The organism is Kitasatospora sp. NPDC096128 (genome assembly GCF_040303105.1).
GTDB lineage: Bacteria > Actinomycetota > Actinomycetes > Streptomycetales > Streptomycetaceae > Kitasatospora.
In genome coordinates this window covers 1-56190 of sequence record NZ_JBEOSP010000020.1, presented here as the reverse complement: position 1 = coordinate 56190, position 56190 = coordinate 1, and the positions used below count along the sequence as shown (strand labels likewise).

The window sequence follows — 56190 nt, the reverse complement described above, 5'->3', positions numbered from 1 at the left end:
CGACCTCGCCGCTGGGCAGGGCGTTGTGCAGCAGCGCCTTGCAGGCGACCTCGATGGCGCCGCGCAGGGGCTCGCCGTTGCGCTCCTGGCGGATCAGGGCGAGGACGTGCTCCGTCGTATTGCTGTTGCCGGCGTCCGGTCCGGTGGCGGTCATTGCGGCCACGTGGGGGACGGCTCGACGCTGGCGAGGGAGGACTGCTGTATCGACGAGCCGAGCTTGGAGGACGGCCGCCTGCGAGGGAGTGAGAGTGGGCACGAGCCGGAGCGTAGCGAGTTCGTATGCCGGTGGTACCGCGACTGTGGACCGGAGTGCCTCATGTACCTACAAGGCGGTCATGGGGCTGATCTGCGAAACCACCATCCTCACCCCAGATAACGGCGTCGCCCCCACGCCCGCGCACGGCCACGCCCCCTTGCCCGCCCCCGCATCGGCGGGCAAGGGGGCAGCCCCGGCCCGGTCGCCCCGCACACCCCCGGCGGCCCCCCCGGGAGTGTGCGGGGCGGCCCACCCACCCAGGTCCCCGGCCATCCTCCGGCCGGTGATCCCTTTCCCGGCCCGAGCCCCGCCGTTGTCCGCGAGTGTCCGCCCGCGGACCCGACACGGCCCCGCCCGTCACCAACCACCTGCAACCCGTCCAAGGGAGTTCCCATGTCGCGCCACGTCATGCCACTGTCTGCGGCCGCCCACCTGGAATGGGGCTACAACCGGCCCCTGCACAACGTGTTCGCCCACCTGGTCGTCGACGGGGAGTTCGTCGACAACCGCGGCCTGGACCGGTTCATCCCGACCGTCAGGGAACTGATACCCGCGATCGACGCCATGATCGCCGAGCACCACGCCCCCGCCCTGACCGAGGTGGACCGCGCGATCATCACCCACCAGCTCGTCCACGACGGTGCCGACATCGGCACCCCCGCCTGACAATCCCCCCGGCCGTCACGCCGGTTGACCGACCCCTGTGGGCCCGCCCTCCACCAACGAGGGACGGGCCCACAGTCCGTCCGGGCCGATGATGACCGGGCCCGCGCTACCCCGGCTGCCGGCTGTGTCCCGGCCTGCCGCGACTGGCCATCCCTGTCGCCTCCCGCCACCGGGCTCCGGACGGGACCCACACACGGCCACGGGCCGCGTCCCAGGCCGTGCCCGGCAACGCACCTGACCACGCCATCGGGCTGACTGCTTCCGCCCCGGCACCAGACCCTGGGCCCCGCGCCCCGGACCGTGCTCGCAGCCGCGGCCCCAGGGCCGACGGCCGCGAGGGCCCACACACAGGGCCCGGCCGCAGTCGCCACCGCCCACCCGGCCGCCCGACCCCGCCCCGGGCTCAGCGTCCAATGCCCTGGCTGTTCTGGTCCGGGGTTGACTGGCCGTGTCACGCCGTTATGGTCCGGCTCGTTCCTCCCGGTACCGCCCGCAACGGTCGTTGAGCAACCGGCCGTTGCGGGCTTCCCCGGGAGGGGGCGTGTCCTCCCCGTGTCCCGCGCTGCGGGTCGAGGATCCCTCCTCCCCGGGCCGCCCCGCACCCCACCCCCCCCGGGTGCGGGGCGGCCCCCGTCCAACCCACCAATGCCACCTGGCAGCCCCACAGCCCCCGGCTGCCTGCCCGGGGCCCCGGCCGCCGCGACCGGTCACCCCCGCTGCCACGCTGTGTCCGTTCACAGGACCGCCGCCGCCCGCCGCCCGGGTCCCGGGTGGCCCAACACGGCCACGAACCCGCTCTGCCGTCTCGGTTGCCGTCTCGGTGGCTGCGCCCGCCGCCCGCTTCCCGGGCTGCTGTTGACCGGCGTGCGCATGTCGTTACCGTCGCTCCGGCCACCCCGGGTCCTGCCCGCCCCGGCCAGATCCTCCGCTCCCTCAACCCGCTCGGCGGCCCCACCATCCGAATCGTCGCAGAGCCGATCAGCACCTCGGGGCTGTACGGCTTCGGCAAAGTCGACGTGGAGACTGTCCGCCGCGACGGCACCGGCTACCGGCGTCGCGCGCTGGAAGCCACCCAGCTCCACGACAGCTCGACCACCAACACCGGCCAACCCCGCCGCACCGGCTACGTGCTCGTCCGAGACAACGCGTGACGGTCATCCCCTGGCTGGTCCTGGCCGGCGCCCTCCTCGGCGCCGGTCTCACAGCCACCCTCCTCGCACCCCACCCCACCCGCCGCTGACTAATCGAGGAGAGAGCCGTGGCCACCACCGCCCCCAAGCCATCGCCCTCACCCTCCGCCCTGGCAGCTTTCCCGTCGTCGTTGCCGCCGTTGCTGTCGGCACTGGCCGCTATCTCGGTGCTGGGGGGTATCGCCGCCACTGTCCCCGGTTGTCCACCGGGGTCGGGCAGATTCCGCTTCCGGGGTGCCGGGGTGACCGTTAGCCTGCCCATCACCGGACCTGCCCGCACCCGCCCAGCCCGGCCGCTTCGGCCATACCCGTCGCCCCCCGGGGGCGCCTGACACCACGCCGGAGACCTGGGCATGAGTGAGCCCACCGCCCGCGAGAGCCTCGAAGAGCTCCTCCACGGCTACCGGCCCGAGACCGTCAAGAAGCATCTCGACGGGATGAACGCCGACGCCTACCGCCTGGCCGCCGACGCCCTGGAAGCCGGCTGCGCCCCGGACCGCGGCCCCGAGTACCGCGAAGGCGTCGACTGGGCCGTCGCCACGCTGCGCTCGGCCGCCGACAAGATCGCCGCCGGTGCCCGCCGGTGACCGCCACCCCGACGCCCGCCGACGACACCGGCCTCGACCACCGCGAGGCCAGCCTGCGCACCGCCCTGGAGGAGGCCCGCGACACCGTCCTGCGCGCCGAACGCCGGGCAGAGCGGGCTCGCCGCCTGGGTAACGACCCCGAACCCGCCCGCGCCGACGCATACGCCGCCCAACTCCTCATCCAGCGCCACCGCGCCGAACTGGAGGCCATCCGCTTCGAGCGCGAGGACCGGGCCGCCGCCCGCGGCCCCGCCCCGTCACACGCCCCCGGCACGACCGGCACGACCGGCACGACCGGCCCGACCCGACCCCACACCACCACCGAAGGCAGTGCCCAGTGACCCACAGTCAGACCTCCCCGCCCCAGGACACCCCCGCACCGGGCACGACGACCCCGCCCCGCGACCCCGACTGCACCTGCGGCTGGTCCCCGACCGTCGGCCGGATCTGGTGCGAGCACTGCCGCACCGACGGCCCCCAGCCCGGCACCCTCGCCGACCCCAGCACCGCGGCCGAACCGGCCCGCTGACCCCCAGCACCGGCCAAGCCCCCGGCGCCGTCACCCGGCACCCGTCATCTGGCGACGCGGGGCCGCCCGCCACCGCCGACACGGCAAGAGAGCAGCATGGACCTGGTCCTGTACCACCGCACCGACAGCGAAGCCGCCGCCGCCATCCTCGCGTCCCGACGCATGGTCTCCCATCACGCATCGGGACTGATCTGGTTCTCCAACCGGCCTGACGACCCCAACGGCACGGACTACGGCGACACCCTCGTCACCGTCCGCCTACCCGCCGCAATCTGCCGCCTCGACCAGACGCTTCCCCACGGCGAGAAGCACTACACCGTCCACGCCCGCGACCTGAGGCCACACCACTTCGACTAGCGCCCCGAGCCAGCCACCCATCGGCGGCCCTGCAACGCCGCCGACCCCAGGACACGAACCCCGTCCCTGCCATCCACACCGGTCCCGCCCGGACCGCCTGCAACCCTCAGGACACCGATGCCCGACACCCCCGCACCCGACTGGTACGAACGCCTCAGGGCCGAACTAGACGCCCCTGGCCCCCGCCACTTCGCCAGCGCCGACGTCACCGCTGCCCTGGACGCCTTCGACCGCACCCGCCACATCCCCACCCCCGCCGCAGACCTCGACGACGGCGAGAACACGTCCCCACCGAGACCGCCGACGTGAAGACCGGCGGCAGCTGTTCGACCTGGTCGACCCGGCCACCGCCGGACGGCTCTCGGCCAGCCCCGGCCCTCCTCACCCCTGCCCCCCTCGACGCCAATCGGCCGGCACCCCCGGCCGCCCGGCCACATCCACTCCACCTGCGGCCCCGCCAGCATCCCCACACCCACAGCGCCACCCGCGGCCGCACCCACCCCCAGCCCCATCCCGGCAGGCCCGGCCGCCCCTGCCGCGCCCCGATGCGGCGCCCGCGCCAGGCCGCGCCGGCAAGCCCCCCGACCCCCCCGGCCCGCACCACCACCACACATGCCAAGGGCCCGCCCCCGGAACACCCCGGGGGCGGGCCCACACGCACTTCCCACCACCACCCCCGCACCCGGGGAGCCAGCACCGTCACCGCGGCGAAGCCACCGCCCCCTCGGGCAGACCGGCACGAAGAACGACCTCGTTCACACCCCCGAACAGATTCCGCGGATCCGACACGAACACCGCGTCCGTTCCCCGCAGCCGCTGCTGCTCCCGACGGAAAGCGCCGTTCAGGGGCACACCGAGATACCCCTGCACCATGCCGTCGGGCAACGCCGGGTCAACAGCACGACCATCACCACCGACACACCACGCGTGCTCGAACACGACGAACGGGACAGCCGAACGCGCCAGAGCGTACCCCTCGGCATACACCAGAGCACTGCGCTCCGCGTGAGCACTGGCCGCTTTGAAACACCGCCCCGGCTCCTGCCGCACCTCCCCGGTCCAAGGCGCGGGGGAGTAGAAGACGCCATGCTCGGCCACCAGGTCCGCGAAACCCGGATACGCCCACGACGAATCGCCCAGGGCGAGCTGCCGGTACCTCTCCAACCAGGACAACAACTCCCGGCGCACCGCCGGGCCAAGCTCAGCAGACGGGGACACACGCACGAAGGACACTCCCTGACAACTCTCGATCCGGGCGAGGCCAGCCAGCACCGTACTCACGGGACCAGACCACCGCCTCCAGCGGTGCGACCGTACCGAAGCCCCCCGAACAGGCAACCCGTCGTCCCGGCCCCGGGCCAACCCGCCCCCGACAAGCCGCCGGCCCCGCCCGCTGCGCCCCGGCCCCGGACCGGGAAGGACCCGCACACCGCCGCCCCACACGCTCCCGCCACCCGCCCCTCGACAGGCCACCGGCCCCGCCCCGCCGCAACGGCCACCCCCCCACAGCCACGCTGCGCCCGACCACAAGGCCGCCGCCCGACACCCGGCACCGGGCGGGCCCCCACACAGCCACGGGCCCGCACCCCCACACGGGGTACGGGCCCGTCGCCATCGGCGGCCGGGACCGCCTCACGGCCCCGGCCGCGGCCGCATCCACGGCACCGCCGGCGCGCCGGGAACACCCGGAGGCACCACCGGGGCAACCGGCACGACCGCCGCCTCCTGACCCCCCGCCACCGGCCACCCACCCGGCCCCGCAGCCGCCGCGTACCCGCCCCCCACAGCCGGCCCGCCCGACCACCCCCCACCCTCCGCCACCGCACCCGTGAACCGCCCCGGCACCGCGGCCTCCACGAAGAACACCAACACCACCCCCGACCCCACCACCACACTGGTGTTCTCACCCACCAGCACCACCACATCCCGGCCCGTCACCCGCCGGTACGACACCAGCCGCATCCCGTGCACCAGCGGCCCGTCCGGCCCCTCCTCCGTCACCTCCAAGACCCGGCCAAGCCACGTCGGATCCAGCTCACCCGCCATCACCTCAGCCACCTGCGCCACCACACCCCCCACCCCGCACCGACCCGCACCCGCCCCGCACCCGAGCGGCCGCCCTCATCACGCCCCCGCCCCGTCCGCACCAGGCCGCGCCCCCGCCCAGGCCCCGCCCGCCCCCGCGCCGGGCACGCCCGCGGCAGCGACCGAAGTGACCGAAGCCGGCACAACCCCCCGCGCCCCGCCCCCCGGCCCCGCCTCCCCACCCGGCACCGCGCCAGGCACCCGCTTCGCCCCCTGCCCCTTCACCCACGCCACCATCCGCCGCACCTCACCCAACTCCACACCCAACCGCTCGGCCACCTCCCCTTCCTTCACCCCGAGCCCCCGCATCCGCGCCGCCACCCGAGCCCCCCGCTCCCACCCCTCCCGCTCCTCCCGCACCCGCTCACCCTCCAACCCCTCGATCTGACGCGCCCGCTCCTCCCGCACCCGCACCAGCTGACGCTCCCACTCCACCTCCACCCTGACGATCTGACGCCCGATCCCCTCCACCGCCTTACCGGTGCTCTCCCGACCGGCCAGGAACTCCTCCGCCGCTTCCAGCAGCTTCTGCTCCCGCTCCAGGAACCTCACCCGCAGATCCCGGGCACGCTGGCGCGCCGCCACCGACGCCGCCGACTTCCGCGTCGCCACCGCCACCACCCCGCTCCCTCACCCCGGCCCCACCGGCCCCTCACGGACCGACAGCCACCACGCGACACCCACCCGGGGCACCGCCGACCCCACGCAACCCCCACACCCGCCCCACCCCCAACCCGCCCCGCCCCCGGATCCCGCAGGACGGAATCCGCCGCACCGCCCCAACGAGAACTTCCCACCCGACGACACACCCCCTCACCCCCCTCAGCTCTCCACCACCACCGCCCCCCACAGCGGGCCCACCACCCGCGGCCAGCGCGAACACCGACGGCGGCCGTCACCGGCCAGGGGTGCGGGCCCCTCGCGCCACCGTGCGCACCGGCGTTGGCGAGGGGGTCAAGTTCCTGACAGCTCTTGCATCTTCGGCGGGCCGCTTCGACGGTGGGGCGGTGACCGTGGACACGGGCAGGCTCACCGCCGGGGACGGCTGGCGCTATTTCGCGCGCCAGATCGCCACCGGGGACGAGCTGCGTGTGGGCGGCCGGGACCTGGCCGAGCACCAGAGGACCGCCGGGATTCCGCCCGGCCGGTGGGTGGGCCGGGCGGCCACCGTGCTGGGCGTTGCGGGAACGGTGACCGAGCCTCAGATGCGGGCCCTGTACGGGGAGGGCCTGCACCCCCGGGCCGAGGAGATCACCGCCGAGCGGCTGCGCGCCGGCGACAGTGCGCGCAAGGCCGTGCGCGCTGCCCGGCTGGGCGCCGCGTACTACCAGTTCGGCAGCACACCGACCGAACTCGCCACGGCGATCCAGGGGAAGATCGCCGCCCTGGAAGCCAGGACCGGCCGGGCGGCCACCGCGAAGGAGCAGCAGCAGGCGCGCTGGAGCGAAGGCGCCCGCGCCTTTCGCGCCGAGTACCGCAGGGACCCCAAGAACGGTGCCGAACTGGGCCGCTACATCGCCCGCCAACTGCGCCCGGCGCGCCAACCGGTGGCCGCCTGGCACCCCGTCTTCCGGCCGCCCTCCAGCGTGGACCAGCTGTGGGCACTGGGCGACGAGAGCGTGCGCGCGGCGGTCGAGCAGGCCCACGACGAGGCCATCGCCATCACGCTGGCGTGGATCGAGGACCACGCGCTGGCCACCCGCTCGGGCAAGGGAGGCATCGCCCAGCAGGATGTGCCCGGCGGTCTGGTCGCCGCCCAGTTCCGGCACTTCGACAACCGCTGCGGCCAGGCGCTTCTCCACGACCACGTGCTGATCGCCAACCGGGTCCAGGCCGCCGACGGGCGCTGGCGCACCATCGACGGACGCCTGCTGCTGGCCCAGATGGTCGCCGCCTCCGAGCTGTACAACGAGGAGGTCCTGCGCCGGATCTGCACCAGGCTGGACCTGGCCGTCGAGGAACGGATCCCGGCGCCCGGGCGCAGGCCCGTGATGGAGATCGCCGGCGTCGACCCCGCCCTGTACGGCGCCGACGGCGTGCGCGCCCGCGCGATCCGCGAACGCCTCGAGCAGCTGGCGGACGACTACCGGCAGCGCCACGGCCGCCAGCCGGACGCCAAGACGCGCATCGCGCTGATGGACCAGGCCGCCCGCCAGACCCGCCCCGCCAAGAAGCAGGCCAGGCCGCTGCACACACTCCTGCGGATCTGGCGCCACCAGGCCGTCGAAGCCGCCGGCGAACAACGCGTCGACGACCTGCTCACCACCGCCCGCACCGCAGCCCGCAACCTCCACGGCGACCAGTCCCCGCCCGAACTCGACCTCTACCTCGCCGCCCGCGACGTCGTCGGCGCGGTCTCCCGGCACCGGGCCGTCTTCTCACGGCGCCACATCCTCGCCGAGGCCCGCCGCTACACCACCCGCACCACCCGCGGGCGCGGCGGCCAGGGATGGGCCGAACGCATCACCGACCACGCCCTGGCCCGTGTGTGCGTCGACCTCACCCCACCCGACATCAACCCGCCCTTCGCGCCCCTGGCGCGCCCGGACGGCACCAGCATCTACCGGCACCGCCAAGGCGAGCTCTACACCACCCGCGCCCTGCTGGCCGCCGAGGACCGCATCGTCGCCGCCGCCCGCGCCCGCATCCCCGCGGCCTGCGACCACGCCACTTTCACCCGCGTCCTCGAGCGCCATCAAGGGCCCCTGGACGCCGGGCAGAGGGCCATGGCCGAGGCCTTCGCCACCGCGGACCGGCGCCTGGTCGCAGCGATCGGCCCCGCCGGCGCCGGCAAGACCACCGCCATGCGCCTGGCCACGGCCGCGATCACCGCCGCCGGACGGCGCGTCATCGCCCTGGCCCCCTCCGCCCGCGCCGCCCACGTCCTGGGCACCGAGATCGGACACGACGCGCACACCCTGCACCTGTGGCTGCGCCGCCAAAAGCTCGCCGACCACGGCCGCCTGGTCCTGCCCCACGGCGAGCGCCTGCGCCCGGGCGACGTCGTCCTGGTGGACGAGGCCGGCATGGCCGCCACCCTCGACCTCGCCCAGATCACCGCCCGCGCTAAGGACGCCGGCGCCCACGTGCGCCTGATCGGCGACCCCTCCCAGCTCGCCGCCGTCGAATCCGGTGGCGCCCTGCGCCTGCTGCAGACCGAGGTCGGCGCTCTGCACCTCACCGCCGTCCACCGCTTCCGCACCCGCGGGGAAGCCGACGCCTCCCTCGCCCTGCGCGACGGCACCCCCCACACCGCCTTCACCTGGTACCGCGAGCACGGCCGCGTCGCCGGCGGCACCACCACCGACATGCTCGACGCCGTCTTCACCGCCTGGCGCACCGACCTCGACGCCGGCCACCACACCCTGATGATGGCCCCCGACCGCGACCTGGTCGCCCGCCTCAACACCCGCGCCCAGGCCCACCGGCTGGCCCGCGGCGACATCCGCCCCGCCCGCCTCAAGCCCGCCGCCCGCCTGCGCGACGGCCACCTCGCCCACCCCGGCGACCTCATCGTCACCCGCCGCAACCAGCGCACGCTCGTATGCCGGGGCGGCAAGGACTTCGTCAAGAACGGCGACGTGTGGTGCCTCGCGGGCTACACCCGGCGCGGCGACGCCATCGTGCGCCACACCGGCCACCACGGCCGCCTCACCCTGCCCGCCGACTACCTCACCGAGCACTGCGAACTCGGCTACGCCTCCACCATCCACCGCGCCCAGGGCATGACCGTCGAGCGCTCCCACGCCCTGCTGACCGCCCGCACCACCCGCGAGGCCGCCTACGTCGCGGCCACCCGCGGCCGGGCCGGCAACCGCCTCTACATCGCCCTCGAGGACGACCAGGACCTCGGACGCGTCCTGGAGCGGATCGCCGCCCACAGCGCCTACTCCAAGAGCGCCCGCCAGAGCCTGCGCGAGGAACAGCAACGCGCCTGGGGCATCGTCCAGTTGGCCGCCGAGTACCAGGACGCGGCCCAGCGCGCAGACGAGCTGCGCTACCGCGCCGCCGCCCACCAGACGCTGGGGCCCGCCGCCGCCCGCCTCGACTACGACGGCGCCTTCACCGCCGTCGCAGGCGCCCTCGCCCGCGCCGAACAAGCCGGCTTCACCCCGGCACGGATCCTCGCCGCCGCCCACGCCGAAGGCACCCTCACGGGCGCCGACGTGCCCGGCGCCGCCCTGGCCTGGCGCATCGACCGCCGCGTCAAGGCCGCCCGCGCCGCCGAAGCCCAGGCCGACGCCGACCCCCACCCCAACCGGCGCCTGCTGCGCGCCCTCGACGACGCCCAGCTCGAACGCCTGGCCGCCCTCGCAGCCGACCACCGCGCCCGGGCCCTGACCGAACTGCACGCCGCCGACGCTCAACTCGCCTCCCAGCCCAAGCCCGTCACCGCCCATGGGCGCCGCCACGCCCCCTGGCCCGAACGCCCCCACGGCCCGCTCACCGCACCCGACCTCGCCCACCGCCTCGCCGCCACCCGCCGCACCGCGCGCCGCGCCGCCGACGAAGGCGACCACCGCACCGAACTCACCGCCGCGCACACCCTCGCCGGCCTGCGCGACGAACACCGCCTACGCCGGGCCATGCCCTGGCGCGACCGGGCACGGGAGGACTACCAACGCCGCCAAGGCCACTCCCCGGCCCACAGCGCCGACCCGCCGGCCGCCGCCCGCGAGCACCTCCACCGCGCCCGCCGGCGCACCGAGGCGGCCCACCACGCCTGGCAGCGCGCGGATGCCGTCACCGCCCGCATCCACGCCGAACGCCGCCTGCGCCACCGCCTGCCCGACCACCGGGCCCACACCAAACCCGGCGGCGACCTGCCCCACTGGCTCACCCCCACCGCAGCCCTGGCCGACCACCTCACCCCGGCCCGCTGGCGCCACCACCTCACCGAGCGCCGCGACATCATCGACCGCCACCTGGCCGCCCGCGGCGCCCAGCTCGCCGCCGACACCCCGCCCTGGGCCCGCCCGCTCGGCCCCCTCCCGCCGGCCCAGGCCGGGGCCGCGCTGCGCGCCGACTGGGAACGCACCGCCGCCCTCCTGGACGCCTGGCGCGCCGTCAACTCCGTCCCCGACACCACCCCCGGCCTCGGCCCCCGCCCCGAGGACCCCCTCCAAGGCGCCGCCTACGACAGCCTCGAACAGCGCATCCACACCCTGCGCCACCGCATCCGCACCGCCCACCAGCACCGCCACTTCGGGCCCGGCGACCTGGCCCGCCAAGCCCTGGCCCACTTGGCCCGCCTGCACCTGCTGCGCGCCGCCGCCGCACCCCACCCCGACGCACCACCGCGCCCGGCCGACCGGCAGCCCGCACCCGCCGCCGGCCCCGCCCGCCTGCCCGCCGTCCAGCCCCTGCTGCCCCAGGCCGAACGCCTCGCCCTCGCCGCCCTCGCCGCCGCCCTCACCGACACCGCGGCCCCCGAGGAATGGGTCGAGCAGATCCCCGCCCCCGACGAGGACGACACCGCCCAGCAGCACCTCTACCAGCGCCTGGTCGCCGCCATCGCCGACTACCGCATACGCCTGGGCATCACCGACCCGCACCCCCTCGGCCCTGCCCGCGAGGACCACACCGCCGACGAACGCCAGCACCTGGCCCGCGCCCTCGACCTCTACCAGCGCGCCCGCATCGACGACCGCCTCCATCTGCTGCGCCTGCGCCGCGAGGCCGACCGCCAACGCCTGCAAGCCGCCGCCCAGCAGGCCGCCACCGCCTGCCCGGCACCCGCCCGGCCTGCACGCCCCGGCTCCCCGGGGCGCCCGCGCCGCCCCGGGCCGCGGCGCCGCCGCTGACCTGCCCCGGCCCGCCCGGCGCGCTGGCATCCCGCCCCGGGGGAGGGGCCGCGCGCCGCTCCCGCGCACCGGGAGCGCGCCCCCGCCCAGATGGCCCACCCCGGCCCGCCCCCCGCAACCTCGGGGGTGACCGCGGCCCCCGGCAGCAGAGGGAAACCCCACCATGGCGGCGCCAGCACAACCCCAGCCCGCGCACTACGCGCTCACCAGCGTCTACACCGACTACCGCCTCGCCGGTGCCGAAGGCCCCACGCTGCTCACCGGCGACCCGTTCCTCGCCGCCGAGTTCTTCCTGCGCCACGACCGCGCCGGCCACCTCGAGGTGCTCACCGACAGCGCCTTCGACGACGGCCGGCTGACACCGTGCCAGCCCGCCGAGATCCTCGACCGGGCCCTGCGCGAGCTCGCGCACGACGACCCGCGCCGCAGCCTGCTCGACCACGCCCAGGCCCAGTGGCTCGAACACCGCCTCTACCCGCCCGGCGACCCGGCGGAGTGGGAGGACGACGAGCCCTCCTGGGAACGGGCCGGGACCGCGTGGGGCGCCGCCTTCGGCCCGCGCCTGCCGCTTCCCGAGGCCCAGGTCCTGGACCGCCTCGCCGAGGCGGCCACGCCCGGTGGCGAGGGACGGCACAGCTTCAGCTGGTCGGCATTCGCCGTCACCCGCGCGATCCGCCAGGCCGGCACCCCGGCGCCGCAGGCCGACCCGGCCCTGCTGCGCGCCAACGCCCAACTCCTGGACCGTGCGCCGCACCGCGAGCCCGCCGTACGGGCCGCCGCCCAGTGGTACCTGGAGCAGCTGGCCGCCACCGGCCCGCTCAGCGCCCGTCCGCCCGCGCCCGCACCCGCACCCGCGCGCGGCACCGCGCCCGGCCGCGACACAGGCCCGGACCCGGACGCCGCCGCTGCCGCCGACGACCCGGTGGACGCCCGGGCGCTGCTGGAGGACGCCGCCCGCGAGGCGCTGGACCGTTGGGGATTCGACGAGACGACCCGCACCCGGCTGGAGAACACCGTCGCCCGCACCCGCGGCAGCGTCGAGGTGCAGCTGCCCGCCCAGCCCGCGAGCGACGTCCAGGCCGCGCTCCTGTGGCGCCGCATGGTGCCCTCCGCAGCCCGGGACGGCCGCGACTGCGACGAGTTCCTCAACAGCGCATTCGACTACGCCGCCCATGCCCGCCGGGAAGCGGAGGCCGGAACGAGGTCCGCCGGCGACACCGGGAGCGTGCGGGCCGCCGAGGAACTGGCCTACGAAGTGCAGGGCCGCCACGCCATCCTGGGCCGCCTGTACGCCCTGGCCCGCGCCGAGAACGCCGCCGACGCACTGGAGATCCCCATCCACGACGCGGCCCAGCGCTCCGCCGAAGCGGCGGGCCGCTCCGAGCAGGAACACGGCGCACAGGGCTGGGAGGCCCACGCCGCCGGGCAGGCCGCGCTCCTGAACACCTACGACAGCGCCAGACGCGTCGTGGACCAGACCCTCGAGCAGCAGCGCCGTACCGTGCGCGCCACCGTGGCCGCTCACATCCCCCGCCCGACCCACCACCTGTACGAAGACCTGTTCCGCGGCGTCGACGCCCGCACCCTGACACAGGCACGCACCGCCTACGCCGCGGCCAGCAACCAGCTCGACCACCTCACCGCCCGCGCCGCCGACCCCTCCGAGATGCACCGACCCAGCAATGAGGACCTCGCCGCCGCCCGCGAACTGGCGGCCAAAGCCCAGCAGCGGTGGGAGGACCTGCAAGGCCGCGAATGGCCCGCCGCCCAGGCGGCCATGCGCGTACTGCGGGCCGTGATGGACCTGCCCGCCCCCCGGCAGCCGGCCGACGACGGACTCGAGCGCCTGGCCGCACACCGCCGCACCCTCACCGAACGCCTCACCGAGAACCTCAACCCCGCACCGCCCGCACCAGCGCCCGTGGCGCCGGCACGTGCGTCCGCCCACCCGCAGGCCCGCCAGCAGACGGCACGCCCGGCCCCTTCGGCACCCCAGCGAGGTGTGCGGTGACCGGCCCCCACCAGGGCGTGCGCGCCGCAGACTGGCGCCGCCGGGCCCAGTGCCGGGAGGAGGACCCCGAGCTCTTCTTCCCCTTCGGCCCCTCCGGCACGGTCACCAACCAGACCAGCCAGGCCAAAGCCGTCTGCAAGCGCTGCCCGGTACGCGCCGAGTGCCTGACCTGGGCTCTGGAGACCGGCCAAAACTGCGGCGTATGGGGAGGTCTGGACGAAGACGAACTGTGTGCCAGCCGCCGGCGCGCCGCCCGCCGCAGGAAGCGCGAGAGCACGGACAAGTCCACTCCCGGCAGGACCACCGCCCCCCGTCCGCAGAGCCCCCAGCCCACGGCACCCGCCGTCGGCACGCCCGGCTGACCCCGCCGCCGCACCGCGCCACCCCGGGTGCACCGCGCTGCCGTCCACTCGAGCCCCGCCCGCCCTACGGAGCCCGCCCGCCGCGCGATACGGTGTGCATCCGACACCACCCCAACCACCCCAGCTGCCACAAGCGTTGGCCCGCCACCGGGCCAAGGGGAAAGCCGCGGAGCAAAGAGTGCGACCATGACTGCCCAGCACTACCGGCGCCTGTACGGGCACGCCGAGCTCCACGCCGTGCACCTCATACGCTGCGCCAGCGCGGGCCGCCCCCTCCTGCCCGCAGCCGACGAAGCCATGGCGCTCCTGGCCGCGCAGCATCCTGCGCTCACCGCCCACGACGCGGCCCTGGCCACCGTCGGAGCCCTCGCCCGCCTCTCCTACGCGGCACTGAGGGCAGCAGCCCCCGACCCCCGGGAGTCGGCTGCCGACCGCTGGCCGCCCGTCGCGCCCTGCGCCCCGGTGCCGGAGCAGGCACGCGCGATCACCGCGGCCCTCGACCGCCACGACTGGGATCTGCTCGCCGTCGGCGCCCATCCCCACTGCCACACCAGCGTAGAACTGGCCCGCCTGGCCATGGCTGAACAGCTGCCCACGGGCAGGCCCCTGCACGAAAGCGCCCTGGGCCCGCTCGTGCGCGCGCTCGCCCACGGCCCCACCCCTCACGCCGCGCTGATGTCGGTGCTGTCGGCCGCCGTCGAACTGGCGCTGTCATGCCTGTGCGAACTCGTCGTGCGCGGCGCCCCGCGCCAGGGCGACGAAGCCACGCTCGCCCGGCTCCTCGACGACTTCGAGCTCCACAAGGTGACCCACACCGCCGGCACCGCACCCGCCTGACACCCCCGCCAGCCGTATCCGCGCCCGAGCCGCAGGGCCCGCCCTGCGACAACACCCGCCGGACGGGGCAAGGACCGCGCCGCCGCCACCAACCTGCCTTTCACCAATAGGACATGACGGCCCGGATCACACGCACGGCAGCGGCCCGCCGCGCATACCGGCCGGTACGAATGCGCTCTTGTGCCCCCCGATAGCGTGAATCAGACCAGCATCCATGCCACTGGGGGACGAGGATGTCGCGCAGCCATGCCGCCCTGGCCACACGGACCACGCGCGCCCACCACCCGGCGCCGCGGCGACCCCGTGCGGCCGACCGGAACCCTGCCCCGGCGCTGTGTCCGCGCCCACCCGGCGCCGGCACGTCGGCCCCGCGTCCCCCCGGGGCCTTCCGACGGCTGCCCGAACCGGCCGAACGCACCAGCCCTCGGCCAGGCCGCGCCCCAGCGGCGCCTAGGCGCCGCTTCTCCCGCTAAGCCCCCTGCACCACCCGTGCCTGCGGTCCCGACCGGAAACAGCAGGCACGTTCTTCCACGCGCCCCCTTCCTGCCCCGCCGCAGGAAGCGGGCCCCGCCAGCCAGGTGCGCGGCCCCGCCGCGTATCGCCGGCCATCCCCCGAAGGACACACACCCCCGTGACCGCCCCAGCCGCCTACATCACACGCCCCGCCCTCGTGCGCGGCCCTCACGTCGTGCCGGCCTCCCAGATACGCGACGACATCCTCGCTCAGGACCCCGACAACCCCGACGCGGACAAGATCAGGAGGGCGACGGCCAACCTGCCCGGTACCCGCCGCTACTTCCACGACTACACCTCCGTCACCGCCGAGCGCACCGCAGCCGAACGCAAACGCCACGTCCTGGACACGCTTCTGCCCGCAGCCGAGGAAGCCGTCCGCCAGGCCGTCGAAGCCGCCGGCCTGCGACCGGAGCAGGTCGACTGCCTCATCGTCACCAGCGCCACCGGCGACATGCTGCCCGGCCTGCACCAGCACCTGCTGAACACCCTCGGCCTGCGCCCCGACACACGGCTGCGGGCCACGGCCCAAGCCGCCTGCATGGGCGGCGCCCTGGTGCTGATCACCGCGGAGGAGTACCTGGCCCGCCACCCCGACCACAACGTCGTCGTGGTGGCCGCCGAGCACCTGTCCTCCATCCACCAGCGCAGCAGGACGTCCCTGGACGACCAGATCTTCAAAGCGCTGTGGGGTGACGCCGTGGCCGCGGCCGTCGTCGCCACCCGCCCGCTGGGCCGCGAGGCGTGTCTGCGCATCGACCACAGCAAGGAGATCACGCTGCCCGGCACCCTGCACCGCTACCAGAAGGAGACCGACTACTTGGGCGACCACTTCGCGAGCACCCGCGACTCCCTGCGCTCCGTCAGTGACCTGACCCCTGCGCTGCGCACGTGGCTCGACGACGTCGCCGCCGGGGGACTGGACTTCGGGGTCCTGCATCCCGGCGGGCCGCAGATCCTCGCCAAGCTCGGCCGGGCCCTGGGCGTCGACGAGGCGTTCACCGCCCACTCCGCCGACGTCCTGGCCCAAGAGGGCAACCTCGGCGGCGCAACGATCTTCTCCGTCCTCGACCGCACCTACGCCACCGCGCCCGCCGACGGCGCCCGCGGACTGGTTTTCGGCCTGGGCCCCGGCGTCACCCTCGCAGCGCTCCTGGTGACCTGGACCCAGCCGGACACGGCGCCAGCGCAGGCATGACGAGCGGCGCGGCAGCCCGCCCCACCGGGCACCGCGCCCCTTCGGGCCCCGCCATCCTGTGCTGCGGCTCCCGCACCAGCACCGCCGCCCCGGGAAACGCCGGTCGAAAGCCCGCCCGCCCGTACGAGCGGGCCAGCTGCGGCGTGGCGGGCACTGCCGCCAGCCCTACCCGCTGTTCATCGGCCCAAGCCAGCACCGCGAACACCAGCTCCCGGGTGGCCTGCCCGTCTCGCCCGCCCGCCAGGCACGCCACCTCCGCCCATGCCCCGTCCCGCCGAAGGCGGCGCAGCACACGGCGCAACTGCGCGCCCGCGGGCGCCGCCCGCGCCAGGAAGGCCAGCTGCCACACCAGCAGGCCCGCGCCCGCGTCCAGGCCCGCCAGCGCGCCCGCCGGCGCCGAGCCGCCGCCCGCGCCGGCGGCACCGGCCAGCGCCCCCGCCCCCACGAGCGGCAGCAGCGCAACCCACAGTCCCAGCACGGCCGCCGGCAGCGCCACCGCGCCCCGCAGCACGCGGCGCCCCCACGCCCCGTTCTGACGCACAGTCACCGTGGCCGGACCCACGGCCAGGACCATTCCCGAGACCTGCTGCAGGACGGCCTGCACCAGCCAGAAGGGGACGAACAGGCGCCACAGCCGGCACAGGCGCGCCCCGGGAGGGGCGAAGGCGTTCGCGAGGACGGCGGCGAGCACGGGAAGGTCGCGCCAGCGGGCCCGCAGCCGAGCGGGGACCGCGGCCGCCGTGTGCCCGGCGGGTCGGCGTGTCACCGGGCCCACACCACCGGGCCTGTGCTCTGCTGCGCGAGCGCGAGGCGGGCGGCCTGGGCACTGGCGTGCTGCAGGTGCCCGCGGGCGGTGCCGATGACCATCCCGGGCGCGGCGGTGGGGTCGCTGGCGGCCTGGGAGATCGCGCCGGTGGCCGAGCGCACGTGGTGGCGGATGCTGGCCACCATCAGCTCCTTGGCGCCTGATCGGGCCAGGCCGGGCCGGCCGCGCTGGCTGATGGACCACACCGTGTCGGCGTCCATCGCCCGCGGGTCGGCGCAGCGCCGGTGGGCGTCCCAGACCACCAGGACAGGGTCGATCGTGCCGCCGGCGTCGACGGCCTGCACGATCGCCGTGTACAGCTCGGCGCGGCCCGGCTGGGTGAAGTCCTGGGCCTGCAGCCAGCGCATGCTCTCCAGCTGGCCCGGGTCGCGCAGCAGCGAGCCCAGGACCGCGTCCTCGGTGGAGGCCAGCTCGGTGCTTCGGGGCCTGGCGGCGGGCGGCAGGCTGGCCCCGGCTCCTTCGGGGCGGCCCATCGCCTGCTCCCACCGGTCCTCCAGCCGCTGCAGCAGGGCGAGGGTCTCGTTGATCTGGGTGGAGGCGGCCAGCGCGCCGGGATGGTCGAGCGTGCGCTCGACCATTTCGCCGCTGGCGGCGACCAGGCGCTGGATGCTGGACTGCAGGACCCGCTGGCCGAGCTGCAGAGCCTGTTCGGGGTGCGGGACCCGGTGAGCTCCGGTCAGGTCGCGGATCTGGTGGGCCACCACCGGCCACCACTGCTGCGGCGTCCCCCATTTCTCCACCGCGGCCTTGTGCTGCAGCTGCTGGTACAGAAGCTGCGCCAGGACCTGCGGCCGGTCCTCGGGACGGCGGATCGTCACGGCCGGGTGCGAGGCCAGGCCATCCTCCACCAGCAGCCGGTACATCTGCCCGTAGGCGGGGTCGGCGAAGTCGGTGGCCTTGATCCGATCCTTGAGGCGCGCGGCCTCCTGGGGGCGGGCCAGCACCGCCGCCAGCACCGCCCGCTCCGCCAGCTCCCCGCCCGGGCCGAGCGTGCGCTCCAGGCTGGCCTGGGCGACCACCCTGCCGTAGGCGGCGGCGTTCGCGGCGTCGGGCACGTTGTGGGGCAGCGGCAGCGAGGCGACGTACGCGGCGACCTCCTGCCAGGTCTGGGCCGACATCGGCCAGCCGTGCACGGCGGCGGTGCGGTAGAGCTGTCCCAGGACCGCGTGCTGCAGCGCCGCGCCGCGCAGGTGGGCGGGCTGGGCCAGGACGTCGGCGCGGGCGTAGAGGCCGTGGTCGGTCAGCGCCCGGTAGATCTCCCGGTCCCAGAAGCCCTCGAAGTCCTCCGCCCGGATCCAGTCGCGTACCTGCAGGGCCCGGCGCGGGTCCTGCAGGATCGCCCCCAGCAGCGCTGCCTCCGCGTACGCCGACGCCGGGGTGCTCATGCCGGGTCCGCCGTGTCCAGGGCCTGTGTGGCGAGGGCCCAGCGGCGGGCGTCCTCGTCCAGGACGGCGCACGCCGCCTCCTCCAGCGGCTCCCAGCAGTCCTCGCCCGCGCGCCACCACCGGTCGAGGTAGCGCACCGGGGCGCCGGTGAACTCGCCCAGCACGGTGGCCTGGCCCTCGTCGAGAAGGCCGCGCATCTCCTCCAGCCCCACCGGCTGGGAGCGCAGCCGGTCGGTGCGGGCGGCGGCGAAGTCCGCCAGCGAGGAGAGCTGATGGTCGGTCAGTGCCATGTGCGGGGCCTCCCGGGTCGGCGGCACGGGATCGACAGCGCCGCCCGGCCCCTCCGGGCGGAGGCCGTCGAAGTACCTGGGCCTATCAAAGGCACCGGGGCGGCCGGAGCCCGGGGCTGCGGAGGGCGGTGATCCCGCCTGCCGGGATCCGGTGCCGTCGTCTCCCGTGGGCCGGGAGGCACGGGGCGCGGCGCGGCGCGGTGCCGGGGTGCCGGGGTGCAGTGTTGGACGCGATCCGGCCCGCCCTGGACCGGTCCCCCTCCCGGGGCGGCGGCCCCCCAGTGCCGGCCGCCCCGGGATCCAGACACAGTGCGGCAGGAGACGGGCGTGAACCGGGACGACGTCGGTGACGAGGAGTGGGACGCGGTGCTGGGACGGCAGACGCAGGAGGGCGGGGCCGACGACGAGGACGGCTACGAGCACCGGCAGGCGCGGGGCTGAACCCGCACCGGGGCCGGGACGGTGGGGGCGCAGGAGCGGGGGAGGAGCGCGGGTGAGGCATCCGGTGGAGCGGGGCCGCCCCGCGCGGCGGCGCCACCCCGCCCGTGCCGGCGGGGTGCGGTGCTGATGCCCGCGCCCGGCCGCCCGGTCCCGGCGCCGGAGCCTCGCGCCAGTTACGGCCCCGGCCGGGCAGCCTGGCTGCTCGTGCCCGAGAGCGAGCGCCAGCTCGGCCCCGACCAGCTCGGCGCACCCCTGCGGGAAGCCGAACAGGGCGGCGCCGACGTCACGGCCTCCTGGCAGTGCGGCAGCACCCTCTACACCCTCATCCGCCACCGTGAGAGCGCCCATCTGTACGCCGTGCGCTCCTCGGGCAGCCTCACCGCCCTCGCGTTGGACGCCCCCACCGACCGGGCCGAGGCGGCCTGGCGGATGCTCACCTGCGCCCAGGCCCCGCAGGAACCCCTGGCCCAGCTCGCCCTGGAGGACCTGGTGGCCGCCGCTTTGGCCCAGCGCGGCGCGCTGGACGAGCTCGACGCGATGGAACGCGCCCGCTACCGGGACGGCCGGGCGTTCGTGGACTTCGCACGTGCCAGCGGCGTCCTGCCCGAGGCCGAGGCCGAGCGCCTGGCACGGGACGCGGAGCCCGACCCGGTGCTCCTGGACGCCGTGGAACGGGAGATGGCCGGCCACGCGGACGACCTGCTCGCCCGCTGGGCCCACGGCCCCTGGTTCGGCCTCCTGTCCGCCCGCATGACGCGCCTGGCCCAGCCCCGCCCGGACCGTGGGGGGCTGGAGCAGTGGTGGGACCCGCCGCCGGAACCCTCTGGCGGACGGGACGGCGGCGCCCACGCGTGCTCAGCGCGGTGCGAGGACCTCGACTGGCGTGGTGAGCGCCCGCACGCCCACCGCGGTACCGCTGAGCTGCACGCCCAGCTGGCCGCGGCCGAGCGCAGCGCGGTGCGGGCCGCCGGGCGGCTTGCCGCGGTCCGGGTCCTCGAGGCCCGGGCGCTGCGGCACGAAGCGCTCCACGAGGACGGGCCGGCCTCGGCGCGGCTGCGCGCACGCGCAGCGCACTTGGCCCAGGCGGCTGCCGCGATGGCCGCCGCGGTGCGGGTACAGCGTGGCCGCAACCGGGACCTCGGGCGTCGGCGGGAGCATCTGGCGTACGCGCGGGAGCTGGCCCGCCGCACGGGCCGTCCCGCCTGGTGGTGGTGGCCGCGGCTGAGTTCGGCGCGGGCGGGCCGGGCCGCCTGCCGGGCCAGGCGGCGCGTCCGCCCGGGAGAGGCCGGGACGGCGTGCGAACGCAGCGAGTGCGCCGCGGGCCGGGTGCGCGCCCTCATGGCCGGCGCCCGGGCCCGGGCGCCGTGGTCGGCGGACCCGCTGGGCGACTGGGAGCGGCTCCTGAAGGACCTGCCGCGCCTGCGGGAGGAGGCGGTGGCCGCCGACCTGCTGGCCGTGGCCGGGCGCGTGAGGCGCCTGGAGCGGGAGGCGCGGGCGTGGCAGAGCCTGACCGCCTGGTCCTGGTGGTGGTGGCACGGCGTGGACCACGAGCTGGCGATCCGCCACCACAGCGGCACCGGGCCCGCGGTGGCGCCGCCGCCGGTGGACCTGCCCCTGCAGGACGCGGTCCTGGACCTCTACCGGCGCATCGAGTTCCGGCCGGGGGCGGGGGCCTAGCGTGCGGCGGTGCCACCGCCCCGCAGCCGCTGTGGTGCGGGGGCGCTCAGGCGGCGGGCAGGGCTTCGAGCAGGTCGCGCATGCGGTCCTGCTCGTCCTGGCTCATCCGCAGCACCTCGGCCACCCGGGTCAGCAGGACGGGGTTGGGCTTGCGCACCCGTCCGCGTTCGAGCGCGCCGTAGTGGCGGCCCGAAACCCCCACCGTGACCGCCACCTGCTCCTGGGAGGCACCGATGCGGTCACGGCACGCCACCATGAAGTCGCGGAGCGTATCGGGTGCCGGCGGCGCGGTGATGACGGACATGGCGGGGCCTCCTTCGTGAGCTGCGGGACCGCCCGGGCCGCGGCCGGGACGTCGCCGCCCGGCCACCGGCCCCGCGTCCTACGCGCCGGGCGGTGCACTCTGAACGAAATCAGAGATCGCCGGATGGCGGTATTGCACGAGAGCACCACGGACACCGCGCAAAGCTCACCCGGCGCACACCGGCGCACAGCGCACCCGTCGGCGCGCACCGGGCGCGCGGCCCGCGGGAGAAGGCCGCAGCGGCCCGGTACAGCCCTCCGCCCCCTGGGACGGGGCCCGGCCCGGACCGGGCGGGGTCGCCAGCCGGACCGCGGCCCGCCGGGACGAGTACCGCAACCCCGCCTACGAAACCTCGAGGAACCGTTCGAGCGCCGCGACCCTGTCGGGCGGCATGTCGGCCAGCCGCAGTGCGATCCGGCGCACGTCCGGGCGGTCCAGCGCAGTCTTGATCTCCCGGTACTGCGCCGGGTCGTCCCCCGCGCAGTCGGGGAAGAAGAAGTCCGGGGTGACCCCGCCCCAGCGGGCCAGGAGGCTGAGCGTCTCCATGGTCGGGTTGACGGTCAGCCCGGTGCGCAGCCGGTACAGGGTGTTCTCGTTCATCCTGCCGCCGGTACTGGCGATGGCGGTGGCCACCTCGGCGTCGGAGGCCGGCCGGCCCCCGGCGGGAGAGTTGGCCCGGCGCAGGCTCTCGATCCGCTGGGCCAGGGTTGTCCCAGGGGTGTCCTCACTGTTCACGGCTGCGCCCCCTTCGACGATCGCCTGCCATCCGGTGGAGCTTTGGTGGAAGTCGCAGCAGCCGGCGCTGCCTGTGTGCGGGGCCGTCTACCGTATGGCCAACGTTCAACCGTATGGTCAGCGTTCAACCAGTTTTCTATGATCACAGCCCGCAGTTCTCTGAATCCGCTCAGACTGGCCGGGGGGCCAGCAGTCCGACCGGTAGGGGCGCTGCGCAGGCAGTGCCCCGGCCACGGGGCATCCGTACCCCGGGGGAGGTCAGGTTGCCCACGCTGCGATTCGCGACCAGTCTGCCTTACGTCAGGCTGGCTTTTGTAGAGGAAGCCGCCGCCACAGACGCTGATCAGCCACTCGAAGGCGTCCACGCCCTGGCCCTGGGCGACGAGGTGGACGACTCCGGCACCCGCCACCGGTTGGTGGTGGTCCAGGACCAAGATCCCCGGCTGGGGGAGCGCGCGCAGCTGAACCGGCTAATGACGGCCCTCAGGCGCTCAGGCGCCGCGGGCGCGGCCGTCGCCCTGCCGCCGGGCGCCCTGCCGCCGCCCGCCGTGCGCGCCGCGGCGCGACAGCACGGGGTGCCGCTGCTGTCCATCAGCGACGACCCCGCCCACTGGCTGACGCTCCACAACACGCTCACCGCACAGCACCACGATCGCGCGATGCGCACCGCCGAACTCCACCAGCGGCTCCTCGAACAGGCCCACCACCTCGGCCGACCAGACGGAACCCAGCGCATGGTCGCCTGGCTCGCCTCCTTCACCGATGCGTACGTCGCCGTCCTCGGAGCAGCCGGCCCGGCCACGGCCTGCGCCCCGGCGCCGGCCCCGGACGTGCTGGCGCCCGCCCGGGAGACGATCGAGGACCTCGCCCGCACCGGCCGTGGAGCCGCCGCCGTGGACGCCGACGGTCTCCAGATCCGCCTCTTCGCGATCGGCCCCCGCACCGCTGGCGATCCCGGCCCCGCCCACGTGCTGGCCGTCGCCGCCCCCGCCCACGCCTTCACGCCCGAGACCAGCACCGCCACCGCGCGCATCCTCGACCTGCTGGCCCTGCAGGCCAGTATCGAAGCCGCCGCCAGCGAACGGCGCCGCCTCAGGCGCGGGGAGGCAGGCGTACGCCAGGCCGTCCTGCAATTGCTGATGACGGGCCATGTGACCGATGCTCAGCGCACCGTCGAAGGTCTGTCCCCAGGAGTCCTCGACACCGACGAGTGCCGCGTCTTCATCCTCAGGACCCGGCACGCCGACCGCACCGCCGTCATCCAGGACTGCCAGGACGCCGTCGCCGGAAGCGCACTCGTCAGCGCCTGCCCCGCCTTCCCCGACCAGGTGATCATCGTCGTCCCGCACGGCGGCACCGAACAACAGGTCGTCGACGGCCTCACCGCCGTCACCAGAAAGGCCCCCAACCGCTACCTCGGCGGCAGCGGCACTCGCCAGCTGGCCGAGACCGACGAGGCCTACATCGACGCCAGCCGAGCCCTGATCGTCGCCGAGCGCGTCGCCGAGCGCGTCCACCTCTACGCGGCCGAGGCCCAGCTCTCCCACATCCTCGACACCCGCGCCGACGCGTGGGCCCGCGCCTACCTCGCACCCCTGCTGAACCTGCCGGGCAAGCGCCGCGAACCCCTCCTGGCGACCCTGCCCGTCGGTCTCCACTTCACCCCCGCCGCAGCCGCCAGGATCCTGGGAAACACCCACCGCAACACCACCCACCGCAACACGGTCGCCCGCCGGCTCAAGGAAGCGGGGAAGATCCTCGGCATCGACCTGCAGGACATCCGCCAGCGCTCCGCGCTCGCTCTGGCCCTCGAACTGCGGGCCCGCGCCGAGCGCCTGCCCGAGGAACCCGCCGAGCCCGCAGGACTCGAGGAGATCCTGCGCGCCGACGAAGTGCGCCAGTGGGCCGAGCGGCTACTCCACCCGCTGCGCACCGACCGCCGGCCGCTGACCGCCACGCTGACGGCCTGGGTCAGGGCCAACACTGCGATCGAGGCCACCGCCGAGGCCCTGGGTGTCAACCCGGCCACGGTCCGCTCACACCTGCGGGCCGCCGAGCGCCTGCTGCAGCGCCGCCTGGTCACGGGTACCTCATTCGACCTGGACGCCGGGCCCGACACGGACGCGGAGGCCGTGTCCGGGGTGGTCGGCGCGCACGACGTCGTCCTGGCACTGTCGATCACCAGCGGAGCGGATGGCCGGATCTGATCGGCCCATGCCAGCACGGGGGCGGGGTCCAGCCGTTCCGGCACGCACGGCTGCCGCACGGACGCCCACCGTAGCGCCGTGGTGCGCTCATGCATGCCACCGCGGCCGTGATGGTGCGCTCGTTCAGTTCCCGTGGTGCTCATGACCGGCTTACGGTCTCTAAACCGCACGTCACAGGGCACGTGCGGAACCGGGGGGACACCATGAGACCTGATTGCGTCACCGTCATAGGCACCGGATCCGTGGCACGAAGCGTCGCCGACCGTCTGGCCGACGCCGGCTTCACGACCAGCGCACCGCCCACCGGCGCTCAGCCGCCGGCCACGGGCACCCACGTGCTCGTGACCGCGTTCGCCGCCGCGGAACCGAGCCCGGCCATCCACGACGAGACCCGCCGCGTCATCGCCGCGATGGCACCGGGAAGCTGGTGGCTCGACATGACCCACTACCCGCTCACCGGCGACGACCTGTGGGTGCTGCCGCAGGACCTCGCCCGCGTGAGACGCATCCGGGTCCCCGTCACCGACGTGCGCGGAGTCCTCGTCGCCAGCCCCCCCACCGTCCTGGACCTGCGCAGCCGGGAGGTGTGCGACGCCATCCTGGCCATCGCCGACCTCGTCCTGCCCACGCAGCGCCCCGAGGTCCCCATCGCCTCTCTCGAGCTCGGCCTGGCCGAGCCGCCGCCGCGCCCCCATCACCTGCAGCCGCTCCCCGCCCGCCGCACCGCCCGCCCGCCGGCACCGGTCGGCCAGGCCTGCAGCCAGAGACGGCCGGGCCTGCGCCTGGCATGAGCGGCGGCGGTCCGTTGCGCAGGAGGGGAGCGCAGCCGGACCGCCCCACCGCCATCCCAAGTCCGCCGTACCACCCGCGCGGGCACCGGCCACGGCCGCGCCCCGGCCCGGCCCGGGGCGCGGCCGAGGACGGCCCCGGCCGCCCAAGGCCCGCCGAACCGAAGGAACACGCCCCGAGTGAGCTTCATCCGGTTCCAGGACGCATCCGGCTGCGCGACCCTGCCCGGCCATCCGCGCCCCCACCTTCTCGGCCTGGTCCACGAATCGGTCGCCGACACCCTCGCCCGCGGCAGGGTCCCCGGCCACATCGGCACCCGCCTGTACGGGCTGCTGCCCGCCACGAACCGCCTTCGGCAACGGCCCGCCCCCGACCCGTCCGGGCGGGGCATCGGCGGCTGGCTCACGGACTACACTCGCGAGCTGCACAACGGCTCCGGCCGGCCGGTGGTCGAGTACCGAGGGCGGCTGCTGTCCACCTGGTCTCTGCTGCTGAACAGCGCGATCGCACGCGGCGGCGACCCGGTGCGCCTGGCCGCCCGCCTCCACGGTCAGTGCGAGCTCCACTGCTGGGTGGGCGGTGCCCACCGCTCGTGGCTGGCCGGCATCGTGGAGGTGGGACTGCTCACCGAGGCCTACCCGCCGGCGGTCGGCTGGGAGGACGTCGCCGCCTTCCTGCGTCGGCGAGACGACGCCCCCGTCGTCGTCTCCTACAACCGCGCGTTCCCCCACCTCTGGGACTGCGGCTACGCCGGAGCCCCGGACCCGGACCGCGCGGTGCAGCAATGGCGGGCGCTGCCGCCTCAGCAGCGCTGGGAAGCCGGGACACGCGCACTGGGCACGCGGGTAGCGGAGGGCCTGGAGATCAGCCCCGCCCGTTGGACTTCCTACCGGTTCGGGCACGGGCTGTGCGTCGGCGACCTCCTCGCCACCGACTGGGAGCAGCGCCTGGACCGCGCGCTCGGCCTCCAGCCCGCAAACTGACCGCCCGGCCGCCGGCCACCGCCGACCCGGTCCCCGCACACCGGAGTGCCGTGACCCGTCCGGACCCGCCTCGTCAACGGCCGTCCACAAGCGCTGAACCGCGGCACCGACGTAGTGCCGTATCAGAGAACCTTCGCCCCGTTTCTCGGTGAGAGGATCATGGGCAAGCTCCGGGGCTGACCCCTCGGATCAAACAGGGCGGGAAGGAATCGATAGTGGCCGCTGGTGTGCCCTGGACGGGTGACGATCAAGATCACAACGACCGGTGCCATGCGCGCTGGCTCGTGTCGTTGAACCGCTCGACAGCCCAGGCCGACTACCGGGACGAGTGGTATGACGCCCAGTGCGGAGGATGCTGCTTCTGGATCGCGTTGAGCGGGCAACTCGGCCAGGACCACGGGGCGTGCACCAACCCCGGCTCGTCATTCGACGGGCGGGTGCGGTTCGAGCACGACGGCTGCGAGAGCTTCGTCGACCGCGCCGACGGCTCGTTCGGGTAGCGGCCGGTCAGGCGACATTGGCTCTGGCCACGACCCTGCGGAGGCGTTCGTCGGCTGCGTTCTTGTTCCGCACCCGCACCGGCTCGACGGCGCGGTCCCGGTCGCGGACGCGGTCGGCGTGGACGGCGGTCGTCCGCGAGCGGGCCGCGGGCCGCGGGCGGCGGTGCGGGAGTCGGGCCGCATTGCGTCGCTCGCTCTCGTCATGCCCTGCGGCCGCCCGATGCGGCCCCTGACGCCCCGACCGGTCCCGCCGCCCGTGTCACAGGTCGCGCCACAGGCCGACCAGGGCGCCGAGCCCGGGCAGCGGCGGGTGCGCGAACTGCCCGTACAGCACGGGGTCGAACCGGTCCGACCCGTCCCGCACCGCCAGAGCCTGCTCCAGGCATCGCCGGGCCTGCTCGCTCTCACCCAGCGCGGCCAGGGCCAGCGCCCGTGTCTCGCCCGTCCCGAACGGGTGGGAGTAGACGTCCGGCGACCCGGCGCGCCCGCTCATCGCGACGGCGGCCGCGAAGCGCCGCCTCGCCAGCGCCGGGTCGTGGACCCGCTCCAGGGCGCCGAGCAGGAGCAGCGCGCGTGCGGCACTTCGCGTCCTTCCCAGCAGGCGCACCGCCAGGCTCAGCTCCTCGTGGGCCTGGCCCCGGCGTCCCGACACCAGGTGGATCCAGCCCCACAGCCCGTGCGCCTGACCGTCCAAGGGATCCCTGCGCAGCAGGCACGCGAGATGGGCCTCGGCCTCCCGCAGCCGGCCGACCCGCACCAGCAGCCAGGCCAGGTTCCACCGGCACACACGCACCCCGGGGCCCAGGGCCACAGCCCGGCGCAGCGCCTGCTCGGCGCCGTACAGGCGCCCGCGCCCGATCAGAGCCCAGCCCAGCGCGTTGAGCGTCCACGGCGTCGCGTTCTCCCCGACGGCCCGCTCGGCGGTCCGCACCGCCTCCCGCCACTCCTGCGCCTCGCCGAGCGCGTGGCACAGCACCTCGGCACACCGCTCCCAGCCGGGGGCCAGCCCGTACGCACGCCCGGCCGCCCGCCGCGCCCCGGCGTAGTCCCCCGTGTCCAGCAGCACCTCGGCCAGGACCGCCTGCCCCCAGGCCGAGTCCGGCCACACCGCCACCGCGGCCCGGGCGTGCACCACGGCCGCCGCCGTCCCCCGGCGCCGCGCCTGCAGCGCCTCGGCCAGGACAAGCCGGCCGAGCGCACTGCCGGTGTCACGCGCCACGGCCGCCCGGCCTGCGGCACCGGCCTCCTCCATCCGTCCCTGCCACAGCAGCACATAGCCCAGCTCGGCCCGCGTGGGTGCGCACCACGGGCGCAGCTCGACCGCCCGGACCAGCTGCTCGTGCGCCTGTGCCCAACAGGACAGGGACACGAGCGCACGGCCCAGGTCCAGGCGGATGTCCCCGTCGTCGGGCGCGAGCTCGCACGCCTCGGCCAGGACACCGGCCGCCTCCTGCCAGCACTGCGCCCCCATCAGCTCACAGCCCAGCTCCCACCGGACCCCGGCGTCGTACGGCCAGGCGTGAGCCAGACCCTGCAAGTTGGCGATCCGCAGCTCGCGATCGTCCTGCGTATCCGAATCGGGCCACTGCTCATCCGCATCGGAACTCATGTTCGCCAAGGCCGCCTCACCCGGGTCGCGGCAACCGCTGAACCGGGTGCCCGGTAGTCAGTTCCCATGGCGAGGCTGTCCTGTTGCAAGACGCCTGCCCGGTGGTTCCCGCTGGGCGGGAACGGAAGCCGCGATGGCGGTGCGGCCGTCCGCGGGACGGATTCGCCCTGACAGTCCGCGCGGACGGCTTCCGTGTGGGGTGGGTGAGGCGACCTCGGCCGGCCGGGGTCGGCCGCGCCCGAAGGCAGCAGCGCCCGCTTCCCCCTTTCACTGGCTCGCTGCGCCCGCGGGAGTCAGGGCGGCCCGCCGATAGGACGGTGAGCTCATCCGCTTTCGGGACGTAGTCTCCTCGGCCTGGTCCGCGCCTCGTTTCGCACGTCCTCACCCAGCCTGTAGCCGGGTGAGGGCATGCGAAACGAGGCGCGCCCCTTTGCCCGCGTGCGGGACGTGCGAGGGGCAACCCCCGTGCTGGTCACGTGACAGGGCCTGCGCCGCGGTGTGGCCTGGTCCGGGGGTGCTGGCTCTGGGCCTGCGGACGGGTGCCCGGTACGGGGCGTGCGGGACGCTGTGCGGCACTGGGAGGCGGCGGGGTGATGCGGGCGATCGCTCCCGCCAGGGAGGTGGTCCAGTTCCCGGCGCTCCCGGCCGCGAGTTCGTCGATTGCGTGCTGGACGGTCAGGGTGAGATGCCGTACGGCGGCAGCGTCGGCGCCGGGGAACGGCGCGGGCGGGTGGGCGAGGACGGCGGCGACCGGTGCGGTGGCGGGGCGGTCGTCGATGTGCGGTGCGGCCTGCAGGACGGCGTGGGCCAATCCGTAGAGCAGCACCGGCTCAAGAGGGTGTTCGCGGTCGTGGGCGAGCTCGGCCGCGATGCCGGTGAACTGCCCGCTCTCCTCCGTGTTCCAGGGCCGGGTGGCTTCGCGCTGGTAGGCCTGCACCGCCCCGCTCGGCTGCTGCCAGGTCCGTGTGATCCGGCCGTTCTCCTCACCGGTCCGGGTAGCGGTGTTGTGGTGGAGCAGGTGACCGCTGCGGTCCGCGATGAACGCGGCCTCGCTGCGGTAGACGCCGCTCACCTGGGCACAACCCGCCCAACCACCGCAGTGAGGAAGCCGCAAACCACAGACCCGGGGGCACACCGAGTAGAGGGACCGGGCGTCGGACCGCAGATCCCGTCGGCCACGAGCGTTAGCACACCGAGCTGGCGCCTGTCCTACTTCGGATGCTTTCGGGCGTGCCGGCGCCGCGTTCTGGCATAGCTGGACATCCCAGCCCCCGGGCGCCCTCGCGCCAGAAGGAAGGACCACCGGTGCCGAAGCCCACGCCCATGACCGAACGCCACTGTGCCGCGTCCAGCCACAGGACGGCACAGCACACCGAACACCCGCAAGCGGTCAGGCAGATGCTCACCCTGGCACACTGGGTCGGCGAGGGGCGGCAGCTGACTCCCACCGGCCGGCTTCGCCGCGCCGATGCACGGGACCTGCTCGAGCTGCTGGCCACCGACGGCACACAGACCAGTGCCCAACCCGCCGCACACCCGCGAGAACCGCAGCACCTGCTCGCCTGGGCACACCGCATCGACCTCCTCCACACCGCCAGCCCCAGACTGCGCCGCGGCCCCGCCGCGGCCCGCCTGGTCGAGAATCCCGACGCCCTGCGCAAGGCGCTGTTCGCCACCGTGCCCCGCCTCCAGGACATCCGCCAGGGGTGGCACCTCGCGCGCTCCAACTTCGAGGGAGCGCCCGACCTCAGCGCCGGCCTGGTCGCTCTGTGGCGCCGCCTGCGCACCGGCCCCCTCACCGAGGCACAAGCCGCCCAGACGGTCTGGGACGAACTCACAGGCCCCTACCAACTGGAACAACGCCCAACCCCGCTCCCGGCCTCCTGGAAGCCACACCTGGCCTCCTGGAAGTCGATGGTGGCCAACGACGTGGCCGCCGCGCTGCGCCTCTACGCGGCCGTGGGCGCCGTCCGGATCGAGGGCGGCCGCGTCGAGCTGACCTCCTACGGACGCGAGCGCGAGCTGTCCGTCGTACGCGACAACGACTTCGACCCGCGCAAGCTGGGCGAGGCCTTCATCCACGAGAACGTGGCCTCCCAGACCTTCCACCCCAGCGGAGAAACCACCACCGAGCTCGCGGCCGCCGTGTGGACACTGGCCCACCGCGGCTACAGCGGCTCGGGCCGACTGGACATCTGGACCTACCCCAGCCGCAAGCACGCCCTGAAGGCCGGAGCGGACCTGGCCATGGCCTGCGGAATGGACGAACACGAGCAAGCTCGGTCGCTGTACCAAGCAGGCCGCTACGACGAACTGCTGGCCCTGTACGAGAGCCACCACCCCCAGACGCACCTCCTGCGAGTCCAGTCCAGCCTCCTGCAGACCGAGTCGTAGCGGCGCGGGCCCTCGGCTCAGCTCGAGCGGGACCCGCCCCGCTACTGCCGAGCCGCCGCCCGGCCCGCCGCCGCGTCGGCGTTGTGCAGGTGCCCGTCCAGGTCACCTCGGCCGGCGGCCCGCTTGGTCCGGCCGCCGACTGCGCCGGTCGGTGCCGGGGCCGCCCGTCCGCCGTGCCCGGCGGTAGGGCGGACGTGTCGTCATGCCGGTCACGACTGCCTGGGGTCGGTGGTGTCGTCGCCGTTCGCTCCGCTCAGGTTCTCGACCACCCGCAGGTCAAGCTCGGCGGCGACGAGGTTCAGGTATTCCCACTGGTCTAGGCCGAGGCCGAGCGCGGGATCGTCGGCAACGCGCAGCAGGGCGGCGGCCGCGATGCCGCCTCCGGCGGCGGCGAGCGCGTTGTGCAGCGCCTGGGCGCGCGCACGCTCGTCCTCGTCGCCTTGGTAGTGCAGGGCGATCTCGAAAGACTCGGCGACGCTGTCGAAGACCCCCCGGTAGGCGAGGCGGTCGAGCGGATCGGTGTGGTCGCAGCCGAGGGTCTTGGGCCGCTGGGTGGGGCGGGCACGGGCGGCGCCGGCGGCGGTGGCGCTCCGGCCGGCCTCGGTGGCGGCGGCCAGCTCGCCGGCGAGCGCGACACAGGACGGGAGAGCGGCGGCGAGCGCGCAGACGGCGATCAGCGGCACCCGCTCGCCAGGATGGAGTACGGGCAGGGTGCCGGTGGTGTGCGAGGCACCGAGCAGCACGTCCGCCGCCAGGGTGTAGCGCAGCTCCTCGGCCAGCAGGCTGTCGCCGCCGGGGACGACCTCACGACTGCTCGCCCGGACGATCGCCCCGGCCGCCCTCTCCAATGCCTGGGCGTGGTCCTCCTCGGCCTGGCGGCCGGCCAGCTCGCGCACCCACCGGGCGGCCGCCTCGCCCGCGTCGGCGGCCCGATGCAGCGCCGCCGACGCGGGCGCGGGCAGCACCTGGCCCTCGCCGTCGGTGGCCAGGGTCTCGTCTCGGGTGCCGGTGTGCAGCACTGGCGTGGTCCGCGCAGAGGTCGTCATGCCGATGCAACCGGCGCGGCGCCAGGTCGGTCACGGGTGGCAGCGGGTGCGGCAAGAGCCATCTGGGGACGCTCAGGAGCTGTAGGACACGCACGGCACGTCAGCCGTGGTCGTACCCGGCACTCTGGGCGACGCCCGCTGTGAAGTCCGTGCTCGCCGGCTTCCGTTGCGCCTTCCGCCGTTCCTGCCGGTTCACCGGCGACCCGCCCGGGCCGCTGCCCGAGACCAGGTACACCGACGTCGTCTTCGACACCTCCCGGCGCCCAGGCCGCGCGACCCGCTCCCCGGCCACCCGCACCCACATCTCCTCGCGCGATCCCATGCACGCCTCCAGTTACCGCTGTTGCTGTCGCTGTGGTCAACGAACCCGCCTTGGCCCGGGTCACCCGTCAGCGGACACGACCGCCTGCCTCCAACCCGCCGCTATCGGGGGCGAACGGACCAGCGCAGCCGCCCAGTACCTCCCCGTCACAGAGTTCGCCGACCGCGGCGGCCGCCGAACCCTTCGGCCGCCCAGGACACCAGGAGCCCGCCACCCATCAGGGAGGCGGGCTCCTCCCATATCCCATGCATCCCGCTGAAGGAGATGTCGATGCCGACGCTCCACTACACCCCCGCCGCCGCCCGCGTCCTGGCCCGCCTGGAGAAGGGCCGCCACGCCGACGCCCGCCGGCTGCGCCGGGTCCGTCGTGCCCTGGAACGCTTGGCAGTCGACCCGCGCCACCCTGGCCTGTGCTCCCACCGCTACTCCTGCCTGCCCGGCTATGAGCACACCACCACCTGGACCTCCTACGTCGACCAGGGCGCCGGAGCCTGGCGCCTCCACTGGACCTGGGGCCCCACCGACACAACCCCCACCGCCCACGCCCAGAGCGAGCCGGACAACACGGTGGTGGTCACCGTGCTGCGCGTCGGCCCGCACCTGTAGACCCCGACCACGACGGGCCCTGCTCCGGCCGACGCCGTCCCGCCCGTCCCGCTGCCGCCCGTCCCACCGCCGTTGCCCCGCTCGCCGCTGCGCCGGGCCGCCCTGGCCTGCCACCGGGCCTGGCCGCCCCACAGCTGGCCGCCGCCCGGCGGCCCGTCACCCGCCCGCCGGTTCTCGGCCGTGCCGCCGGCATGTCCTACCAGTGGTGTTGCCCGCCCGTACGGTGTTCACGGGAACGGACGTCTCGGGTGGGTGCGGCGCGGGATAGTGCGGGGGTGACCGCGACTCCCGCCCGTCTGGACCTGCCCGCTCGCCGACGTCGCCACGCCCGGCTGATCGCCGCCTTGACCGCCACGGTCGGGGCGTGCGCGTCGGCGGCACAGGCGTTGTACCAGCCCGTCGCCGACGCCCCGCCGGGGCAGGAGGCGGTCGTGGTGGACCCTCTGCCGGTCGTCTACCTCGGCCACACCGTGGCTCCGCTGCTGGATGCGGCCCGGGCCGAGGACGACGCCCGGTGGCCGGCCGCCGTCGCACGGGAGCGGGAGCAGGCCCGGCGGACGAGCGCCGCGCGGGTGGCGCTGGCGCGGGCCCAGGAGATCGTGGAGGAGCCCGGAGCGTCCTGGCCCGTGCCGCTGCCGACCGCGGAACAGGGCGCGGCCATCGACCTGGCCGGGGCCGGTGACCAGGTCGCCGAGCTGTGGCGTGCCGACCCCGCGCAGGCCGTCGTCCTGGTGCGCGAGTTGGCGGCGGGTGGGGAGTTCACCGCGGCCGAGGTCCTGGACGCGGCAGTCGACGCGGCCACTGGCGCCGGGGTGCTGGCGCTGGCCGACGCGGGCACGGCGTCCGACCCGGGCATGATGGCCGAGCAATGCCTGGAAGCCGTCCCGTACCTGGCGCTCGCGGTGGCCCTGGCATCCGCCGACCTCGACTGAACGGCGAAGTCGAGATGCCGGAAGGCCGCCACCCGCAGGTGGCGGCCTTCCCCTGCCTTCTCGGGGCCCCGGCAGCGTACCGCCGGCCTCGGACACTGGCCTGGAACAGGAGCGTGCGGCCGTGCGGTCAACTATGCCTTGACGACTCTGCTTCCGAAGCCCCATGGTCCGGGCTGGCCGACTGCTGCGTGCGTCAGTTTGACGGCCCACCGTCCCAGGGATCGTCGGGCACGGCTGCGGGGACCTTCGCCGCGAGCATCTCGTCGATGCAGCTGCGAAGTGCGAATCCGGGGGCGTCGCACCAGGTGAGCCAGGGCACCGACTGGAGCAGGTCGTCGTACCGGGGAATGCCGGGGTCGGTGAGGAGGGTGCGGAGTTCGTCGGGTGCGGGGTCGGTGACCAGGCACAGCCAGGCCAGGCCGGCGCCGATGCGGATCTCGGGAGGTCGTCCCGGGTCCGACCAGAGGTCCCGGGCCCATCTGGGAGCGTGGTCGTCGTGGTGTTCGCGGGCGAGTTGGGCGATGGCCAGGATCAGGCTCACCCGGACCGCCGCGTCGTCTTCGTTGGCCAGCCTGGACCGCAGGGCCGAGGAGACGCGTGGGATCTCGTCGGTCGCGGCCGCCAGGACGTAGGCGGTCATGGAGCGGACCTCGGGGTCGGGGCCGTCGAGAAGCGGGAGCAGGAGGGGCAGGTCGTCCGTGACGGCCTGGCGGGCGGCTTGGATCGTCCAGTCCGCCGGGCACGTCGTGCTGCCCTCGACCATCAGCGGCTCCTCGGCGACCTGGAGCAGGCCTTCGCGCGATCCGTCCCCTATGTGCTGGCACCGGCCGATCTCGGCGACCAGGTGAAGCGTTCGCGCGCGGAGCCCGGGGTGCCCGGTTGTCGCGATTCGGAGGAGGAACGGCACCGCCAGTGCTCCCACCGCGATCGTGCTGCCTTGGTGGTGAAGGTTCGTCCAGAGCTGCCGCAGGGCCCTGTCAGCGGCTTCGGCGTCCTGGGACGCGAGCGTGGCGAGCAGGCCGGGGATCTCCTCGCCCGGGCCGTAGAAGTGCTGGAACCGTCGCCAGGGGACCTCGTCGTACCTGAACCCGTCCTTGGTCTCCGGCGGGATCGCGCCCACAGCCGTCCGCACGTCGCAGTCCGTGCCGGCCCACCGTTGCGGCCAGCCGGCCCGAGGGTCGTCGTCCATGACTTGGCCTTCCAGTCCACCGGCAGCATCCGAACGCCGGGAGTCTAACGACCGGTGATCAAGAGGCGGACCGCTTCTGGCCTACTCCTGGGCGGGGGCGCACCGCTCCCTGGGTGAGGAAGGTGTTGAGGCCGCTGTAGGTGAGCGGGGTGTTGGGCTCGTCCATCATCCGGGCCCAGATCTCTGTCGTGGTCAGACCATCGGCAGCCATGGGCCTGATGAGCTCTCGACGGGTGGCATCCCAGCGGGGGACATTGCGGGAGAGTCGACGGGGCTCCTGCTGCTGGAGAGCCTTTCGGAGGTCCCCGGGGCGGAATCCGTGGCGCTGATCGGCGAGTCGAAGCGGGACTCCTCCGAGGCAACCGCCACCGAGGCCCCCAAGACCGATCAAGATCAAGTGGCAGAAACCTACTGTCCGCCAAGATCATCTGGCAAACGGTCAAGATCATTTGTCACGGGACAACGGAGCGGGTTGCGTGCTGCCTCGATCCGGTGAATGTGCGCCAAGATGTGCGATCCAGAAGTGACTTTCACGCTAGGCTGTTGGTCGGAGGTGGACCTGTGAGTGATGACCTGTTCGCGGCGATCGATGCGCTGCTCGCGCGGCCCCGTCCGGTGGACGACCTGCCGGTGCCCGAGGAGCGGGAGCGGCTGCGCAAGCTCGGCGAGTACACGCAGGAGGAGCTGGCCGCCGCGCTGAAGACCCGCCGGGAGACGATCGTGCGGTGGGAGGCCGGGACGACGGAGCCGCGGCCGCCGAAGCGCGAGGTGTACATCCGGTTCCTGGCGACGCTGGCACTCCAGCACGGCACGGTCGAGCCGACCGAGTGGCTGCGCCGGGCGCAGGCCGCCGGCCTGGTGCGCGCCACCGCCCCGGCCGAGACCGAGGACTCGGTGCCCGTTCCGGCACCGGCTGCTCCGGCGGTCCCGGCACCCGCGGTGCCGGCGGCGTTCGGCGGCGAGCAGCAGGACCAGGCCGTGGTCGAGCTCGACCGCACCCCGGCCGGGGAACTGATCGCCGGACCGCCCGCGCCGTGCGTGCGGTGCGGCCGACCGACGCCGTACCGCTCCCAGGGCCGCCCGGTCCACATGGGCGGCTGGTGCGCGCCCGCCCCGGCCGGACAGTCGGCGGCCGCCGTCCCGGTCGCGGAGCAGCCCGCCCCGCAGGCCCCGGCCGAGCCGATCGCTCCGGTCGCTGCGCCCCGCCAGGCCGCCCCTGCGGCTGCGCCGCGCCGTCCCGGGTCGTCGCGTCCGGCGACGTCGTCGCGGGCGCGCAAGGCCCCGGCGAAGAAGGCCGCCGCGGCGGAGGGGCCGGCTGACTGGGAGGCCGCTGCGGCCGCGCGGTTCCCGGCCGGGCCGCTCGCGGTGCTGGACGTCGCCCCGTCCGGCAAGGCCCTGGTGGCCTACCTGGCCGACGGCACCGTGGCGGAGACGGCGCCGGCGGTGCGTACGCTCGCCGCTGTCGTGGAGTGGGCGCTCGAGGTGAAGCTGGGCTCGCCCCGGCTGCACCGGCACGGCCGCGACGGCGACGCCCTGGTCGTTATCACCGACGCCGCGCTGGCCGAGATCGGCCTGCCGCCGCTCGGCCGCGACGAGAAGACCGAGTACGTACCCCGGCTCGGCCAGCTGCCGAAGACCCACAAGGCCGTGAAGGCTCTGGAGAAGGCGGGGTGGATGCTGACCCAGCGGGGCCTCGGGCCGTGGGCGCGGATCTACCGCACTCCCGAGGACGGCAAGCGCCAGTGCGTGCAGCTGTGCATCCCGGCCTGGCACGCGCTGGGCTCCGGCGGCTGGGCCATCCCTGACGGCCTCGACGCCGCCGACCTGGCCCGCCTCCTCGGCACCTACGCCAAGCGGGTGCTCACCCCGCGCGGCTCCACCGCCTCCAGCGGCCTGGAGCTGGTCACCGCGCTGCGCCCGCCGACCATGGCGGTGCGCACCGAGGCCGGCTGGAAGTCCGGGCCGGTGGAGGGCTCCCGGCAGCAGGCGCTGCAGCCGGCGCCGCCGGAGGTGCCGTCGATCCACCCGCTCGCCCAGGGCCGCGCGGCCGACGGGGAGCTGGTCACCGAGGCATGGGACTGGTTCCGCGAGCTCACCGCCGAGGAAGCCGCGGCACCGTTCGCGGTGGGCCTGGACGTCAACACCGCCTTCCTGGCGGCGGCGGGCCGGCTCTCCCTGCCCCTGTCCGACGCGGTGCACGAGCTGAACCCGGTCTTCGACAAGCGCATCCCCGGTTCCTGGCTGGTGGACCTCTCCCGCGTGGAGACGGACCCGCTGCTCCCCTCGCCGTTCTCCCAGGACGGTGAGCGGCCCACCGGCCCCGGCTGGTACTCCACAGTGAAGGTGGCGTACGCGATCGAGCTCGGCTTCGACGTGGCGCCGACCGAGGGGTGGCTGCGGTACGAGCACGGGCCCTACCTCGACCCGTGGCACAAGCGCCTCCGGGCGGCGTACGTCGACACCATGGCCGCTCTCGGTATCCCGCTCGACCTGGCCGACCGCGACCCGGTCGCGTTCCTCGACGCGATGGCGGCCCTCAAGAGCGCTGGCGACCCGGCCGAGCTGGCCGTCCTGGCCGCCGTCAAGCAGACCGCGAAGTCCACCATCGGCGCCTTCCGCCAGCGCCCCAGGGGCCAGCGCAACTACAAGCCGGGCGATCCCTGGGCAGCCCTGGAGCGGCCGACCTGGGAGCCGCTCACCCGCGCCCTGGTCATCGACACCGCCACCGTCAACCTGCACCGCAAGCTGCGCAAGATGCACAGCGAGACCGGCCTGCGCCCGCTCGCGGTGCTGTCCGACTGCGCGGTCTTCGCCTCCCCGGGCCCCGGCGCGCTCGACGTCCTCACCAAGCCGGACGGCACCCTCACTACCGCGCTGCGCCTCGGCGTCAGCCCCGGGCACGTGAAGTTCGAGGGCTCCCGGCCGATCGCGGAGATCGTCGAACTGCTCGCGGACGGGGCGAACCCGGCCAGCAACATCAAGCCGGGCGGCGTCGTCTCCGACGACGAGTAGCACCCGGCCGGCCAGGCCGCGAGGCCCGGCCGGCCGTGGCCATCAGCAGCGGCCGCCGACCGGCGGCCGGGCAGGCCGCCCACCACCGCACTGCCACCCTCCACGGAAGGAGACCTCGATGGGGGAGATCGACGAGGGCCTGGAGCGCGCCGAGCGCACCCGCCCGATCCCGCAGTCCACCGCCGCCCGGATGCGGTTCCTCCTCAAGGGCGCCAAGGGCTCCACCAAGCAGCTCGCCCAGGAACTCGGCGTCAGCCAGCGCACCGTGCAGCGCTGGCTGACCGGCAAGGGCAACCCGAAGCCCGCCGCCGCGAAGAAGGTCGAGCAGCAAGTCCGGGCGAAGTGGCAGCCGAGGGTGAAGGACCGCACCCGCAAGGCCGCCGAGAAGAACGGCTTCACCCTTCACATCAGCGGCGCCTTCGGCTTCACCTCCTCCGCCGGCTCCACCGACGACCCCCGCGACCGGGTCCTGGAGAACCTCAAGATGCCCGGCAGCGTCGCCCAGGCCCTCTACGAGCTGCGCGACGCCGGAGCCACCGAAGCCGAACAGGAAGAACTGCTCGCCAACGCCCTGCGCGAGCACTACTTCAAGGACAACGGCCACCGCGCCCGCGGCGTCTCGAAGGTCGAGCTCAACAGCCTCAACTGGATGGACATCGAACTCTGACCCCCTCCGACACCCTCCGTGTCGCCAAAAATGTGGTCGGGTAGCCGGGTCACGTTGCCGTGACCCGGCCCCCTCAGAACCGGACGTGCGGCGTTAACCGCATCCGGCTCAAGCAAGCCCCGAGGGCTTCGCAGGTCAGCAGGGTTATGTGGAGCGCTTGCCGTCGCCCGCGTGGTGCTGGCGATGGCATTCGGAGTGCACGAGGCGAAGGTTGTTCCGCTCGTCCGTGCCGCCGTCTCGTCGGTAGGTGAAGTGATGCTTGTGGAGCATCTTCTTCGAGGCCGCGAACCAGTTGATCCACTCACGTGGACTGTCCGGTTCGTACTCGGCTCCGACGATCAGCGCCTGTTTGCAGAGGGGACACAGCCCCTGCTGCCGGACCGCCAGGACGAGACTGGTCTTGTCCATCGGCGGCGGCGCCTTCTTCCGGCGGCGGTTGCGCCAGTACTCGTCCAGCGCGGGGTCGTCCGGGGACGCCCCGCCTTTGACGAGTTGATGGCGGACGATGCCCGTCCAGGCGAACTTGGGCAGGAAGGCGCCGCTGTCGCGGTCGCCGAACACCCACCGGTCTCGCCGGGACGGGTGGAACTGGCCGAAGTACCGGTCCACGACCCAGTACCTCGACTTGTTGCGGTGGCTGCGCCTGGCCCATTTGAAGGTCAGCCGCCACATGTAGTGATCCAGCGACGAGAACGTCGTCGAGGACGCCACCGCCCGGTAGTAGGCAGCCCAACCGCGAACGATCGGGATCAGCCTGCGCAACACAGCCTCGGCGTTGGCCCCGTGCAGGGCTCTCACCTCGGTCCGCAGTCGCGCCCGGAGCCTCTTGCAGGCCGCCGTGCTCGGCTTGATGATCAGCTTGTTTCGGCTCGTCCGGCAGACGTTGAAGCCGAGAAAGTCGAACCCATCGGCGAGGTGAACGACCTTGGTCTTCTCCTCGTTGAAGCGAAGACCTCTCGGCGCCAGCCAGTCCTCCAGCTGGGCCTTGACCTGGTGTGCTTCCGATTCGTCGTGGCAGAGCGCGACGAGATCGTCGGCATACCTCACCAGCACCGGGGTGCCGGGCATCGCTCCGGGCTCGCGCCCGGCCCGCACCGTGTATTGGCACCCGGCGGCCTGTTCCATCCCGTGCAGAGCGATGTTCAGCAGCAGGGGGCTGATCACACCGCCTTGAGGAGTTCCCTCATCGGTCGGTGCGAACCGGCCGCGGTCGATCACGCCCGCCTTCAGCCACCCTCGGATCAGGTCCCTGGCAGGGAACTGCCCGAGGGCGGACATCAGGTGGTCGTGGTCGATGCGGTCGAATGCCGCCGACAGGTCCGCGTCCAGGACCCACAGACGTTTCGGGTTCTTGCCCTTTACCGTCCAGAAGATCGATTGGATTGCGTCCTGACAGCTGCGGCCGGGCCGGAAGCCGTACGACCTCGGCTCGAACCGCGCCTCCCACTCAGGCTCCAGCGCGTTCTTCACGCGAGCCTGGAGCACGCGGTCACGGATGACCGGAATGCCGAGTGGTCGCTGTTTCCCGTTGCTCTTGGGGATGAACACCCGCTTGACCGGCCTCGCATTCCAGGGCTTCGACGACCGATGGATCTCGGCCGCCAGTTCCCCCCTCGCCTTCGGCGTGAGGGCTCGTTCCCCGTCGATGCCAGCGGTCTTGCGGCCACTGCTCTGCTGTGTCACCCGTTTCACGCTGACCAGCGTGTTGCTGCGGCTTCTCAGCACGAGCTTCTGCAAGTTGCGGACCTTCTTGAGGTCCCCGTCCCGCGTCGCCTTGAAGATCCTCTGCCTCAGCCGCCGTACGTTCTCCTCGCAGGTGGCCCAGTCGATGCTGTGCCAGTCGAGTGAGCCGTCCTCGGGTCCGTTCACCGCAGGCGGCGGCGTCACGGCAGATGCTGTGACCTCCATGTTTCCCCCTCCGGTGTCTAACTTGTCCCTCGGTTCGAGCGTTGTTGCAGTGGTGGCTTCAAAGGCTCACCTGATCCACGTGGGCGCCCTTTCGGGCCGGGCCACCAGGGCCCGTATCCGGCGAGTTATGCGGGAGACGGGTGAAGGTCCCAACTCCCGGTTTCCTCCGGCCTTTCGGCCTGCCGGCCTTCGCTTCTTGGATCATCCTGTTCCCGCCGGGGAGTTCAACTCTCCTTGCGGTCGGCCTACCAAGCCGGGTGGCTTGGACCCCGACGGGGTTTTCATGTTCCGCACCAGTAAGACGCGGCCGGGGTGGGCGCCCCCTCTACCCCGGGACCCGCGGTGTCCTCCCTCCGGGCTCAGTTACCCGAAGGTCGCGTGGTGCCTTCCAGCACCGGGTCCTATGACCGCCGCCCGCACGCCATCGACGCGGTCTTGAAGTCACGGGGCATCATCAGGGGTTCACTTGCGTTCGCCCGTCCGGCCTTCCCCTCGCCTGTGGCACTCCGATGGCCGGTGTGCTCTTGGGCTTGAACGCTCGGCTTCACACCCCGCCGTTGCCAGCGACGCATGCGAGCGCGGGGACGGGCCTTGGACACTGGCCCGAAGTTCAGCCGATCGATACCTCCTTCACGTGGCTGTCCTTACTTCCCTGGTGCGACCTCATGTCGCACACTGAGCGCTTCACTTGGCCAGTGAGCGGTTGGCCTGGCCGGCCGAGCGTTCGTCATCCGCATCGATGGCCGATCATTGTGCGGGACGGCGGCCGTGCGACACGACGATCGTGCTGCTGATCTGGTTGCATGGGGCCTCATGAGCGGCATAGCCACACCCGTCATCGCGGTCCTCGGCACCCTGCTGGGTTCGACGGCAACGCACGTCTTCCAGCAGCGGTCCGCACAGCGCACCGAGCAGAACTCACGTCAGGAACGGCTGCGCCAGGAGCGGTTGGACACCTACGGCACCTACGCTGGCCTGCTGGTCAACTTCCGCCGGGCCATGCTGCACCACTGGTTCTGCGTGCACGAGGGCAACGACGCCGACGACGAAGTCGCCCTGCGTAGACTCTCGTTCGAGCTGCGCTCCAACACCGAGCACGCCCTGTACCGCCTCCAGCTGCTCACTGATGGTTCCGAGCTGGCCACCGCTGCGGCCGACGCCTTCACGGCGATCGGCAAGATCGATCGCGCAGCGAACCGCGCCGACGTGGTCGTCCGTCGGGACGCGACCCAGGAACTGATCAACGCCTTCGTCGCGACGGCACGCCGGCACGTCTAGACCGTGAAGGGACGCCGGTTCAGGACAGGGGAGGCGGGGCGATATGGGGTGCAATAGAGCGAAATCGCCCCATCCCGGTCCACCTGAACACCCGGGTCAAGTTCCTGTGGGAGAAGGTCGCCAAGAACGACACCAAGCGCCTCGCCCAGGTAGCCGGCGTCTCGGTGCGCACCGCCCAGCGCTGGGCCCACGCCCTCCAGGCCGCCGCGGAGGGCGAGCTGACCGGCGACATCCCCATGACGAAGGCCAACGCGGCGAAGGTCGAGAAGGCGGTCCGGGCGGCCTGGCAGCCGCGGGTGAAGCAGCGGGTGCGCCGCGACGCCGAGAAGAACGGGTTCACGCTCCACATCTCCGGGACGTTCGGCTTCGACGCCGACCCCAACTCCACCGACGACCCCCGCGAACGGCTCCTGGAGAACCTCCGGATGCCCGGCAGCGTCGCCCAGGCCCTCTACGCCGCCCGCGACCGCGGAGCCACCCAGGCCGAGCAGGAGGAGATCCTCGCCGACGGCCTGCGCGACCACTACTTCCGGGTTGGCGGAGGCCGGGGCGTGGCGAAGGTCGCGCTGAACAGCCTCAACTGGATAGACCTCGAGGTGTAGAAGCACCCCTGCGGCGACCTCGTGTCGCCGAAAACACCGGGTCCTGGCTGCTGAAAAGCAGCCGGGACCTTTTTCTTGCCCACCACCGAATTCCCCGAAGGAAATCCATGGAATCCCACAACGGCGCAGAGCAGCGGTTCCTCCTGCCGGTGCACCGCGACCAGCACGGAGCCCGGGTGGTCCCGGCCGACCACGTCACCGGCCTGCTGCGCGGCATCGCCGCCACCTGGCAGGACTGGGCGGCCGGCGGCGTGCCCGGCCTGGACCCGGCTACCGCCGCGGGCCTGGGCGCCGTCCTGGACCACCTCGCCGACCAACTGGACGTCCAGTGCATCGCCAAGGCCGACAGCCAGAACTGACCCCAGGACAGACGGAGAGGCCGGGCCCCGGCGACTTCCAGGGCCCACCCCGTGCGACGGGGGGCCCTTTCGCATGCCCCCGTCGAAGGAGACCGCGATGCCGACACTGCACTACACCCCCGCCGCCGCCCGCGCCCTGGCACGCCTGGAGAAGGGCCGCCGCGCCGACCCGCGCCGGCTGCGCCGGGTGCGCCGCGCCCTGGAACGCCTGGCCGCAGACCCGCACCACCCCGGCCTGAAAACCCACCGCCACCCCTGCCTGCCCGGACACGAGCACACCGCCGCCAGGACCTCCTACGTCGACCAGGGCCCCGGTGCCTGGCGCCTCCACTGGACCTGAGGCCCCGCCGACGACGGCGCCACCGGCCGCGATGAGCCGGGCGGTTCGGTGGTCACCGTGCTGCGCGTCGGCCCGCACCTGTAGGCCGACGCGGCAGGCCCCGGCCGGGTTCGGCCTTCCTGTCCGGCGGCGTTCGCCCTGGCCGGGCGCGGCAGTCCGCGCTGCCGTGCTGGTCCCGGCCCCGACCGTGATGGCCGGAAGTTGCTGTACCAGACGCGTGCTGACGCTGTATCACGTGTACCGTCAGTGCTGCAGAAACCTACAGCACATAGCGAGACAAGGGAGCAGCACCTTGGTGTACCAACTCCGTCCGCTGGCCAACGGCACCCGGACCGACCACCCCGTCCCGGACCTGCCCTTCGTGGACGACTCCCACCTGCCGCTGGACGAGGGCCCCGAAGCCGTCGAGGCGGTCGGGCGCAACGTCGCCGACGGCATGTGGGGCCGCTACGACGAGATCCGGGAGGACGGGTCCTGGCTGGCGTTCACCACCGACCCGATCCGCCACGACCTCGGCTGGGTCGTGCGCCAGCACCCCGAGCACGGCCGCACCGTGCTGCTGATGCGCGACGGCGACATCTCGTCCATGCACACCGAGTGGTGGGGCCCGCAGCTCCTCTTCCGGGCCGGCGGCTACTGGTGGGACGGCACCACCTGGTACCGCCCGGGCCAGGTGTGGCACCCCGTCCACCAGCGCTACGAGCGCCGCAAGGTCGTCGCTGCGGTCACCCTGAGCGCCGCCGACCTGCTCGACGGCGGCGCGACGCCGGGCAACGCCTACACGGCGAAGGTCGCGGGCTTCGCCCCCGACGCGCCGCTGACGGGCAGCTGGCGCGACCACCTGGCCCTGTGGGCGCAGGCCCACCAGCAGCACCCGGCGGCCCGGGACCTGTCCGCGTGCGTGGTGAACCTGGCCTGCCCCGAACTGGCCGCCGACCAGCTGCTCGGTGCCCCGGAGATGGCCGACCTGGGAGGAATCACCGCCTCGACGCTGCGCGCCTACGTCGCGCGCGGGGAGAGCGGCGTGCCGCTCCCGCAGGCCACCGTCTCCGGCCGCAACCTGTGGTCCCGGCCGGTCGCCCAGGACTGGGCCGAGGCCCGCCGGCGCTCCGCCGAGGGTGTCACGGCCGTCCTGACCACCGGGAACCGGTACGACCTGTCCCCGGGCGCCGCCGAGATCCACGAACGGTTCTCGAAGAACTTCTTCGACGAGCTGTGGGAGCGCCCCGACCGGCGCAAGCAGTGGGTCCTGCGCAGCCGCAACGAGACCTCCGTGCGGGAGGTCGCCGACGACCTGGCCTGGAACGTTGCCACCGACCTGAAGCGCATCCTCCCCACCGACCTGCTCAGCGCGACCATCCGGCACGCCGTCCTGGACGAATTCACCAACGGCCTGCGCCGCCACAACCCGAGGGGGCCCCTGAAGGACGGCAAGAACGCCAGCCGCTTCGACCTCACACTCGTCGCGCCGGTCGCCAAGATGCTCGACTGGTTCATCCGCCACCACCCCGCCTCCGCCCAGCACACCCTCGGAGAGATCCAGCGGGAAGCCGAAACCCGACTCGGCATCCCGGCCGGCGTCAGCGCCGACGCGCTGCGCGGCGCGCTGAGCCTGGACGGCAAGCTGGAGAAGACGGCCCGCGAGGAGTACCTCGACCGGGTCCTGGCCACGAGCGAAACGGCCTGACCGCGCGTTTGCTGTGACGGCCCCGCGGCCTCGGCCCGGGACCCACGGGCCCGCCTCCCGGTTTGCCAGAGCCGGCCGGGAGGCGGGCCCGTGGGAAAACTCCCCGGCCCCACGGATCCGCGTCCGTAGAGTCTGGGCATGAAGGACGACGTCACCGAAACTCTGCGCGCCACCGCACAGATCCTCGACCGCTTCCTGGCCCAGTACGAACCGCTGCGGGAGACCCCCTGGACGGTGCCCCCAGGCAGCCCCCTCGCCGGCGACGACGCCAAGACCGACCCCTACCAGGTCTCCCACAGCGCCCAGCACGCCATCCAGGCGGCGATCGTGGCCACCAGGTCGAGGTCGAGCACCTCCACGTCCACCTGCCCCGCGTCCTGAAGAGCAACGGGTCATGATCAACGGATTGGTCGATCGCTCAGCTTTCCGTCTTGAACCACGACCCGATGTTGTTCCACATGAAGGCGTCCTTCCAGCTGAGCTCCTTCTTCGCCCAGCCGAGCATGGCCGCGATGACCTTGTCACGCGAGACCGTCCGGGTCTGGAAGTGCTCTGCGGGAACCCCGTCCCGGTACTCCAGCTGGAACGTGTTGTCCTCACGCATCCAGACCTGGACATACCAGTCGCCGGACTCCTCATCGAGGCGCTCAAGGATCAAGGACCCGCCACGTTGAAGGTTGGCAACCGTCGCACTGATCGCCGGCTTCGACGGGCGCTTGGCCAGTACGACCGCACCGCTTCTCATCACAAGCATCCCGAGATCATCCCTCAGGCCCCTGACGATCCCTTAGTCCGGAAAAGTTCGGCGGCCATCGCCGAATCGGCGGCCGAGTACCTGCGCACCGACGAGAGCGGCGTGGCCTCGGCCCCTTCGCGGTCCGGGCCGACCAGCCGGGCGGAGCACCAGGCGGTGGATAGGAGGAGTGAAACGGCCGGCGGCCAGGACAGCCCGCGCTGTCCCGGCCGCCGAGTTCGGGGCGGGTGGCCAGCTGTCCGCAGCGGCGGCCGCGCCGCCGGGGCCGAGCGGGCGGCGGGCGCCGGGAACGGGCCGTAGGCCGTCACCCCACGCGCAGGGTGACGGCCTTCCGCACTGATCAGAAGCCGGGGTACTGGGGGCCGCCCGGGGCGATGAAGCGGGCGCCCAGGTTGTCGTTGGGGTTGAGGTAGACCAGCGCGGTGAACCACGCCGCAGCCGCCTTGGGGTCGCGGCGGCGCAGCAGGTCGGTGTAGCAGTAGAGGATGCGGTGGGCGGGCCGGTTGTCGAGCTCGCTGTAGAGCAGGACATCGGTGAACGGCCAGGGCAGGCACTGCTGGAGGACGCACACCCCGGCGCGGGCCCACTCCAGCGCGGCGTTCAGCTCGCCGGGCACCTCGTCCTCGTCGTCGAAGCCGTCCTCCTCCTGGTGGAGACCGGCCACCTCGTAGGCGATCGTGGCGTAAGCGTCCAGGTCCCGCGGGTGCAGCCGACGGTCGCCGATCGTCACCGACGCCTTCTCGTACGCCGCCTCGTACGCCTCGCTGCTCTCCTCGTCCGGACTCCAGACCCGCTCCATCCGCCAGGACTGGCGCACCGGCAGCTTCGCGATCCGCTTCTCCAGCTTCGACAGCTTGTCGCCGGCCTCGCGGTGCTCGGCGTAGAAGTCGGCGGAGTCGAACTCGTTGTAGTCCGGGTCCTGGATCCAGGCCAGCAGCGGCCGGTCCAGCTGCGCGAGCGCCTCGGCCGCCAGGCCGGACGGCACCAGCCACGGCAGCGTGCCCTCCAGGCTCTTCTCCACGGTCTTCGGATCCTGGCCCACAGTCCTGTCGTCCATACCGGGGAGTCTCCAGGACGGTGCCGCACCGCTGCCCGAAGCAGCAGGATTCACCACCACGGAGCGCGCGGCAAGGTAGAGAAGCCGAAGGCCGCCACCCGCAGGTGACGGCCCCTCCAGTGCTTTCTCAGGGCCCCGGCAGCCTACGGCCGACCAACGCGCCAGCCCGGCCGGGGCGGGGTTGCGGCACCGCCCCGGTCACGGGGCGACAACCGGCCCGGCGACCGGAGGCGGTGGGATGGTCAGCATCGCCAGAGCAGGAAGGCAGGGCCGCCAGGCGAAGGCGTAGGCGCCGCCGCCGAAGTTGAGGACGTCGGGTCCGCGCTCGCACGTGGCGGCTACTACGGTGACGGGCAGAGCCCCCACGTTCGAAGGATCGTTCATGCGCCCTGCCCGTTTCCAGCAGCTCCTCCTCGATGCCGCCGCCACCCTGCCGGGCGCCACCGCGAAGCCGTTCGAGGGTGGCGGCCGGCACCCGTACGGCATCACCGTCGACGCGGCGGGCCGCAGCAGCCGCTGGCAGATCGTGGTGGTCAGCGCCCCCGGGGAGAAGTGGGACGCCGAGTCGGACCCCGCACCGGTGCTGGGCGACAAGCCGACCGGGCCCGCCATGCCCGCCGAGCTGGGCGACCTGGCCGCCGTCGAGCACGCCCTCGTCGCCGCCCTGCTCGCCGCGGACCCGGGCGAGATCGCAGCGGTCGACATCTACTCGGCACGCCCGACCCCGCCAGCGGTCGGACACGGCGCCACCCTCGACCTGCACGACGGATCCCGCATGTTCATCAACCACGCCCGCTGATCACACTGCTGCGCCCCACCCGGGCGCGGCGCAGCAGTGTGATCAGGGTGCAGGGGATCCGCGCGTTGCCCTTCCCCGCGGCACCGAGCCGGTACGGCGACGCTTACGGCGCGGCCGGCCCGTGCCGGCGTCCTGACCGCCGGTGAACTCTTCGGACGGCGGCTGTCCGTGCCCGGCCCCGGCCGGGGTTGCCTGAACGGTGTGCTGGACAGTTGGCTGGACGGTTGCTTCGCCGGTTGCACCGGAGGTCGCCCCCATGCTCGGCGGTCAGAGGCGTCCGGGCAGGTCAGCTCTGGTGGGCAAGCCGGTCGGCCGGAGCGACACCTCTTCCCACGCAATAGCGCTGGGAAGAGGCCTTCGCATCCGTCGGCCCGGGCCTGGCACGGCACGGCACCGGCCGCTCAGATGCCGGAAGGCCGCCACCAGGGTGACGGCCTTCCAATGCCTTCTCGGGGCACCCGCAGCGTACAGCCGGACACGGACACACCGGACCCGAGCGGGGCCGGACCTACCAGGCCACCCCGAGGGCCTCCAGCTGCCCGAGTTGCTCCGGGCTGAGCTTGTCCCGCCTTGCCTTCTGGTTGTTCAACCAGGTGCCCAGCGACGTCCCGTCCTCCTTGTGGGTGCGCGGGACCCGAGCGTGCCCCTCGCGCTCGACGAAGGCCGCCAGCGCCGCCAGGCCGGCACCGAACCGGTCCGCGCGGGAGACACCTTCGGCTTCGCCGCGGCCGCCCGCGCGGCGGCCAGCTTCTGGTCCTCCCCGATCCCGAGCGCCGCCAGCAGGTCCCGCTGCTCCTGGTCCAGCTCGGCGAAGCCGGCCCGCTGCGCCCGCACCCACCGGCCGAGCTGCTCGCCCTCGAACGCGGTCTCCACCGGCAGGCCGGCCCAGTCGACCCGGCCGTCAGATTCCAGCCACCACTGCCGGGCAACGGCGTACGAGCGCTGCCAGACGATCGGCCGGGCCGGGCACCACCACGGGTCGATCTCCTCCAGCGCGGCCCGCCGCTGCGGGTCGAGCGCCCCCGGCTCGCCCTCGGGCACCTCGGCCGCCGCCCGCAGCCCCGCCAGCCAGGCCCCGATCGCGTACCCGCCGACCGCCGCCCGCGCCGGCGCCGCCAGCGAACCGCCGTGCCCCTTCGCCCACACCCGCGCCCAGTCCAACCCGGCCTCGAACCGCGCATCGCTCACGGACCAGATCATGCCGAGCTGCTCCAGCATCTCCACCCGGTGGCGCGCCAATTCACCGTTCGCAAATTCAACTCGCCTCTGAGTGAGCCTTTCGAGCCTGCCCACCGACGCCATCGCCGACCAGCTCCAGGAACTGGCCTCCCGCTGACCCACCCGCCCGCCGATCCCCGCCCGCGCCGAACTGGCGCGGGCGGACCCCACCCGAACGGAGACGCCGATGTCCCCCGCCTACGACCCCGCCGCCATTGCCCTGGCCACCTCGGCCACCGGCTACCTGCTCACCCTCACCGCCCTCGCGCTCACCGCCATCACCGCCCCCAACCCCGCCCGCCGCCGCGAAGCCCGCACCCTCCTCGCCCTGCTGCTCAACCGCAGGCCCTGACCGCGCTGCCCGGCTGGCCGGCGTTCAACGAGGTCCCAGCACACCTGGGCGAGCGCAGGGGCCTCGGCCCATCGCTGGAGCCACCTTGTTCGGAGTGAGATCGGCTCAACCTCAGTGGTGGACGTGCTCGTTGAACGACTTGATGTTCAGTATCGCCTTGACGACCCCTGCTGCCAGTCGTCGGGGTGAGACGAGCTCTTGGATGGCTTCCTCACCACCGTCGGCTTCCTGCGACGTGGTCCGCAACCAGTTCTGCACAGCGTTGAGCTGGTCTTCTGGAAGGTTCTCCATGACCAGGTAGACGTCCTCGGGGTGACGAGCGAGCTGGAGGACCATCGCGTACACCCCGCCCTGCTGGAGGTGATACAGGTAGAATGTGATCTTACTTGCCTGGATGTCGCGTGGCTCCTTGCGCGCCGCAGCGTCGGCGCGGAGAACATCGATGGCTGCGCGATTCAACACCGCCACATATTCGAAGTCCTCGACCTTCTCACGCATCTTCGTCAGCGTCGCCAGCTTCGCCGAGACACTGGCATGGCTGGCATCGGCCGCTGCCATGTACAGCGTCACTGCGCCCGGGAGGTCGCCGGCTTCCTCGAGTAGCTCCGACAGCTCGGTCAGAGTGTGCACGTGGCCGACCGCGTCCGCCAGGCGGTACCACCACTGCGGGTTGCCGATCGAGTGGGCCAGGCCGACCAGCTTCCGGGCGGCGTTCTCACGCTCGGCCGCAGTCAGGTCGGGACGCTCGGCGAGGGATAGCAGCTCGATGATGCGCCGGATGTTGTCGGCCCGCTCCGGTGTGGTGCGCGCCCGCAGCTGACGGGCGCCCTTAGACCCGAGTGAGGACCGTTCCAGCAGCGCTTCGAAGTCCTGGTCGTCATCCACGGTGACCACGCTCCTCTTCTCGCTTGGCCTTCGTTCTCCACCGGTAGAGCAGTCCCTCGATGGCCCGGACGGTCTTGGCGTCCAGAACCTCCCGGATCTCCTCCTGCGTGTAGCCGTCGATGGTCATTGCCACGGCGGCTCGCACCCGCGGGTCATCGAGTCCCTTGATGTCGGCTACCACGCGCAGGTTGCCGAGAACTTCGTCGGCGACGCTCACGGTGCGGACCGGTTCCTCGTAGACGGCCTGCTGGCGGCGGAGCGCCAGGGACTGGCGTCGTTCGCTGGTGCGCCACAGGCGGAACTCGTTGGGGAAGTCGTAGGCGCAGGCGCCCATGAAGTAGGTGGTGATGCTGGCGCCGCCGTCGAAGCGCCATCCGCCTTCAACGAACGCCTGACGGCGGAAGCGCGGCAGGGCGCGCGCGATGGTCATGCTGGCCAGTTCCTCCCGCAGGTCGCTGTTGCGGTGCAGTTCTTCCAGCTCCAGCTCGTGCGGGCTGAGACCGAAGCCGCGCTGCGCGACGAGCTTGAAGATGTACCCGGAGTGCATCCAGGCCCGCAGCACGGCGATCCCGTAGCGGACGAGCTCGGTGACGAACCTGTCGTACTGCTCGCCCTCGAAATTCCTCTCTGTCAGCAACTGGACGATGCGCTGGTCGGCCATCCGCCGGTCGATGCTCTCCTGCAGCTTCTGCGCCTCCTGGCCGGGGCGGGACTCCTTGGCCAGGAAGACGTCCGACGACAGGGGCGCGCCAAGATCTGTTTTATGTGACCGGCCTTCGGGTTGTAGGTCCCGGGCGCGCGCGGCCGCGAACTGCCCGCCCGCGTCGTCGCCCTGCATCGCCTCCCCTTTCGGTCGTCTCCTCGGCCCGTTCAGAGTGAAAGGGGCCGAAGTCGGCCCCGGCCCACCCCGCTCGCAAGCTCCCAGGCTGCGCCGAAACCGAGTTCGCCCCCTTGTAAGTGGCCCTACCCCTGGTACCCCACGGACTTTTTTCTAGATCTTTTAGAGCGGCTCCGGGTGAAATCGACCGTGGGGTACCTGGCCCGGCGAGACGTAGAAGCGGGCGTCTGAATTACCGACAAGACCATGGAGGAGACAGTGACTTCGTCCGCCCCGCCCCCGCAGTCCCAGCCGGATCCTGGGCCGTTCCTGACTATGCACGCCGCCATTGTCCTCCTCGCGGCGGCCTTCATCGGCATGATCGTCGGCGGGCTGACTTTCCTGAGCGGCGGGCCGGCCGCAGGCGCGGTCCTCGCTGGTCTGACCGGTCTGGGAGTCAGCGTCCCCGTGCTGAACAAGCTGATCCGCTGAGCCTCACGGGGAAGGCTGCAGAGCCAGGCCTGCGCGACAGGTGTCTGCCGGATTTGCGCGACACGCAGGCCCTGGCCCTCGCAAGCGCCGCCCCAGCGTTTGAATAGGAATGCCTGTTCGATTTACCGTGGGGTTGTGACCAGCGCAGTTCCGTTCTCCCGCTCCCACCCCGGCCACCCGGAGCACCAGCCCGGCGACGCCGAGCGGGCGCCGCGCGAGCTGATGTCCGGGCCCGGCCGGTGCTGGGACGCCGAGCCCCGCTGGCGGTGGGTGCAGATCCGCCTCGGCGGCCGTTGGCGGCCTGGCAGGGTGGAGAGTTGGCGCCTGCACCAGGGCTCCACCACCTGGGTCGCACTGGTCCGCTGGGGCGCAGGGTTCGACGACTGGGGCTGGTATCTCCACCACCCCAACGCGATCCGCCAGAGCCCGGAGCCGACCGACCCCCACGGCTCGGCGAGCTGGTGAACACCGACAACGACAGCGAGGCGGCCGCCACCGACCTCGCCGACGCCCTGGAGACCTTCGCCGACCGCGCCGCCGCACCCGGCACGGGCGCCGCCGCCGACGTCTGGCTGACCATCGGCACCCCGTACGAAATCGAACAGCGCACCGTGCGCCTCCCCGCCGGCGTCGCCGACTGGATCACCGAGCTGCTCCGCGATGAGACCCAGGCGCTGCAAGCTGGCCACCAGGTCGCTGGCCGCGGCCAAGACGACGACCAGGACGCCGACGTCGAACCGGCCTGGTGGTGAGCCGGGGAGGGAAAAGTACGAGCGCCCGGCCATGCTGGCGGAGGAGGATAGGCGGCCCCGGGCGCGCCTCCGACACGAGGACGCCGCCGACGAAGCCACGCTGGAGATGGTGTTGAGTAGCCTCCTGGACCCCCTGGACGAACCGCAGTCCCTCCTGGTGAACACGATCTGGAAGTCGTTCCAGCAAGGCCAGCGGTTCCCGGTCTACGCCTACGTCGAGTACGTGATGCGCCGCGCCGGTCACAACGCCGCAGCCGTGCTGCACAGCTTCCCGACCCTCGGACGCCATCTGCGCGCCGGCGGGGACGGGTACGGCGCGGTCGGCTGGCACCATCAGGGCACACATATCCCGCCGGAAGCGGAGGTGTGGCTGACCGTCGCCGGCCTCCACCATGCCGACGGGGACATTGCGGTCGGGATCACCCGCGCGCTGCTCGCCTACATGCGCGCCCTGACGAAGGCGCAGGAAGAGATCCTGCGACACCCCTTCGACGTGCCCAACCTCAACATGGGCCTCGCGGAAGCGATTCATGGCTCTGGCGACGATGGCGGCTCCATCTACCTTCCCTGGGCAGCCGCCGTGGCCGAACACGAATGGCCGGGCCTGCGCTTCTCCCGTTCCCCCGGCGCGGGCACCGGTAACGCCACACTGGGCTACCTCTCCGCCGCAGACTTCCACACCACCGACGACTACCTCACGGCCGTCTCGGCCGCCCTCGCCCAGCCCGAGCCCCTGGCCACGTTGCCGTACGGGGATCCCCGGGCTCTGCTGCGCGCGGCCAACTTCCTCGACGTCACCCACGAACTGGTCGTCGGCACCTCGATGGTGGACCGCCCGCCGATGGACCGTTCCAGCCGCCTCGCCCTGCCCGCGGCCACCGAAGCCGACTTCCACACCGGCGTGACCGTTCTCGCTGAGCTCCTCGGCAAGCTCAAGGTCCCGGGCAAAAACCCGCCGCACGCCCTCGGCCGACTCGAACAACACCTGGTCGCCCAACTGCCCGCCATCGACCAGAACGTCGTCCGCGAAGCCGTGCACACCCTGGACCAGATACGCCACTTGCGGAACTCCACCATCCACACCAAGCCGGCCCCCGCCCTGCTCCAAGCGCACGAGCACCTCGGCCTCGACTTCCCCATCACCGACTTCACCACCGCGTGGGACAGCGTGCGGGCCCACGCCGAGCAGGCCTTCGCCGCGCTGCAGGAGGCGATCCAGGCCGCCCGGCCCACTCAGGCTGAGGACGGGAGCACGGCGAACGCGGCGACCACTGTCTGAAGGAAGACGACTTTTGGCGTGCCTGGCGCCAGCAACGCCTGGAGGCCGCCACCCACAGCAGGGTGACGGCCTCCAACGCCTTCTCGGGGCCGAAGCAGCGTACAGGCCAGCCGTACCCGCCGACCCCGGCGGGTACGGCTCTACCAGGCCACCCCAAGGGCCTCCAACTGCCCACGCTGCTCCTCACTCAGCTTGTCCCGCCGGGCCTTCTGGTTGTTGAGCCAGGTGCCCAGCGACGTGCCGCCCTCCTTGTGCGTGCGCGGTACCTTCGCGTGGCCCTCGCGCTCGACGAAGGCCGCCAGCGCCGCGAGGCCGGCGCCGAACCGGTCGGCGCGCGACACCTTAGGCTTGGTCGCGGCCGCAGCCCGTGCGGTGGCGAGCTCCTGGTCCTCCTCGATGCCGATCGCGGCGAGCAGGCCCTGCTGGTCTTCCTCCAGGCCGGGCCAGCCGGCCCGCTGCGCCCGCACCCAGCGGCCGAGCTGCTCACCCTCGTACACGGTCTCCAGCGGCAGCGACGGCCAGTCGACGCGGCCGTCGGCCTCCAGCCACCACAACCTGGCGACCGCGTACGCGCGCTGCCAGGTGATCGGCCACACCGGGCACCAGAAGGGGTCGATCTCCTCCAGCGCCCGGCGCCGCTCCGGCGCGAGCGCGCCCGGCTCCCCGGTCGGCACCTGCGCGGCGGCCCGCAGCTCGGACAGCCACGTGCCGACCGCGTACCCGCCGACCGACGCCCGCGCCGGCGCGGCCAGCGAACCGCCGTGCTCCTTCGCCCAGACCCGGGCCCAGTCGAGACCGGCCTCGAAACGGGCGTCGGAGACCGACCAGATCATCCCGAGCGCATCGAGCATGTCGACCCGGTGGCGCGCCAATTCACCACGAGAATGCTCACAACGCCTATCAGAAACCCATTTTCCAAGCGGAAACTTTCCCTCTTCCCCGACCATCGCGGAATAGGGAACATCGAGTCCTCCGGTCTCCTCGAACCACCGGCGGGCGTGGTTGATCCCCTCCCGCCAGAACTGGTTCTCACCCGTCAGCACCCGCGAGGCGATGAACAGCGCCAACACGTTCTCATCCACCGGCGACTGGAACCGCACCGGCAACGTGAACGCCCCACCACCACCCGCACCAACCTCACCAGACCAGCTCTCACCAGGACCTGAGACAGCCTCCGCGCTACGCCCCTTCGTACGCTTGCCCGACTTCTGCGGCACCGCGAGGGCCTCCACCACCCGTGCGTCATGCGACCTCAAAGCCGTCAAAATACGAACCAGCGGACCATAACTGTCCGACTCCAGAATATCCCCGGGCTCCTCTCCGGGCTTGAGGAAGACCGGCACGATCAGGCTCGCTGTCTTTCCCTGGCCGGGCTTCATGCGAAGGGCCCGGCCGATGGCCTGGACGATATCCACCATGCTTCCCCGGCCTTGCAGGAGAACAGAATCAGCGTCCGGGATATCCACTCCCTCGCCGAGCACCCTGCACTGAGCAACAATCCGGTGCCGCAGACCGTCCTCCTCACCGCTGCCCCCGAATTCGGCGATGACCTCCTTGCGGAAATCCACGTCGTGCTCACCGGAGAGCCACTGAACCCAGAATTCCTCCGGATATTTCTTCGGATTGTCGAAGTGCAGCTTCTCGACGGTCTGGTTCAGCGTCTCCGCGAAGTAGCGGGCCTCGATCGTGCGGTTGTGGAACGTGATGCACCGCTCCAGGCCCCGTTCGACCATCGTCTTGACGAGCCCGGCCTGGATCGCCGCGATCCGCTCGGCCGGCACCTCGTCCTCACTCCCGTCCAGCGCCTCACCCACGCCCGGTCCCCACGGCACGCCCTGCCGCTCGGCGGCCTTCCGGTCGCCGAGGGGGTCGCGCAGCTCCAGGACCACGACCTCGAACGGCGCCAGCAGCTTGCGGTCGATCGCCTCAGCGAGCCCCAGGGAGTAGACGTGAGGGCCGTAGATCCGCTGGTCGTCCATCGACACCGCCAGCTCCTCCGGCAGCGGCTGCAGGGCATCCTCACGCCGCCGCATGGCACTGCTGGGCGGCGCCCAGATCCGCGGCGTCGCCGTCATGTACAGCCGCCGCTCCGCCGGAATCTCCCCCTGCTCGTGCACCACCGTCCACGTCTTCTCCACGCTCCCCGAGGACCGGTGCGCCTCGTCACAGACCATCAGGGCGAGCGGCGGCAGCACCTCACCCTCCGAACCCGCCCGCTGCGCCCAGTAGGCGTAGGCGTCGGCAACCGCGCCGACCGAGGTGTAGGTGGCGAACAGGGTGGTGGGCCGGCGGTGCTTGGCCGCGTGGGACAGCCACATGCCGATCATCAGCGGGCTCGTGGTCGCCATCACCCCGTACGGCAGCTCGGAGTCGATCAGCGAGCAGACGGCGTGCATGTCCCCGGAGCGGCCCGCGGCCCGCCACGAGCCGATCATCTGCACCAGCAGGTCCAAGGTCGGGACGACCACCAGCACCGTCCCACGCGGGGCGAGCTTCTGCCCGGCCGCGGCCCCGACGTACGACTTCCCGGAGCCGGTGGCCATCTGCACCGTCACCCGCAGCCCACCCGGGGTCAGGTGCCCCGGACGGGGCGTCAGGCCCCGCACGATGGCCTCCAGAGCCTCCTCCTGGTGCCCGCGCAGCGAGATGCCGGCGGCGGACTGAGCGGCCATCAGGCCAGGCTTCACGACGTTCACGAAGACGTGTCTCCCCTCACCCATTCCCGAGCCCACACCAGGGACCACGCGGGAAATGCTGACAGTGCCGTACTGATACATTCGACGGATCGGACCGGGAATCGAGACGACCGGAAATCAAGCCCGATAGAAGCGACCATCCGGCAGGATATCAGTCCCCGGTCACGAATTCCGGCGAACACTCGAAAACACGGATCCGGACCCCGCATCCGGCGGGATCACCTGACACTTCAAGACTGATACACCGAGGATCGTTGCTCACCCTTCGAGGGTAGCGCACACCGGACCCCCGAGGGGTCGAAACAGTGGACTGGACCACGGTCTAGACCAATCTGGTAGAAGTGAAGCCGACCCGCACGCGCCCCAGCGCGGCACCCATCACCCCAGTCAGCCCGTTGTGAGATCAGCCAAAAGACCAGCTCAATGACTTGAGCAGGCATTAGCCACGGGCATCATGGAGCGAAGCGGAGTGATGCCAGCCCGAGCGCGAAGCGCCGGGCCCACCCGGGCGAAGCCCGGGTGCGGACACGCGGAGCGGGTCCGCCGATCGCCCAGCGGGCGATCGCGAACGGAGGCCCAACGGGCCGTAGGGACCCGCTCCGCGGG

Annotated in this window: 56 protein-coding genes and 2 pseudogenes (1 of these 58 only partly in view); 34 read left to right on the top strand and 24 right to left on the bottom strand. The window is 73.3% G+C overall.

The window, feature by feature from the left end; all coding sequences use genetic code 11:
* A protein-coding gene (locus ABTY61_RS22755; protein WP_350506867.1) for a hypothetical protein crosses the window boundary here: on the bottom strand, window positions 1–154 show its start. Its footprint begins 197 nt before the window's first position; 154 of the gene's 351 nt are visible here — the first part of the coding sequence; the start codon lies at window positions 152–154; the stop codon falls past the left edge of the window.
* Window positions 155–649: 495 nt separating this feature from the next.
* On the opposite strand from ABTY61_RS22755, the gene ABTY61_RS22750 reads away from it, so the two are divergent.
* The 7 genes from ABTY61_RS22750 (at window position 650) to ABTY61_RS22720 (ending at window position 3894) form a co-directional block, all read left to right on the top strand.
* The gene (locus ABTY61_RS22750) at window positions 650–922 is read left to right on the top strand and encodes a hypothetical protein (RefSeq protein ID WP_350506866.1); all 273 of its coding nucleotides are present in this window, start codon (window positions 650–652) and stop codon (window positions 920–922) included.
* A gap of 1016 nt (window positions 923–1938) precedes the next feature.
* The gene (locus ABTY61_RS22745; protein WP_350506865.1) at window positions 1939–2073 is read left to right on the top strand and encodes a hypothetical protein; all 135 of its coding nucleotides are present in this window, start codon (window positions 1939–1941) and stop codon (window positions 2071–2073) included.
* Window positions 2074–2465: 392 nt separating this feature from the next.
* Entirely contained in the window at window positions 2466–2699 is a 234-nt protein-coding gene (locus ABTY61_RS22740; protein ID WP_350506864.1) for a hypothetical protein, read from the top strand.
* Complete coding sequence (locus tag ABTY61_RS22735; RefSeq protein WP_350506863.1) at window positions 2696–3040, top strand: hypothetical protein; 345 nt, start codon at window positions 2696–2698, stop codon at window positions 3038–3040. The genes ABTY61_RS22740 and ABTY61_RS22735 overlap by 4 nt, the downstream gene beginning before the upstream one ends.
* Complete coding sequence (locus ABTY61_RS22730; RefSeq protein ID WP_350506862.1) at window positions 3037–3228, top strand: hypothetical protein; 192 nt, start codon at window positions 3037–3039, stop codon at window positions 3226–3228. The genes ABTY61_RS22735 and ABTY61_RS22730 overlap by 4 nt, the downstream gene beginning before the upstream one ends.
* 96 nt (window positions 3229–3324) lie before the next feature.
* Window positions 3325–3585, top strand: a complete 261-nt coding sequence (locus ABTY61_RS22725) for a hypothetical protein (RefSeq protein ID WP_350506861.1) — start codon at window positions 3325–3327, stop codon at window positions 3583–3585.
* A 117-nt stretch (window positions 3586–3702) separates the two neighbouring features.
* Window positions 3703–3894 (top strand): hypothetical protein, encoded by a 192-nt coding sequence (locus ABTY61_RS22720; protein WP_350506860.1) that lies wholly within the window; start codon window positions 3703–3705, stop codon window positions 3892–3894.
* Between the two features lie 390 nt (window positions 3895–4284).
* Here ABTY61_RS22720 and ABTY61_RS22715 read toward each other — a convergent pair whose 3' ends face one another.
* The 3 genes from ABTY61_RS22715 to ABTY61_RS22705 all read right to left on the bottom strand — a co-directional run bounded on the left by ABTY61_RS22715 (window position 4285) and on the right by ABTY61_RS22705 (window position 6288).
* Window positions 4285–4866 carry a hypothetical protein gene (locus ABTY61_RS22715; RefSeq protein WP_350506859.1) on the bottom strand — a complete coding sequence of 194 codons (582 nt, stop codon included), beginning with the start codon at window positions 4864–4866 and terminating at the stop codon, window positions 4285–4287.
* Between the two features lie 351 nt (window positions 4867–5217).
* Complete coding sequence (locus ABTY61_RS22710; RefSeq protein ID WP_350506858.1) at window positions 5218–5643, bottom strand: hypothetical protein; 426 nt, start codon at window positions 5641–5643, stop codon at window positions 5218–5220.
* Between the two features lie 66 nt (window positions 5644–5709).
* Window positions 5710–6288, bottom strand: a complete 579-nt coding sequence (locus ABTY61_RS22705; RefSeq protein ID WP_350506857.1) for a hypothetical protein — start codon at window positions 6286–6288, stop codon at window positions 5710–5712.
* A 389-nt stretch (window positions 6289–6677) separates the two neighbouring features.
* Between ABTY61_RS22705 and mobF the strand changes: the two genes are divergently transcribed.
* From mobF to ABTY61_RS22680, 5 genes and pseudogenes are all read left to right on the top strand, one after another.
* The gene (mobF, locus tag ABTY61_RS22700; protein WP_350506856.1) at window positions 6678–11474 is read left to right on the top strand and encodes a MobF family relaxase; all 4797 of its coding nucleotides are present in this window, start codon (window positions 6678–6680) and stop codon (window positions 11472–11474) included.
* A 163-nt stretch (window positions 11475–11637) separates the two neighbouring features.
* A complete protein-coding gene (locus ABTY61_RS22695) occupies window positions 11638–13485 on the top strand; it encodes an amino acid adenylation domain-containing protein (protein WP_350506855.1) in 1848 nt (615 codons plus the stop codon).
* A gap of 17 nt (window positions 13486–13502) precedes the next feature.
* Window positions 13503–13763: pseudogene (locus ABTY61_RS22690) on the top strand (WhiB family transcriptional regulator); the annotation flags it as partial.
* Window positions 13764–14033: 270 nt separating this feature from the next.
* Complete coding sequence (locus tag ABTY61_RS22685; RefSeq protein ID WP_350506854.1) at window positions 14034–14684, top strand: hypothetical protein; 651 nt, start codon at window positions 14034–14036, stop codon at window positions 14682–14684.
* Between the two features lie 631 nt (window positions 14685–15315).
* Window positions 15316–16395 carry a beta-ketoacyl-[acyl-carrier-protein] synthase family protein gene (locus tag ABTY61_RS22680; protein WP_350506853.1) on the top strand — a complete coding sequence of 360 codons (1080 nt, stop codon included), beginning with the start codon at window positions 15316–15318 and terminating at the stop codon, window positions 16393–16395.
* On the opposite strand, the gene ABTY61_RS22675 is transcribed toward ABTY61_RS22680, so the two are convergent.
* The 3 genes from ABTY61_RS22675 to ABTY61_RS22665 all read right to left on the bottom strand — a co-directional run bounded on the left by ABTY61_RS22675 (window position 16334) and on the right by ABTY61_RS22665 (window position 18896).
* On the bottom strand, window positions 16334–17086 hold the full coding sequence (locus tag ABTY61_RS22675) for a hypothetical protein (RefSeq protein ID WP_350506852.1): 753 nt from the start codon (window positions 17084–17086) through the stop codon (window positions 16334–16336). The genes ABTY61_RS22680 and ABTY61_RS22675 overlap by 62 nt on opposite strands.
* A 71-nt stretch (window positions 17087–17157) precedes the next feature.
* The gene (locus ABTY61_RS22670) at window positions 17158–18606 is read right to left on the bottom strand and encodes a DnaB-like helicase N-terminal domain-containing protein (RefSeq protein WP_350506851.1); all 1449 of its coding nucleotides are present in this window, start codon (window positions 18604–18606) and stop codon (window positions 17158–17160) included.
* A complete protein-coding gene (locus ABTY61_RS22665) occupies window positions 18603–18896 on the bottom strand; it encodes a hypothetical protein (protein ID WP_350506850.1) in 294 nt (97 codons plus the stop codon). Before ABTY61_RS22665 ends, ABTY61_RS22670 begins: the two co-directional genes overlap by 4 nt.
* A 645-nt stretch (window positions 18897–19541) precedes the next feature.
* Between ABTY61_RS22665 and ABTY61_RS22660 the strand changes: the two genes are divergently transcribed.
* Window positions 19542–21014 carry a hypothetical protein gene (locus ABTY61_RS22660; RefSeq protein ID WP_350506849.1) on the top strand — a complete coding sequence of 491 codons (1473 nt, stop codon included), beginning with the start codon at window positions 19542–19544 and terminating at the stop codon, window positions 21012–21014.
* Window positions 21015–21060: 46 nt separating this feature from the next.
* Here the strand turns inward: ABTY61_RS22660 and ABTY61_RS22655 are convergent, their stop codons facing one another.
* Window positions 21061–21318 (bottom strand): helix-turn-helix transcriptional regulator, encoded by a 258-nt coding sequence (locus tag ABTY61_RS22655; RefSeq protein WP_350506848.1) that lies wholly within the window; start codon window positions 21316–21318, stop codon window positions 21061–21063.
* A gap of 342 nt (window positions 21319–21660) precedes the next feature.
* Complete coding sequence (locus ABTY61_RS22650; RefSeq protein ID WP_350506847.1) at window positions 21661–22053, bottom strand: hypothetical protein; 393 nt, start codon at window positions 22051–22053, stop codon at window positions 21661–21663.
* A 263-nt stretch (window positions 22054–22316) separates the two neighbouring features.
* On the opposite strand from ABTY61_RS22650, the gene ABTY61_RS22645 reads away from it, so the two are divergent.
* The 4 genes from ABTY61_RS22645 to ABTY61_RS22630 all read left to right on the top strand — a co-directional run bounded on the left by ABTY61_RS22645 (window position 22317) and on the right by ABTY61_RS22630 (window position 26532).
* Window positions 22317–24260: a helix-turn-helix domain-containing protein gene (locus ABTY61_RS22645; RefSeq protein ID WP_350506846.1), complete on the top strand. Its 1944-nt coding sequence runs from the start codon at window positions 22317–22319 to the stop codon at window positions 24258–24260.
* A gap of 242 nt (window positions 24261–24502) precedes the next feature.
* The gene (locus tag ABTY61_RS22640) at window positions 24503–25051 is read left to right on the top strand and encodes a hypothetical protein (RefSeq protein WP_350506845.1); all 549 of its coding nucleotides are present in this window, start codon (window positions 24503–24505) and stop codon (window positions 25049–25051) included.
* Between the two features lie 177 nt (window positions 25052–25228).
* Window positions 25229–26032, top strand: coding sequence for a hypothetical protein (locus ABTY61_RS22635; RefSeq protein WP_350506844.1), 804 nt, complete (start codon window positions 25229–25231; stop codon window positions 26030–26032).
* A 215-nt stretch (window positions 26033–26247) separates the two neighbouring features.
* On the top strand, window positions 26248–26532 hold the full coding sequence (locus ABTY61_RS22630) for a DUF3027 domain-containing protein (RefSeq protein ID WP_350506843.1): 285 nt from the start codon (window positions 26248–26250) through the stop codon (window positions 26530–26532).
* 259 nt (window positions 26533–26791) lie between these two features.
* Here ABTY61_RS22630 and ABTY61_RS22625 read toward each other — a convergent pair whose 3' ends face one another.
* Complete coding sequence (locus tag ABTY61_RS22625; RefSeq protein ID WP_350506842.1) at window positions 26792–28069, bottom strand: tetratricopeptide repeat protein; 1278 nt, start codon at window positions 28067–28069, stop codon at window positions 26792–26794.
* A gap of 544 nt (window positions 28070–28613) precedes the next feature.
* On the bottom strand, window positions 28614–29213 hold the full coding sequence (locus ABTY61_RS22620; protein WP_350506841.1) for a hypothetical protein: 600 nt from the start codon (window positions 29211–29213) through the stop codon (window positions 28614–28616).
* A 326-nt stretch (window positions 29214–29539) separates the two neighbouring features.
* Between ABTY61_RS22620 and ABTY61_RS22615 the strand changes: the two genes are divergently transcribed.
* Window positions 29540–30535 (top strand): hypothetical protein, encoded by a 996-nt coding sequence (locus ABTY61_RS22615; RefSeq protein WP_350506840.1) that lies wholly within the window; start codon window positions 29540–29542, stop codon window positions 30533–30535.
* A 209-nt stretch (window positions 30536–30744) separates the two neighbouring features.
* Here the strand turns inward: ABTY61_RS22615 and ABTY61_RS22610 are convergent, their stop codons facing one another.
* Together ABTY61_RS22610 and ABTY61_RS22605 are read right to left on the bottom strand one after the other, a co-directional pair.
* Window positions 30745–31581: a hypothetical protein gene (locus ABTY61_RS22610; protein ID WP_350506839.1), complete on the bottom strand. Its 837-nt coding sequence runs from the start codon at window positions 31579–31581 to the stop codon at window positions 30745–30747.
* 100 nt (window positions 31582–31681) lie between these two features.
* Window positions 31682–31903: a hypothetical protein gene (locus ABTY61_RS22605; RefSeq protein ID WP_350506838.1), complete on the bottom strand. Its 222-nt coding sequence runs from the start codon at window positions 31901–31903 to the stop codon at window positions 31682–31684.
* A gap of 270 nt (window positions 31904–32173) precedes the next feature.
* On the opposite strand from ABTY61_RS22605, the gene ABTY61_RS22600 reads away from it, so the two are divergent.
* Together ABTY61_RS22600 and ABTY61_RS22595 are read left to right on the top strand one after the other, a co-directional pair.
* Window positions 32174–32509 (top strand): hypothetical protein, encoded by a 336-nt coding sequence (locus ABTY61_RS22600; RefSeq protein WP_350506837.1) that lies wholly within the window; start codon window positions 32174–32176, stop codon window positions 32507–32509.
* 275 nt (window positions 32510–32784) lie between these two features.
* Window positions 32785–33441 carry a hypothetical protein gene (locus ABTY61_RS22595; protein ID WP_350506836.1) on the top strand — a complete coding sequence of 219 codons (657 nt, stop codon included), beginning with the start codon at window positions 32785–32787 and terminating at the stop codon, window positions 33439–33441.
* Between the two features lie 193 nt (window positions 33442–33634).
* On the opposite strand, the gene ABTY61_RS22590 is transcribed toward ABTY61_RS22595, so the two are convergent.
* Window positions 33635–34630, bottom strand: a complete 996-nt coding sequence (locus ABTY61_RS22590; RefSeq protein ID WP_350506835.1) for a hypothetical protein — start codon at window positions 34628–34630, stop codon at window positions 33635–33637.
* Between the two features lie 58 nt (window positions 34631–34688).
* Window positions 34689–34841: a hypothetical protein gene (locus ABTY61_RS22585; RefSeq protein WP_350506834.1), complete on the bottom strand. Its 153-nt coding sequence runs from the start codon at window positions 34839–34841 to the stop codon at window positions 34689–34691.
* Between the two features lie 350 nt (window positions 34842–35191).
* On the opposite strand from ABTY61_RS22585, the gene tap reads away from it, so the two are divergent.
* Both tap and tpg (ABTY61_RS22575) read left to right on the top strand, forming a co-directional pair.
* A complete protein-coding gene (gene tap, locus ABTY61_RS22580; protein ID WP_350506833.1) occupies window positions 35192–37642 on the top strand; it encodes a telomere-associated protein Tap in 2451 nt (816 codons plus the stop codon).
* Between the two features lie 118 nt (window positions 37643–37760).
* Window positions 37761–38309: a telomere-protecting terminal protein Tpg gene (gene tpg / locus ABTY61_RS22575; protein WP_350506832.1), complete on the top strand. Its 549-nt coding sequence runs from the start codon at window positions 37761–37763 to the stop codon at window positions 38307–38309.
* Window positions 38310–38453: 144 nt separating this feature from the next.
* On the opposite strand, the gene ltrA is transcribed toward tpg (ABTY61_RS22575), so the two are convergent.
* The gene (gene ltrA / locus ABTY61_RS22570) at window positions 38454–40217 is read right to left on the bottom strand and encodes a group II intron reverse transcriptase/maturase (protein WP_350506831.1); all 1764 of its coding nucleotides are present in this window, start codon (window positions 40215–40217) and stop codon (window positions 38454–38456) included.
* Between the two features lie 813 nt (window positions 40218–41030).
* Between ltrA and kilB the strand changes: the two genes are divergently transcribed.
* From kilB to ABTY61_RS22540, 6 genes are all read left to right on the top strand, one after another.
* Window positions 41031–41495: a plasmid transfer protein KilB gene (kilB, locus tag ABTY61_RS22565; RefSeq protein WP_350506830.1), complete on the top strand. Its 465-nt coding sequence runs from the start codon at window positions 41031–41033 to the stop codon at window positions 41493–41495.
* Between the two features lie 41 nt (window positions 41496–41536).
* Window positions 41537–42097, top strand: coding sequence for a telomere-protecting terminal protein Tpg (gene tpg / locus ABTY61_RS22560; protein WP_502895403.1), 561 nt, complete (start codon window positions 41537–41539; stop codon window positions 42095–42097).
* Between the two features lie 107 nt (window positions 42098–42204).
* Window positions 42205–42456 carry a DUF6213 family protein gene (locus ABTY61_RS22555; RefSeq protein WP_350506828.1) on the top strand — a complete coding sequence of 84 codons (252 nt, stop codon included), beginning with the start codon at window positions 42205–42207 and terminating at the stop codon, window positions 42454–42456.
* A 97-nt stretch (window positions 42457–42553) separates the two neighbouring features.
* Window positions 42554–42796 (top strand): hypothetical protein, encoded by a 243-nt coding sequence (locus ABTY61_RS22550; protein ID WP_350506827.1) that lies wholly within the window; start codon window positions 42554–42556, stop codon window positions 42794–42796.
* Window positions 42797–43091: 295 nt separating this feature from the next.
* Entirely contained in the window at window positions 43092–44483 is a 1392-nt protein-coding gene (locus ABTY61_RS22545; RefSeq protein ID WP_350506959.1) for a hypothetical protein, read from the top strand.
* A 138-nt stretch (window positions 44484–44621) separates the two neighbouring features.
* On the top strand, window positions 44622–44864 hold the full coding sequence (locus tag ABTY61_RS22540; protein ID WP_350506826.1) for a hypothetical protein: 243 nt from the start codon (window positions 44622–44624) through the stop codon (window positions 44862–44864).
* Window positions 44865–44901: 37 nt separating this feature from the next.
* On the opposite strand, the gene ABTY61_RS22535 is transcribed toward ABTY61_RS22540, so the two are convergent.
* From ABTY61_RS22535 to ABTY61_RS22525, 3 genes are all read right to left on the bottom strand, one after another.
* The gene (locus ABTY61_RS22535) at window positions 44902–45237 is read right to left on the bottom strand and encodes a hypothetical protein (protein WP_350506825.1); all 336 of its coding nucleotides are present in this window, start codon (window positions 45235–45237) and stop codon (window positions 44902–44904) included.
* Between the two features lie 340 nt (window positions 45238–45577).
* Window positions 45578–46294 carry a hypothetical protein gene (locus ABTY61_RS22530; RefSeq protein WP_350506824.1) on the bottom strand — a complete coding sequence of 239 codons (717 nt, stop codon included), beginning with the start codon at window positions 46292–46294 and terminating at the stop codon, window positions 45578–45580.
* Window positions 46295–46492: 198 nt separating this feature from the next.
* Window positions 46493–46660, bottom strand: a complete 168-nt coding sequence (locus ABTY61_RS22525) for a hypothetical protein (RefSeq protein WP_350506823.1) — start codon at window positions 46658–46660, stop codon at window positions 46493–46495.
* 16 nt (window positions 46661–46676) lie between these two features.
* Here ABTY61_RS22525 and ABTY61_RS22520 point away from each other — a divergent pair, with 16 nt between their 5' ends.
* Window positions 46677–47093, top strand: a complete 417-nt coding sequence (locus ABTY61_RS22520; protein ID WP_350506822.1) for a hypothetical protein — start codon at window positions 46677–46679, stop codon at window positions 47091–47093.
* A 508-nt stretch (window positions 47094–47601) separates the two neighbouring features.
* On the opposite strand, the gene ABTY61_RS22515 is transcribed toward ABTY61_RS22520, so the two are convergent.
* Both ABTY61_RS22515 and ABTY61_RS22510 read right to left on the bottom strand, forming a co-directional pair.
* The gene (locus ABTY61_RS22515) at window positions 47602–47931 is read right to left on the bottom strand and encodes a helicase associated domain-containing protein (protein WP_350506958.1); all 330 of its coding nucleotides are present in this window, start codon (window positions 47929–47931) and stop codon (window positions 47602–47604) included.
* Window positions 47868–48293 (bottom strand): annotated as a pseudogene (locus tag ABTY61_RS22510) (helicase associated domain-containing protein); the annotation flags it as partial. The pseudogene ABTY61_RS22510 and the gene ABTY61_RS22515, both read right to left, overlap by 64 nt.
* A gap of 205 nt (window positions 48294–48498) precedes the next feature.
* Here ABTY61_RS22510 and ABTY61_RS22505 point away from each other — a divergent pair.
* Window positions 48499–48663 (top strand): hypothetical protein, encoded by a 165-nt coding sequence (locus ABTY61_RS22505; RefSeq protein ID WP_350506821.1) that lies wholly within the window; start codon window positions 48499–48501, stop codon window positions 48661–48663.
* Window positions 48664–48774: 111 nt separating this feature from the next.
* Here ABTY61_RS22505 and ABTY61_RS22500 read toward each other — a convergent pair whose 3' ends face one another.
* Both ABTY61_RS22500 and ABTY61_RS22495 read right to left on the bottom strand, forming a co-directional pair.
* The gene (locus ABTY61_RS22500; protein WP_350506820.1) at window positions 48775–49548 is read right to left on the bottom strand and encodes a hypothetical protein; all 774 of its coding nucleotides are present in this window, start codon (window positions 49546–49548) and stop codon (window positions 48775–48777) included.
* Window positions 49541–50386: a hypothetical protein gene (locus ABTY61_RS22495; RefSeq protein WP_350506819.1), complete on the bottom strand. Its 846-nt coding sequence runs from the start codon at window positions 50384–50386 to the stop codon at window positions 49541–49543. Before ABTY61_RS22495 ends, ABTY61_RS22500 begins: the two co-directional genes overlap by 8 nt.
* 246 nt (window positions 50387–50632) lie before the next feature.
* Here ABTY61_RS22495 and ABTY61_RS22490 point away from each other — a divergent pair, with 246 nt between their 5' ends.
* The 4 genes from ABTY61_RS22490 to ABTY61_RS22475 all read left to right on the top strand — a co-directional run bounded on the left by ABTY61_RS22490 (window position 50633) and on the right by ABTY61_RS22475 (window position 52888).
* Window positions 50633–50857 (top strand): hypothetical protein, encoded by a 225-nt coding sequence (locus tag ABTY61_RS22490; protein ID WP_350506818.1) that lies wholly within the window; start codon window positions 50633–50635, stop codon window positions 50855–50857.
* Between the two features lie 135 nt (window positions 50858–50992).
* Entirely contained in the window at window positions 50993–51322 is a 330-nt protein-coding gene (locus ABTY61_RS22485) for a hypothetical protein (protein WP_350506817.1), read from the top strand.
* Window positions 51319–51609 carry a hypothetical protein gene (locus tag ABTY61_RS22480; protein WP_350506816.1) on the top strand — a complete coding sequence of 97 codons (291 nt, stop codon included), beginning with the start codon at window positions 51319–51321 and terminating at the stop codon, window positions 51607–51609. Before ABTY61_RS22485 ends, ABTY61_RS22480 begins: the two co-directional genes overlap by 4 nt.
* A gap of 112 nt (window positions 51610–51721) precedes the next feature.
* A complete protein-coding gene (locus tag ABTY61_RS22475) occupies window positions 51722–52888 on the top strand; it encodes a hypothetical protein (protein WP_350506815.1) in 1167 nt (388 codons plus the stop codon).
* 140 nt (window positions 52889–53028) lie between these two features.
* Here ABTY61_RS22475 and ABTY61_RS22470 read toward each other — a convergent pair whose 3' ends face one another.
* Complete coding sequence (locus tag ABTY61_RS22470) at window positions 53029–55584, bottom strand: DEAD/DEAH box helicase (protein ID WP_350506814.1); 2556 nt, start codon at window positions 55582–55584, stop codon at window positions 53029–53031.
* Between the last annotated feature and the right edge of the window lie 606 nt (window positions 55585–56190).

Excerpts from the sequence above, each read along its gene's own strand:
- ABTY61_RS22490 (WP_350506818.1), top strand. The coding sequence starts at position 50,633 with ATGGAGGAGACAGTGACTTCGTCCGCCCCGCCCCCGCAGTCCCAGCCG.
- kilB (WP_350506830.1), top strand. The coding sequence starts at position 41,031 with ATGAGCGGCATAGCCACACCCGTCATCGCGGTCCTCGGCACCCTGCTG.
- ABTY61_RS22505 (WP_350506821.1), top strand. The coding sequence starts at position 48,499 with ATGTCCCCCGCCTACGACCCCGCCGCCATTGCCCTGGCCACCTCGGCC.
- ABTY61_RS22720 (WP_350506860.1), top strand. The coding sequence starts at position 3,703 with ATGCCCGACACCCCCGCACCCGACTGGTACGAACGCCTCAGGGCCGAA.
- ABTY61_RS22535 (WP_350506825.1), bottom strand. The coding sequence starts at position 45,237 with ATGCTTGTGATGAGAAGCGGTGCGGTCGTACTGGCCAAGCGCCCGTCG.
- ABTY61_RS22555 (WP_350506828.1), top strand. The coding sequence starts at position 42,205 with ATGGAATCCCACAACGGCGCAGAGCAGCGGTTCCTCCTGCCGGTGCAC.
- ABTY61_RS22695 (WP_350506855.1), top strand. The coding sequence starts at position 11,638 with ATGGCGGCGCCAGCACAACCCCAGCCCGCGCACTACGCGCTCACCAGC.
- ABTY61_RS22610 (WP_350506839.1), bottom strand. The coding sequence starts at position 31,581 with ATGACGACCTCTGCGCGGACCACGCCAGTGCTGCACACCGGCACCCGA.
- ABTY61_RS22670 (WP_350506851.1), bottom strand. The coding sequence starts at position 18,606 with ATGAGCACCCCGGCGTCGGCGTACGCGGAGGCAGCGCTGCTGGGGGCG.
- ABTY61_RS22655 (WP_350506848.1), bottom strand. The coding sequence starts at position 21,318 with ATGTCCGTCATCACCGCGCCGCCGGCACCCGATACGCTCCGCGACTTC.
- ABTY61_RS22530 (WP_350506824.1), bottom strand. The coding sequence starts at position 46,294 with ATGGACGACAGGACTGTGGGCCAGGATCCGAAGACCGTGGAGAAGAGC.
- ABTY61_RS22615 (WP_350506840.1), top strand. The coding sequence starts at position 29,540 with ATGCTCACCCTGGCACACTGGGTCGGCGAGGGGCGGCAGCTGACTCCC.
- ABTY61_RS22550 (WP_350506827.1), top strand. The coding sequence starts at position 42,554 with ATGCCGACACTGCACTACACCCCCGCCGCCGCCCGCGCCCTGGCACGC.
- ABTY61_RS22600 (WP_350506837.1), top strand. The coding sequence starts at position 32,174 with ATGCCGACGCTCCACTACACCCCCGCCGCCGCCCGCGTCCTGGCCCGC.
- ABTY61_RS22590 (WP_350506835.1), bottom strand. The coding sequence starts at position 34,630 with ATGGACGACGACCCTCGGGCCGGCTGGCCGCAACGGTGGGCCGGCACG.
- ABTY61_RS22665 (WP_350506850.1), bottom strand. The coding sequence starts at position 18,896 with ATGGCACTGACCGACCATCAGCTCTCCTCGCTGGCGGACTTCGCCGCC.
- ltrA (WP_350506831.1), bottom strand. The coding sequence starts at position 40,217 with ATGGAGGTCACAGCATCTGCCGTGACGCCGCCGCCTGCGGTGAACGGA.
- tpg (WP_350506832.1), top strand. The coding sequence starts at position 37,761 with ATGGGGGAGATCGACGAGGGCCTGGAGCGCGCCGAGCGCACCCGCCCG.
- ABTY61_RS22520 (WP_350506822.1), top strand. The coding sequence starts at position 46,677 with ATGCGCCCTGCCCGTTTCCAGCAGCTCCTCCTCGATGCCGCCGCCACC.
- ABTY61_RS22740 (WP_350506864.1), top strand. The coding sequence starts at position 2,466 with ATGAGTGAGCCCACCGCCCGCGAGAGCCTCGAAGAGCTCCTCCACGGC.
- ABTY61_RS22495 (WP_350506819.1), bottom strand. The coding sequence starts at position 50,386 with ATGCAGGGCGACGACGCGGGCGGGCAGTTCGCGGCCGCGCGCGCCCGG.
- ABTY61_RS22605 (WP_350506838.1), bottom strand. The coding sequence starts at position 31,903 with ATGGGATCGCGCGAGGAGATGTGGGTGCGGGTGGCCGGGGAGCGGGTC.
- ABTY61_RS22685 (WP_350506854.1), top strand. The coding sequence starts at position 14,034 with ATGACTGCCCAGCACTACCGGCGCCTGTACGGGCACGCCGAGCTCCAC.
- ABTY61_RS22585 (WP_350506834.1), bottom strand. The coding sequence starts at position 34,841 with ATGGCTGCCGATGGTCTGACCACGACAGAGATCTGGGCCCGGATGATG.
- ABTY61_RS22750 (WP_350506866.1), top strand. The coding sequence starts at position 650 with ATGTCGCGCCACGTCATGCCACTGTCTGCGGCCGCCCACCTGGAATGG.
- ABTY61_RS22725 (WP_350506861.1), top strand. The coding sequence starts at position 3,325 with ATGGACCTGGTCCTGTACCACCGCACCGACAGCGAAGCCGCCGCCGCC.
- ABTY61_RS22540 (WP_350506826.1), top strand. The coding sequence starts at position 44,622 with ATGAAGGACGACGTCACCGAAACTCTGCGCGCCACCGCACAGATCCTC.